This window comes from Streptomyces sp. NPDC025793 (assembly GCF_055558375.1).
The window spans coordinates 168,060-225,274 of sequence record NZ_JBVHMR010000008.1; the positions used below are offsets into that span (position 1 = coordinate 168,060).

Below are 57,215 nucleotides of genomic sequence, written 5' to 3' on the forward strand. Positions count from 1 at the left end.
GGACCGTGCCGGAGTTCGCGGCCACGCTGCTCATCGAGGACGGGCTGGCGTTCGCGCTGATCCCGGCGTTCAGCAGGGCGCTGGCCCGGCGGGCGCAGGGCGTGCCGGGGGATCCGGTGCGCTCGCTGGTCGCCGGGACGCTGCCGCGGCTGGCACTGGCGTTCGCGGCGGTCGGCGGACTGCTCGCGCTGGCCGCCCCCCAGTTCGTGGCGGTGCTGGCGCCGGGCCTGCCCGATCCGGAACTCGCCGTGGACTGCACCCGTCTCACCGCGACCTGCGTGCTCAGCTTCGGCCTCGCCGGATACGCCAGCGCGGCCCTGCGCGCCCACCGCCGCTTCCTCGCCCCGGCCGCGATCTACATCGCCTACAACCTCGGCATCGTCACCTCGATGTACGCGCTCGGCGGCCGCTGGGGCGTGCGCTCGGCCGCGGTCGGGGTCGCGGCGGGCGGTCTGCTGATGGTGCTGTTGCAACTGCCGTTCTTCGTACGCGAGTTGCGCAGGAGGAACAGGACGGAGGACGCGGCGCCGAAGGCGGCGGACGGGCCTGGTGCGCTCGCGGCGCCCCTGATGGCGACCGTCCTGCTCTTCGCGCTGTGCCGGCAGTCGCAGGTGCTGATCGAGCGGTACTTCGCCTCCAGCCTGCCCGCCGGGGCGATCTCGCACCTCAACTACGCGCAGAAGGTGGCGCAGATCCCGATGTCGCTGTCGCTGATGCTGTGCACGGTCACCTTCCCGGTGGTCGCGCGGGCGCTGGCCGAGGGTGACATGGAGCGGGCGCGAGCCCGGGTGGAGCGGGATCTCGCGTTGGCCGCGACACTGGTGCTGCTCGGCGCCGCGGCGGTGACGGCCTGTGCGCCGCAGCTGATCCAACTCCTCTTCCAACGCGGCGCGTTCACCGCCCATGACACCGCGGCGACCGCCGAGGTGATGCGGGTCTACGCGCTCGGGCTGCTCGGCCAGACGCTCACCGGCGTCCTGGTCCGCTCCTACTTCTCGGCGGGCCGCGCCACCTGGTACCCGCTCGCCGCGATGGGCGCCGGGATCGTCGTGACGTCCTGGATCGCCGCCTGGACGGTCGGCACCTGGGGCGTCACCGGGATCGCCGCCGCCAACGCCACCGGCATCACCGTCACCGCCGCCCTGCTGCTCGCCGGGATGCGCGCCCGCAGCGTGCCCGTCCGGACCCCGGGCGTGCTGTGCGAGCTGAGCCGGCCGCTGCGGGCGGCCGGGGTCGCCGCCCTGGCCGGGGCCTTCGTCGCCCGGCTGCCGGGGTCGCCGCTCGCCGGGCTCGCCGCCGGCGTCACCACCGTGACCGTCGTGTTCGTCCTGCTCGGCCGGGCCCTGGGCGACCGGGCACTGAGCGCTGTCGTCTCGTTCCAGGCCGCTCGGCGACGCCTGGCACGCACTCCCCCGCAGGCGGCACCCCCGGCCGCGTCGCCGAACCGCCCGAGCGGCTACGTCACGCGTGCGCTCCGGCGCCTCGGCTCGCACGCGTCCCCGCTCTCGGCCTGGCTCGACCGGGGAGACTCCGGGACGCCGCCGAGCCCCCCTCCGGACGTACGCCGGGAATGAGACGACAGGACCGCGCCGCCGCCCTCCGTTCCGTACCCACCCAGACCCGAAGGCTCGCCCATGTCCTCCTGCGTTGAGATGGCCCCGCCGGTCGACCGTTCCAGACCCGGCCCGGTCCCCTGGATCGCCATGTACCACTCGGTCGGCGACTGCTCCGACGACCCGTACCGCATCACGGTCAGCCCGGCCCGGCTGGAGCGGCAGCTGCGCTGGCTGCGCCGGCAGGGGCTGCGGGGCGTGTCCGTGACCGAGTTGCTCGCCGCCCGCGCGCGCGGCGAGGGGCGGTACCTGGTGGCCCTCACCTTCGACGACGGATACGCCGACTTCCTGGTCAACGCCCTTCCGGTGCTGTCCCGTTGGGACTGTACGGCCACCCTGTTCGTACTGCCCGGCCGGCTCGGCGGCGTCAACGACTGGGATCCGCTGGGCCCGCGCAAGCCGCTGCTGAGCGCCGCCGGCATCCGGCGCGCCGCGGCCGCGGGCGTGGAGATCGGCTCGCACGGCCTCACCCACGTGGATCTGACCCGTGCCGACGACGCACAGCTGCGGCACGAGACCGCCGAGAGCCGCTCCCGGCTGGAGCAGTTGACCGGCACCGCGGTCACCGGCTTCTGCTATCCGTACGGCACGGTCGACCGGCGCGCCATGGAGGCCGTGCGCGCGGCCGGATACGGCTACGCCTGCGCCATCGACCCCGGCGCGCTGAACGGCCCGCACGCCCTGCCGCGCGTGCACGTCGGGCAGAACGACAGCGCCGCACGCCTGCTCCTGAAGTACCGGCTGCACCGGCTGCGCCGCCGTCCCGTCGCGGGGCTGCGATGAGGGCGCTGCACATCATCACGGGCCTCGGTATCGGCGGGGCCGAACAGCAACTGCGGCTGCTGCTGCGGCACTTGCCGGTCCACTGCGACGTGGTGACGCTGACCAACCCCGGTCCGGTGGCCGCCGGGCTGGCGGCCGACGGCGTGCGCGTGACCCACCTCGGCATGACCGGCAACCTCGACCTGGCCGCGCTGCCGAGGCTGGCCCGGATCATCCGGCGGGGCCGCTACGACCTCGTGCACACCCACCTCTACCGAGCCTGTCTGTACGGCCGGATCGCCGCCCGGCTGGCCGGGGTCCGCGCGGTCGTCGCCACCGAACACTCCCTCGGCGACTCCCAGATGGAGGGCAGGCCACTCACCGCGGGGGTGCGCGGGCTGTATCTGCTGGGCGAGCGGCTCGGCCGGGCCACGGTCGCCGTCTCCCCCACGGTCGCCGACCGGCTCATGTGCTGGGGCGTGCCCGCACCGCGCGTAGCGGTCGTGCCCAACGGCATCGACCTGGCGCGGTTCGCCTACGATCCGGTGGCCCGGCTGCGCACCCGCGACCGGCTCGGACTGCCCGCCGAGGCGTTCGTCATCGGCGCCGTCGGCCGCCTCGCCCCCGGCAAACGCTTCGACGTCCTGATCCAGGCGCTCACCCGGCTGCCCGACGACTGCAGGCTGTTGCTGGTCGGCGGTGGCCCGGAGGAGGGCGCGCTGCGGCGGGCGGCGCGGGTGGCGGGCGGCGCCGACCGGGTGCTGTTCGCCGGCGAGCGGGCGTACACGGGCGACTCGGGCGGCGACACGTCCGGCCCGGATCTGCCCGCGCTGGCCTCGGCGATGGACGTGCTCGCCGCGCCGTCGGCCGAGGAGGCGTTCGGGCTCGCGGTCGTGGAGGCGCTCGCGGCCGGGCTGCCGGTGCGCTACACCTCCTGCCCGGCCCTTCAGGACCTGGCGCCGGAGGCCGCCCCGGGCGCGCTGCGCGTCCCCTGCGACGCCGGCGCCTACGCCCGCGCCCTCGCCGAGGTCCGCGCCGAGGTCCAGGCCGCCGGCCCCGGCCCGCGCACCGCCCCCGAGGCGGCCCGCCACTACTGCATCACCCGCAGCGCCGCACGGCTCATGGACGTGTACGCCGCGGCGCTCGCCGCCCCGCACATCCCCCTCCAGATGCCGCACATCCCCGTCCACTTCCCCGTCCAGCAGGGAGCAGAGCCCTCATGACCGACAACCACCGCCCCGCCCGCCTCCGCGCGCTCCCGTCCTGGTCCCTGGTGGCGGCCGGGGTCCTCGCGGGCGGGCTGCTCGGCGGCGCGTACGGCGAGCTGAAGCCCCCGGCGTACACGGCGACGAGCTTTGTCATCGCCGTCCCCACCGACAAGTCCGACACCGCCTCCGCCCTCGGCTTCGCCCAGGCCTACGGCCGGGTCGCCACCCAGCTCGCGGTGCTCGCCGACGCCCAGGTGTGGGCCGGGGTGCCGGTGAGGACGCTGCGCGACAGCGTGCGCGCCGCGACCTCGCCGGACGCCCCGATGGTCTCGATCTCCGCCACCTCCGCCCACCCGGCCGAAGCCGCCGACATGGCCAACGCGGTGGCCCGCGCGCTCACCAAACACGCCGACGACGCCAAGGACGACACGCACGTCGGCCTCCTCCAGTTCTCCCGCGCGCTCAAGCCGACCTCGCCGGCCTCGGCCTCCGCCAAGGTGACCGGGCTGGTCGGGGCGAGCGCGGGAGGGCTGCTCGGCACCCTCGCGCTGCTGATCCGGCCGCGGCGCCGGCCGGAGGAGGAGACCGCGCGTCCGACCCCGGTGCCCGGCCCGGCCGTCGCCGCCGACGCGCACGGCGCCCGGTGACGGCCACGGAGCCGGGACGCACCGCCCACGCCGGCGAACCCGGCACCGGGTTCGTCCCCGGGTTCGCTCCCCGGCGCGTTCCCGAACTCGTCACCGAACTCGTCACCGACGAGGCCGGCTTCGCCGCGCTGGCGCCGGCCTGGGAGCGGCTGTACGGGCGGTGCGCCGCCGCGACCCCCTTCCAGAGCCACGCCTGGCTGCACTCGTGGTGGCTGTCGTACGGCCGCCCCGGCCGGCTGCGGCTGCTGCTGGTGCGCTCCGGCGGCCAGTTGCTGGCCGCCGCGCCGCTGATGCTGGTCCGCCGGCCGCTGCCCGTGCTGGTACCGCTCGGCGGGCCGATCTCCGACTACGCGGACATCCTCCTGGACGACGCCGACGACGGACCCGCGGCGCGCGCGCTCACCACGGCCCTCGCGCGCGCGGCCCGTACGGCACTGGTCGACTTCCGCGAGGTACGCCCGGGCGCGGCGGTGGAGCGGATCCACGGCTGCTGGTCCGGCCCGCGCCGCGCGGTGCCCGACTCCCTGTGCCTGGAGCTGCCCGCCGTGTCCATGGACGGCCTGGTGGCCCGGCTGCCGTCGAACAAGGCCCAGCAGCGGGTGCGGGCGAAGCTGCGCAAGCTGGACTCGCTGGGCGTGGAGCGGCGGGCGGTCGGCCCGGAGGAGGTGGCCGGGGCCCTCGACCGGCTGCTGGAGCTGCACCGGCTCCAGTGGCAGGGACGCAAGGTGACGAGCGAGCACCTCCAGCCCCGCTTCCGCACTCATCTGGTGCGCGCGGTGGGCCCGATGGTCCGATCGGGCAGCGCGGTGGTCACCGAGTTCCGGATCGCGGGCGAGGTGCTGGCCGTCGACCTGACCCTGCTCTCCCGCGGCCTCGCCGGCGGCTACCTCTACGGCGCCCATCCGGACCTGCGCGCGCGCAAGGCGGACGTGGCCGTGATGCTGCTGGACGCCTGTACGGACCAGGTGACCGGACGCGGCGCGCTGAGCCTGCTGCGCGGCGACGAGCCGTACAAGCGCCACTGGCGTCCCGAACCGGTCACCAACCGCCGTCTCCTGCTGGCCCGCCGCCCCACCGCCCCGCTGCTGACGGCCGCCCTGTGCGAGACGGCGGCCCGGCAGCGGGGCAAGGAGGTGCTGCGCTGGTGGAGGGAACACCGTCGGTGCTAACCACTCCGCGACCACCAGTCGAAGCGGATGCAGAGCCTGCCGCCGAGCCAGTACTCGATCCAGTTGCCGAGATCCACCGGCGAACAGTCGCCCAGGGCCTCGGTGGCCGCCTCCGGCTTCACGGCCAGGGGCGATGTGGGAGTCGTGGTCGGTGTGGGAGTCGGCGCCGGTGTGGTGCTCGGCTGGACGGGGAGGTCGTACAGGGCGCGGCGGTAGATCTGCGACGACCTGGGGTTGGCCGAGCACTGCCAGACGCCGTGCGGGCAGTAGTCGGTGAGCGTGTTGTAGAGCGGCTTGTGCTCGTCGATCCAGGCGAGCATGCGTTTCATGTATTCGGCGTTGTCACCATTGCGAAAGAGTCCCCACTCCGGGTAGGAAATCGGTTTGCCGTGGGACTTCGCGAAATCCACGTGCTGTTGGAGGCCGTAGGGCTCTTTCACCTGCTCGTCGAAGGACTCCCCGGCCGGCTGGTCGTAGGAATCCATACCGATGATGTCGACCGTGCTGTCCCCCGGATAGCACTCGGTCCAGGGCACCCCGTCCCGGCCACGGCTCGGCGTGAAATCGAACCGGAATTTCTGCCCCGGTACGGCACGCATGGTGGTGACGATCCTGTTCCAGTAGGCCTTCCAGCTCTCCGGGGCCGGTCCGCAGCGATGGGTGTACGTGGTGCCGTTCATCTCCCAGCCGAGCACGATCACCGTGTCCGGTACCTTCAGCTCCACCAGCCGCTCGGCCAGGGTCTTGAAGTGCTGGTCGAACGCCCCGGCCGCGCCCTGCCGCAGCAGCCACCGCACCCCGGCGTCGGAGACGTGGTCCTCGTTGCGCTCCTGCATGGGCACGTTGAGGACGAGCGTGCGGTCGGCCTTGTCCCGCCGCCAGCGCGCCCACACGTCCAGGAATCCGGGCGCCCCCTCGATGTCCCGCCAGCGGTCGCCGGGGAGATAGGTGTGGGCGACCTTCAGCTCGGTGCTGCCCAGCCAACGGCTCAGCCCGGCCATCCGCGCGACCCCGACCGGCCCCGAGTCGAGGAACGCCCCGAACGGCGGTACGGCGGCTTTGGTGGGCGTGGGAGCCGGCGTGGTCGGCGTCACCGGGCTCGGTGTCACCGGGCTCGGTGTCACCGGGCTCGGTGTCACCGGGACCGGCGTGTCCGGGGGCGGTGGGACCGGCTCCACGGCGAAACCGGGGCCGACCGCCAGGGCGACCGACGCGACGGCCGCCACCGCGATCACCGCGGACCGCCGGGTCCTGGCACCGCTCTGCTGTGCGCCCATGCCCGCTCCTCGCCCCACTCGGTTGCTTTTCCGTCCCGCCGCGTTTCCTGTTACTGACACACAGTCATATCGATACGAATTCCGCCAGTGCGGTTACGGCTTTCAGGTGGCCCGAACCCCCGCACGGGCGAATCGAGGAGAAGGAACAACACACGTGTCGCTCCTGGACGTCCAGGTCCCCGCGGTCTTGCTGCGGATCGACCGGAACCCCTTTCATCACGGCACCCTGGGCGCCGTGCGCTCGCTCGGCAGGGCGGGAGTGGAGGTGCACGTCGTCGCCGATTCCGCGGGAAGTCCCGTACGGGCGTCGCGATTCGTGCACCGGCTGCATCCCCCGCCGCGGCCCGGCGCCTCCCCCGGAGACATCGCCGCCACCCTGCTCCGGGTCGCGGCCCGCGTGGCGCGGCCGGCGGTGCTGATCCCGCTGGACGACGCGAGCGCCATCGCGGCCGGCCGGCTGCGCGAGGAGCTGGCGCCCGCCTATCTGCTGCCGCAGCAGCCCGGCGCGCTGCCCGAACGCGTCGCCGACAAGGCGGAGCTGGCCGGGCTGTGCGCCGCCGCCGGCGTCCCGCACCCGGTGACCCTGGTCCCGGACAGCGCCGAGGACGCGGCGGCGGCCGCGTGGCGGCTGGGGCTGCCGCTGGTGGCCAAGTGGAGCCGGCCCTGGCTGGTGCCGGCCGGCAGCGGGCTGCGCTCGACCGTGCTGGTGCGCTCGGCGCGCGAGGCCCGGGAGCTGTTCCTGCGCAGCGCCGAGGCGGGCAGCACGCTGCTGCTCCAGACGTTCCTGCCGCCGGGCCCGGACCGCGACTGGTTCTGCCACGGGTACGCCGACCGCACCGGCGCCGTCCGGGCGGGCGGCCCCGGCCGCAAGCACCTGGCCTGGCCGCGCGGCGCGGGTCTGACCGCGGTCGGCCAGTGGACGCCCAACCCGCAGATCACGGCGCTGGCCGAGCGGCTCACCCGCGACCTGGGCTACCGGGGCATCTTCGACCTGGACTTCCGCCGCTGCGGCAGCACCGGCCGCTACCACCTGCTGGACTTCAACCCGCGCCCCGGCGCCCAATTCCGGCTGTTCACCGACAGCGCCGGCCTGGACGTCGTACGCGCCCTGCACCTGGATCTGACCCAGCGTCCGCTGCCGGCGGGGAGGCCGCTCGCCGGGCGGCGGTTCGTGGTGGAGAACTACGCCCCGCTGACCGCGCTGCGGCCCGCGCCGGCGGGCCGGGAGCTGGCCTGGCACGCGGCGGACGACCCGGCGCCGGGCCGGGCGATGTGGACGCTGTGGAGCCGACGCGCCGCCTGCCGCCTCGCGGGCCCGGTCACCGGCCGGCTGCGCCCTCGCAGCTCCCCCGCACCGGCGGCCGTACCGGACACCGCACCGTGCCTGGTGCCCACGGCGTGCGGCCCCGGAAGCACCGAGATCACCGATGTCCCCGACATCACCGACATCACCGACGACTTCCGTGAGGACGAGAAAGCGAGCAGTTGCTGATGTACGACCTGCTGGTGGTGGGCGCCGGCCCGTACGGGCTGTCCATCGCGTCGCACGCCGCGGCGGCCGGGCTGAGCGTCCGCGTGCTCGGCCGGCCCATGGCGTCCTGGCGCGACCACATGCCCCGCGGCATGTTCCTCAAGTCGGAGCCCTGGGCCTCCAACCTCTCCGATCCGGAGGGACGTTGGCGGCTCGACGTCTTCTGTGCCTTCCGGGGCCTGGCCGCCCGGCACGCCGAGCCCCTCCCGCTGGACGTGTTCGCCGAGTACGGACTGTGGTTCGCGCGCAACGCCGTACCGCCCGTCGACGAGCGGACGGTGACCCGGCTGGCGCCGTGCGCGGGCGGTTTCGAGGCCGTCACCGAGGACGGCGAGACGTTCACCGCCCGGACGGTCGCGCTGGCCGTGGGCGTGCTGCCGTTCACCGAGATCCCGCAGCCGCTGCGCCATCTGTCCCCGGCGCTGGTCTCGCACAGCAGCCACCACGCCGACCTCGACCGCTTCCGCGGCCGGGACGTCACCGTCGTCGGCGGCGGCCAGGCGGCCCTGGAGACCGCCGCGCTCCTCGCCGAACAGGGCACCCGGGTACGGGTGCTGGCCCGCGCGGACCGGCTGTGCTGGAACGACGTGCCCCCGCCCTGGGAGCGCCCCTGGTGGCGCTCGGCCCGCGCCCCGCACAGCGGCCTGGGCCCCGGCTGGCGGAACTGGTTCTACGCCGAGCGGCCCGGCCTGTACCGGCGGCTGCCGGAGCGGACCCGGACCCGGATCGCGGGGGACGCGCTCGGCCCGGCGGGCGCCTGGTGGGTGCGCGAGCGGGTGGAGCGCCGGGTGGAGGTGCTGCTCGGCCGGGAGATCGTGACGGCCCGCGAGGTGCCGGACGGGCTGCGCCTGGAGCTCGCGGGACCCGGCACCGGGGCGCGGTCCCTGCACACCGGGCATGTGATCGCGGCGACCGGTTTCCGGGCCACCCGGGACCGGCTGCGGCTGCTCTCCCCCGAGCTGCGGGCGCTGCTGGCGACGGGCGCGGACGGGGCGCCGGAGGTGGGGCCGGAGTTCGAGTCGTCGTACCCCGGGCTGTTCCTGGCCGGTCTGATCACGGCGGCGGGCTTCGGCCCGGCGATGCGCTTCGTGCACGGCGCGACCTTCACGGCGGGCACGCTGGTGCGCGGGGTACGGCGCCGGCTGCGAGGCGCTCCGCCGCGGGTGCCGTCGCGGGCGGCGGCCGCGCTGCCGCTGGAGGCGCCACTGCCGTGACGGGCCGGCGGCCGGCCGCGCCGGACGGGCAATCGGGTGAATTCCCCGGCGCTTCACGCATACGGGTTTCCTCGGGCTCCTTATTTCGTTCACAGTCTGCGCGTCGTGGCACGTGTGAACGGGCGCCATATCCGAGCGACATACACCCCTGCGACGACCGCGCGGAACAACACCCCACGGCCCGCTGCGGAGCATCCCCTTCTCTGGCTCCAGGGGCCGGCTTCCGAATCCTTCCGAGAGGAAAGTCAAGAGAGTGCGACAGACCCTGAGCAAGGGATTGATCGTGGCGGCCACCGCGACAAGCGCCCTGACTCTGTGCGGCTCATGGGCATTCGCGGACTCCGGTCCGCGGATGACAGGGGCCGACTCATTCGCTTCGACGTCCGGAAACACGGATCAGTGGGAATTCCCGGGTGGGGCAGGCGCCCTGCGGGCCATCGAGCGCGCGGAAGGCGCGACGCAGATGGTGCGCAGGACGGCAGAGGATTTCTCGGCCCCGGCTCACACCACCGAAGATTCCCCCGGCCGCACTTCCTCCGACACGACGAAGCTGAGTCATCGGTTCTCCTCCGGAAACCACGGCGACGACGAATCGAGTCACCAGCCCACCCAGGGAAACCACGGCGACGACGAACCGAGCTACCAGCCCACTCACGGTAACTACGGAGACGACGAACCGAGCTACCAGCCCTCCCACGAAAACTACGGGGACGACGAACCGAGTTACCAGCCGTCCCACGAGAGCTACGGCGACGAAGAGCCCGCACCGGAGCCGCCCAAGGCACCGGACCGCCCCCGCGCCGAGCCGGTGCGTCAGCCTGACCACCAGACCCCGCCGCCGGCGCACCAGCCTCCCGAGATGGCCCGTACCGGCGCGGAGGAGACCTTCGCGGCCCTGGCCGCCAGCGGGGCTCTGCTGGTCGCCGGAACCGCCCTGTACCGGGGAGGTCGCCGGGCCGCGTCCCAGAAGTAGTCGGCCTGGTGCCGGACGCCTCGCGTCCGGCACCGGTCACGTTCGTCTGTCGAGGGCGTCGAGCAGTTCCGCCGACTGCGCCGAGGCGACCTTGCGGACGAAGTACATCCGGGAGGCCTCGATCGCCGGGAGATCGGCGAGTGTCCTGGTGCCCCTGAGCATGCGGTCCACGTAGTGGAAGTTGCTCAGGTCGGAGGTGATGCGGCCGGCCCTCGGCCGGAGTACCGGATCCTCCGCCTCGGCCCGCCAGCCGCTGTTCCACAGAAGCGTGTGGAAGAACATCTCGTCCGGTGCGAGCGTCGTGCGGAACAGGTTCTCCCAGCGGGGGTCCTCGGCCTTGCCCAGGAGGTCCGCGACACAGTCGGCGGTCAGCGCCGTCCACTGGCTCCCCGACACCGGCTCGACGTCACCGAACACCGAAGGCCTGCGTCGAGGGGTCAGCTCCGAGATCCCCCTGCGCAGCATGGCGCGGGCGAGGTAGCCCGGGCCCGGTCCGATGGGAAGAGCGTCGAAACACCACCGCTTGAGGACCCGGCCCTCGGCCGCCGCGCCGTCGAGCAGCGGTGCCGTCCGGCAGTGCTGCCGGAACGGGACCGTAGCGAGATAGTCGGCGAATTCGGCCACCGGGCGGGCGGGATAGCACTGCCCGGACAGCAGAACGATGTGATCGGACGGCTGCGCGAACTCCAGTGCCGTGCGGTACAGAGCCAGCATCGCGCGGACGACCGAGAAACCTCCCCATCGGACAACGACGCGCTCGCGGACGTACGTGGTGCGAGGCACTCCCGCGAAGTCGTCACCTCGCGACCGGGCGTCCACATGGACGACCACAGGGTACGGCGCCAGCCTCTCGACCAGCCGGGCGAACAGCCCGGGCTCGGTGTGGGCGAGCACGGCAAATACCGGCATCCTTCTCTCCTCCCGGGTTTCGCTGCGATCGCCAGCGCTCCGTTCCCCACCGTGCCCGCACTATACGCATTCGACAATGCAGATCAATGTACGGAAAGACATAGGTTTATGAAGTTTGACTGATATAAGTAGTGGCCGATGCGCGACTGAGGCCGCTAAGGAGAGCCATGGGCCGGTCCACCAACGCGATGTCCGGGCAGGCGTCCTTCTCCCCGCCCTGCAAAACTGTTCACCGCGAGGGCGCGCGGGCTCGCTGGTACCGCCCGCTCTCCGTCTGCGTGGATCTGGCCGGCGCGGCGCTGCCGGTTTCGGCGGCGATCATCCATGTCCGGGAGCCGCACCCGCTGCGACTGGCGGCCGCCGCCGCCGTGTTGTGGCCGCTGATCGGGCTGGTGGGCAAACGCTACGCGTCCGGGGGCTGGACCGACGGGGTCGGTCTGCGGGACGTCCTGAGGGACTGGCTGGTGCTGGTCGGCGCCCTGGCCACGCTCCGTGTGCTGTGCGGGCTGAACAGCGTCCCCATCGAGGCCTTCACCGCGCTCCTGCCCGCGCTGGTCCTCACCTCGGCCTGTCAGGAGGTGATCCGCCGTCATCTGCGGGCCGCCTGGCGGGACGCCCGCACTCTGCGCCGCGTCCTCGTCGTCGGCGAGGGCCCTCTGGTCGACGCCGTGGTCGCGCAGCTCGCCCAGCGCACCGACCACGGATACGTCGTCGTCGGCGCCTGCGCGGTGGGCGAGGACCCGGTCTCCTCGGGCGTCGCCGTATGCGTACGGCTGGCCGGTGATGCGCCTCGGACCCCGGAGACGGACGCGGAGGCCGTACTGGGCGCCGTGGACGAACTGGCCGCCGATCTGACCTTCGTGGCGGTGAGCCGCCCCATGTCCGGCGAGCGGCTGCGCCGGCTGTCCTGGGCGCTGCACGACCGGGGCTGCCCGCTCATCGTGCTGCCCGGCATCATCGATGTCGCCCGACGCCGGCTCCGGGCCACCTCCGCCGCCGGGCTGACGATGCTGCACGTCGTCGCACCGCCCTCGCGCCACGACATTCCGGCGCTGTTCAAGGGCGTCGTGGACCGTGTGGGTGCGCTGCTGCTGATCGCCCTCCTCTCCCCCCTGCTTCTCCTCGTGGGGCTGTCGGTGCGGCTCGGCTCACCCGGCCCCGCCCTCTACCGGCAGACCCGCGTGGGCCGGCACAGCAGGCACTTCTCCATGTGGAAGTTCCGCACGATGGTGGTGGGTGCCGACCGGCTCAAGAGCCAGCTGGAAGAGGCGAACGAGAACGACGGGCACATGTTCAAGATGCGCCGTGACCCACGGGTCACGCCCGTCGGACGCTTCCTGCGCCGCTACTCGCTCGACGAGCTGCCCCAGCTGTTCAACGTCCTGCTCGGTCACATGTCACTGGTCGGACCGCGCCCCCCGCTGCCCGAAGAGGTCGACAAGTACAACCTGGTGGAGAGGCGCCGGCTCACCGTCAAACCGGGTCTGACGGGGCTGTGGCAGGTGAGCGGACGAGCGAACCTCTCCTGGAACGAGACGGTCGCGCTCGATCTGCGCTACATCGACAACTGGTCCCTGGCGGGAGACGTCACCGTGATGGCCCGCACCGTGCGCGCGGTACTGAACGGCCAGGGCGCCTACTGATCGCACCGCTCGCTCCGGCCGTCGTGGCCCTCCGGGAAAGGCACAGCGTCATGGCACAGCGCACAGTCCAGGCCACGTGGTCGCTGCGCGGCTTCACCGGTGCCGGATACGACAAGGGGCGTCCCCTGCTCGTCCAGGCCGCCTGGTTCGCGGTCCTCCACCTCGTCTTCGTCAAGTGGTGGTTCCCGGCCCGCTGGCGTCCGGTGCTGCTGCGCGCCTTCGGCGCCCGCATCGGAAGGCGGGTGCTGATCCGGCACGGAGTGCGGGTGCACTGGCCGTGGAAGCTGGACGTCGGCGACGACGTGTGGATCGGCGAGTGCGCCTGGATCCTCAACCTCGAACCTGTCACGATCGGCCACGACTGCTGCGTCTCGCAGGGCGCGCTGCTGTGCACGGGCAGCCATCTGCGCCGGTCCGCCACGTTCGAGTTCGACAACGGCCCCATCCGTTTGCAGCCGGGCAGTTGGGTCGCGGCCCGGGCGGTCGTGCTGCGCGGCGTCACCATCGGCCGGGGCGCCGTGGTGGGCGCCGGCGCCGTGGCACACCAGGACCTCGCCCCGGGCCTGGTCCTCACGCCCGGCGGTGCTCCAAGGGGGACGTCACCGTCCGAATCCATGAGAGGAATCAGGCCATGAGAGTGGTCCAGGTCGTCACGCTCGTCAGCGAAGGCGCGGCCTTCGGAGGCCCGCCGAGCGTGGCGGTCACCCAACTCCGGGAGATGGCCGCACGGGGTCACGACGTGGAGCTGGTGGCGTTGTGGCAGGGCCGGACGCCGGCTCCCCGACACATCGGCACCGTCCCGTTCACCTCCCGCCCGGCGCGGACCGTCGTCCCGGGCCAGGGATACCTCGGCCTCATGCACCCCTTGCTGCTGCGGGACCTCTGGCAGGCCATGGGACGCGCCGACGCCGTTCACCTGCATGTGGGAAGGGACCTCGTGTCCTTGGCCGCACTCGTCGTCGCCCGGATGCGGGGCACCGACTTCGTCGTCCAGACGCACGGCATGGTGGAGCCCCGTACCGGCATCGCCGCACGCGTCTTCGACCGTGTCTACGTCCCCCTGCTCCGGCGAGCACGTTGCTGCCTCGTGCTCACCGAGGAGGAGCGGCGGGCCCTTGCCGCGGTACTGAGCCCCGAGGCTCCGCCTCTGGTGATGCTGGGCAACGGTATGCCCCCGCCCCGTCCGGTGACGGACGAGCGGCCGCGCGGCGGCCACCACGTGCTCTTCCTCGCCCGGCTTCACCCGCGCAAACGACCCGAGGCGTTCGTGGAGATGGCCGCCCTGGTCCACAAGGAGATCCCGGAGGCGCGCTTCACCCTCCACGGAACGGACGAGGGATCGCTGCGGCAGGTGAACCAGCTCATCGCCGACCGCGGGCTGACCGACGTGGTCCACTACGGCGGCGCGCTGGAACACTCCGCGGCGCTGGAGGCCTATCGCCGGGCCACCGTCTACGTCCTGCCCAGCGTGAACGAGCCGTTCGGCATGACCGTTCTGGAAGCGCTGGCCGAAGGAACACCCGTGGTGTGCACGGACAGCTGCGGCATCGCGGAGGAACTGGCAAGCAGGCAGGCGGCGCTGATCACCGACGAGAGCCCGGAGTCCCTGGCCGAGGCGGTGAGCCGGCTGCTCGGCGACGAGGCTCTGCGCCGCCGGCTGGCCGACGCCGGGCGCCGGGCGATCAGGGAGGTCTTCTCCATCCGCGCGGTGGTGGACCGGCTGGAGAGCCTCTACCGGGATCGCGCACGACAGAGGTGAAGGTCCCCCCGCCGGGCGCTGGGCGGGGCGCCCGGCGGGGTGCTCAGGGCACCGAGGCGCCGGTCACCGCCTTGAGGATGCCCTCGAAACGGAAGGCGGAGCCTTCCAGGGCGAACTCCCGCTCGGCCAGGACGCGGCTCCGCTTGCCCAGCGACGCGGCGTATTCCGGGTCGGACAGGACCTCCTGGACCCAGCCGGCGGCGTCCTCCAGCGACGACTGGGCCGGCGGGAAGACCGCCGAGCCGGCCTGATGAAGCAGCTGGGCGGCCAGGTTCTCGGCCGGCATCAGGCCGAGCACCGGGCGCCCGGCGCACAGGTACGACAGGGTCTTCGACGGGACCGAGAACCTCCCGGCGTCGCCTTCGAGGAGAACGACCAGTACGTCACCGCTGCCCAGCACCTCGGGCAGCCGCCGGTAGGGCTGGAAGGGCAGCAGGGTGACCTCGATCCCGTGGACGGCGGCGGCCCGTTCGAGGACGGGCACGGCCGGGCCCTCGTTGACGACCACGAGACGCACGCGCTCGCCCCGCTGCCGCAGACGCTCCACCAGCCGCACCAACAGCACGGGATTGTGCTTCAGGCCCAGCGTGCCGGCGTACAGGAGGGTTTTCACGCCGCTCAGGTGCTGCTCGTCCGACCAGGCGTTGGCCCGGGCCACGGGGACGATCTCGTCCAGCGGTGCCCAGTTGGGGATGACGGTGACCTTGTCGGCGGTTCCCCACTGCCGGTGCACCTCGACGAAGGAGTCGGCGATCACCACGATGGCCGAGGCCTGATGTGCCGCCCACTTCTCGCCGGCGCCGAAGACCTTTGCGGCGATGCCCATCGCGTCGGCGACCTCCGCGGCGGCGAAGCTCTTGAGCGCGACGGCGGTGACGTCCTGGTGCCACAGCACCCAGGGGATGCGGAGCCGCTTCAGCGCTGCCACGGTCACGACGAGCGTGGGAATCGGCAGGTTGGACAGCAGCGCCACATCGGGCTTCGCACGCCGCACCTGCCGGGCGAGCTCGACGCCCAGCAGGCTCTCCTGGAAGAGCCGGCGCACATAGGCCTGCTTCTTCAGCACCGTGCGGTCTCCGATGGTGACGAAGCGCAGGCCGCGGACATCTGCCTCAAGATCACCCTTGCCGCTGCGGTAGGCCGTGCAGGTCGAGTGGACCACTGCGTGACCGCGGCGGGCCAACTCCCGGCTGAGCTGCGCCTGGAAGGGGTGACCGCTGTAGTCGTGAACGAAGATCCGCATCGGCTCGTGGTGTCCTCGCACCGGGGCCTCAGCCCTGGGAACGCTTCACCTGGTCGTAGACCCAGGCGTAGGTCTTCTCCAGGCCGTCCGCCAGCGGGATCGAGGGCTCCCAGCCGTAGATCTCGCGGATCAGGGTGTTGTCGGAGTTGCGGCCGCGTACGCCCTGGGGAGCGTCGTACTTGTAGCTGCGTTCGCAGCGGATGCCCGCGATCCGCTCGACCAGGTCGACCAGCTGATTGATCGTCACGAGCTCGGAGGAGCCGAGGTTGACCGGTACGCCGCTGTTCCCCTCCGTGATCATCTGCGTGCCCTTGAGGCAGTCGTCGATGTACATGAAGGAACGCGTCTGCAGGCCGTCGCCCCAGATCTCGATGCGGTGGTTCCCGGAGAGCACGGCCTCGGCCACCTTGCGGCACACCGCGGCCGGGGCCTTCTCCCGGCCGCCGGACCACGTACCGTGCGGGCCGTAGACGTTGTGGTAGCGGGCGACGCGGGTGGTGAACCCGTAGTCCTCCGTGTAGTGACGGCACATGCGCTCGGAGAAGAGCTTCTCCCAGCCGTAGCCGTCCTCCGGCTGCGCCGGATAGGCGTCCTCCTCCTTGAGGGCGGTGGCCTTCGGGTCGGTCTGCTTGCCGGCGGCGTAGACGCAGGCGGAGGAGGAGTAGAAGTACCGTTCCACGCCGGCCTCATGCGCGGCCTGCAGCATGTGGGTGCTGGTGAGCACCGACATCATGCACGCGGCCTTGTTGTTCTCGATGAAGCCCATGCCGCCCATGTCCGCGGCGAGCATGTACACGAACCGCGCGCCCCGGACGCCGTCGCGTGCGCTGTCCGGGAGCGAGAGGTCCGCGGTCAGGTTCTCGGCGTCCTCGTGGACCTGGTGCCACTCGCGCCGGGGCTTGACGTCGATGGAGCGGACCGTCAGACCCTGGGCCAGCAGGGCGCCCACGAGGTGCCCGCCGATGAACCCCCCGCCACCGGCAACGACGGCGTCGACCTGCTTGTTCATGGACAGCTCCTCAGCTGAAGGGGGATGCGAGGTGCCCAGAGTATTGAGGTTTGTCCGATTTGCTCCGCATTGGCGCGCCTGATGCGGTATACGGGACAGAGGCCGCTATACATCTGCCGGTGAGGTTTCCGCCGAAGCACTCGCCGTACTCGCCGCACTCGTCGACCGCAGAAATCCCCGATGTCCCGGTGCGGGACGCGCGCGCCCGCAGTGTGCCCGGGGTCTGCGTCTGGGCCGTGCTGCTGATCGTCGTGCTGCCGGTCCTGGTACTCCGGCCGCACCACGGGCCGGTGCCGGCGGCCCTGCTGCTGCAGGGCGTGGTCGTGGCGCACACCGGGGGCGCCCTCACCCGCGTGCTGACCGCTCCCACGGTCCGGCTCGTCGCCTTCGGCTTCTGGATGTTCTCCTACATCTGGTTCGGTCTGGCCCCCCTGGCGCAGCTCACCTCGGACACCTACCCCTGGCCCTACCGGGCCGGCGCGGAAACCTCCTTCGCGGCCGTGGCGGTCGTCGAGCTGGGGCTGCTCGCCCACAGCGCCGGAACGGCCCTCGCCGTGCGACGCGCGGCCACCCGTGCCACCCGGCCCGGCGCGCTGGAACGGCTGCTCGCCCGCCGCCTTGCGCCCTGGCGCGTCCTGGTGCTGTCCGGACTCGCGCTGGTGCTCGCGGTGCTGCTGATTCCCGGCCAACCAGGCGGAGTCGTCGCGTACTTCACCAGCCGCCAGGCCGTCCACGAAACCGGCGCCCTGAACGACGCGTCGGACTCCTTCCTGCAGCCGCTGCGCAGCTGGTCGCTGTCCGTGCCCGCCTTCTGGGGGCTGTTGGGCCTGCTGCGCCTGCCGCGCCTGCCGGGCGGCGACCGCCTGCTGCGCGGCCTGCGACGGCTGCTGCTGCCCCTGCTCGTCGCCCTGAACATCGTCGTCAACAACCCCATCAGCAAACCGAGGTTCTGGGCCGGCACGGTGCTGCTGACGCTGCTGTTCACCGTGGACCGGTGGTGCCGCCCCCGGGCCTCGCGCGCGATCGCCGGCGCCGTTCTCGCCACGGTGCTCGTCGTCTTTCCCTACAGCGACTACTTCCGCTACGACGACCGGCAGACGGTCGCCGTCGTGTCGATGGCCGAGCAGTTCACCGCCAAGGGCGACTACGACGCCTTCCAGCAGGTGCAGACCGGCCTCGACTACGCGCGGGAGAACGGGGTTTCCCCCCGGTCCGCACTCGGCCCCCTCCTCTTCATGGTGCCGCGCTCGGTGTGGCGGGACAAACCCGACGACACCGGTATCGCGCTGGCGCGGTACGCGGGTTACGACTTCCTCAACCTGTCGGCGCCCCTGTGGATCGAGAGCTATCTGGGGGCCGGCCCGGTCGCCGTGGCCCTCGTGTTCTGCCTGCTGGGCGCGGCGGGACGCCGCATGGACGAGGCCCGGGAACGCCTGCGGGACCGGCGCGGCACCCTGGCCGCTCTGCTGGTCCCCGCCTTCGCCTTCTACCAGTTGATGTTTCTCCGCGGAAGCCTGCTCGGTATCACGGGCCCGATGCTGCTGATGATGACCGTTCCGCTGCTCATCAGCACGTCAAGGCGCCAGGTGTCCGAACTCGCCGCACCGGCGGCCCGGTCCGCCCCCGTCCCGCACGCCTCACTTCCTCACCCAGGAGGCCACCTGTGACCGGTCCCATCCCCTTCGACGACCGTTTCGGCGAACCGGACCAGCTCCGTGACCAACTGCGCCTGCTCCTTCGCCACCGGGTGGCGATGGCACTGGGGGTCGCCCTGGGGCTGCTCGGCGGGCTGGCCATGGCGCTCTACGACGCCGGCACCTACAGCTCCACCAGTGACGTTCTGGTCCGCGCCGGCGCCGACCCCTTCGACACGGTCAGCGTGCCCGTCGACAACCAGATCAGCATGAGCACGGAGCAGCAGATCGCCGCGAGCGCGGCCGTCGCCGTCCGTGCGGCGCAGGCCCTGGGGCAGCCCGACAGCCGGGCCACCGCTCTCCAGGACCATCTCCGGGTCACCAACCCGGCCAAGTCCCAGATGCTCCGCTTCGAGTTCACCGCGCGTGCCCCCCAGCGCGCGGCGCGCGGCGCCGACGCCTTCGCCGAGGCCTACCTCGCCGACCGCAGGAGCCGCAACGACGCGGCGGTGCACCGGGCCGTCGACGGCATGAGAACGCAGATCACCGCGCTGACCCGGCAGACGGGGAAGGCCTCGGACAACAGCGCGGACGGCTTCGCCGTACAGAGCGAGATCGGCAGCCTGCGCAAGCGCGTGGCCGAGATCAGCTCCCGCGACACCAGCGGTGGCGACATCGTCCGCAGGGGCGCGGTACCCGCCCTGCCCTCGGGTCCCGGAACGGGCACGCTGGCCGTCCTCGGTCTGGCCGGCGGTGCCGTCCTGGGCATCCTGCTGGCCTGGCTGTGCTCGGCCCTGGACAGCCGCGTGCGGTCGGCCCGCGAGGTCCAGGCCGCCCTGGGCGCGCCCGTGCTGGGCAGCCTGCCCGCCGACCCCCGCGCGGACGGCGCGCTGCTGACCGTCGGCCGCACGGGCGGCGCCCGGGCCCAGGCCTATCGGTCCCTGGCCTTCCGTACCGGGCTCTCGGGCGGCGGCGGCTGTCTCCTCGTGGTGACGCCACGGGCCGACGACAGCGCCGGGGCGGTCGCCGCGAACCTGGCCGCGGCCTTCGCGGAGTGCGGACGGGAGGTCGTGCTCGTGGACGCCGACCCCGACGCGCACGGGCTTGCGGCCCGCCTGCCGCTGGTGCCGGCGGAAGAGCGCACCGAGCCGGATCCCTCCCTGCCCGAGGGGGGCGCCCTCGTCGACGCGGGCTCTGCGGGACGGTTTGCCCTCTGCCGCGGTGGCAGGACCGGCCGCTCCCCGCTCACCGACGTGTCCCAGGCGATGGACCAGGCGGCGTCCGGCACCTGCCCGCCCACCACGGTCGTGGCCGGCCGGCCCCTGCTGGAGCACCCGGACGCGCTGGTGGCGGCCCAGCACTACGCCGGTGTCGTGGTGGTCACCGGACGTGACACCCGGCGGGACGACCTCAGGCAGACGGGCGAGCTGATCAGCTGCTCCGGCGTACGACTGCTGGGCGCCGTGGTCGACGCCGGACGTGTGCGGGGCGGTGCCGCCGTGCTCCGCCGTGTGAAGCCCCGTTTCCGGACCGAGAGCGTCCTGCCGGGCACGCAGCCCACGGGGCAGCACGACACAGTCACGGTCTCCGGGGGATGACGGCGCCCGGCGCGGCCGCACCCACCACCGGGGCCCCCGCCCGCAGCACGGTCGCCGCCACCGCACGGGGCGGTTTGTGGGGCGCGGCGGGTTCCGCCACGAACGCCGTGTTCGCCTTCCTCCTGGTCGGCCTGATCACCCGAGCGGCCGGCGCCCAGGGGGCCGGAGCGATCTTCACGGGCGTCGCCGTGTTCACCATCGCCAGCAACGTCTGCAAGCTCGGCGCCGACACCGGGCTCGTCCGCTTCATCCCCGGAGATCTCGCTCTCAACGGCGGCCGCTCGGTGGGCTCTTTGCTGCGCATGGCGGTGCTCCCGGCGGTGGCGGCCGCCACCGCGACCAGCGCGGTGCTGCTGCTGTGCCCCACGGTGGCCACGACGCTCCTGCCGCACCTGCCCCGCGCCGACGCGGTCGCCCTGATCCGATTCTTCGGCCTGGTCCTGCCCGCCGCCACCGTCAGCCTGCTGCTGCTCGGCGCCACCCAGGGATACGGCACCGTGGTGCCGTTCGTCTCCGTGGAGCAGATCGGCAAGCCCGTGCTCCGGGTGCTGATCGCGGTGCCGGTGGCCTGCTGGGTTCCCCGGATGATGTTCCTGGCGGCGGCCTGGCTGCTGCCGGCGCTGGCCGGTCTCGCAGCCGCATGGCTGGGCCTGCACCGCTGCCGGGCCCACCACCGCACCACGACGGCCCCAAGGGGTGGAGAGCCCGTCTCCTGGCGGGCGTTCTGGGCCTTCTCCGCACCCCGCGCGGTCTCCTCCGTCTTCGACATCAGTGCGGTCTGGGTGGGGGTCATCCTGCTGTCGGCGCTGGCCACCGACGCCGAGGCGGGTATCTACACCGCCATCGGCCGCGTCGTCACCGCGGGCACCCTCCTCCAGCTCGCCGTCCGCCTGTCCGTCGCACCCCAGCTCAGCCGGCTGCTCGCCGTCGGCGAGGTCGCCGAGGCCCACCATCTGCACCGCATCTCGACCTGCTGGATCGTCCTCTTCTCCTGGCCGCTGTTCGTTCTCATCGCCGGCTTTCCCCGCACCGTCCTCGCCGTCTTCGGGCCGGAGTTCACCCAGGGGGCACCCGCCCTGGTCATCCTGTGTGCCGCCGCCGTGGTCAATGTCGCGGTCGGCAACGCGCAGACCGTGCTGCTCATGGCCGGCAGGAGTTCGTGGCATCTGGCCTGCACGGCTGCGGCGTTCGCGGTGCAGCTCACGGTGGGCGTGCTCGCCGTGCCCCGGTGGGGCATCCTCGGCGCGGCCGTCTCCTGGGGCGCGGCCGTCGTCGTGGAGAACCTCTCGGCCGCTCTGCTGGTCCGGCTGCGGCTCGGCTTCACCACCGTGGCCGCCGGGTACACGAGCGCCCTCGGTATCGGCCTGGCCGTCTCGGTGGTGCTGGCAGCCGTGCGCGTCCTGTCGGGTGACACTCCGTCAGGACTCGCCCTCAGTCTGACTTTCGGAATGTCGGTATTTGGTACCTTTTTGTGGCGATATCGCGCGCCTCTGGGTGTGAGCGAGTTGGTCCAGGTGCTGCGCCGTCGCACCGCGTGAGCCGGCACCGTCCGCATCGATGCCCTCGTCCTGCCCGCCCCCCCTTTCCCTTGAGGTGTCCCCTTGCGTCAGAGCAAGCTCCGTACGAAGGCGGTCGCGGGCCCGGCTGCCGCTGCCCTCATCTGCACAGGCGCTCTGCTCAGCTCTCCCGCGACCGCCGACGCGGGCCGTGAACCGGCAACGTTCACCGCGGATCCGCTGGCCACCTGGCAGACGGACGGCATCGTCTGGTCCCTGGCCTACGCCCGCGGTGTCGTCTACGCCGCGGGCTCCTTCGACACGGTCCGTCCGCCCTCTGCCGCGCCGGGCACCCGGCAGGTCCGGCGGCACAACTTCGCCGCGTTCGACGCCGCGACCGGAAAACTCCTGCCCTGCGCCCTGTCCTTCACCTCCGGTGCCGGACCGTACACGGCCGGCACCGTACGGGCCATGAAGCCCTCCCCCGACGGGCGGGTGCTGTACGTGGGCGGCTCCTTCGGCCACGCCGGGTCCACGGGGGTGGCGAACGCCGTGGCCGTCGACACGGCCGACTGCACCCTGCGCAAGGACTTCCGGCCCGCGGTGAACGCAACCGTGCGGGCCATCGAGACGACCGACCGCGGGGTGTACCTGGGCGGTGACTTCAACCAGGTGGACGGGCAGAGCAGGAACCGCGTCGCCGCCTTCACCCCCGGCGGTTCCCTGCTGCCGTTCAAGGCCGACATCGATCTTCCGGTCCGCGCCCTGTCGGCCGTACCCGCGAGGCGCGAAATCCTGGTCGGAGGTGACTTCAAGTCGGTCAACGGCCGGCCGGCCCACGCCTTGGCCGCGCTGGACATCACCTCCGGGGCGACGGTCCACACCTATCCCGGCTGGCTGCCGGCCGCTTCGGTGGTCAAGTCGATCGCACAGGACCGCTCCCACTTCTACATCGGCGCCGAGGGAACCGGAGGGGGCGTCTTCGACGGACGCATCTCGGCCCTGCTCCGCGACGGCACCATGGTGTGGAAGGACACCTGCCTCGGCGCCACCCAGGCCGTCCTGCCCTACAACGGCGCCCTCTACAGCGCCTCCCACGCGCACAACTGCTCGAAGACCCCCGGCGGCTTTCCCGAACGGGGCGTTCGCCACACTCTCCTGGCCCAGTCGGTCACGGACCGGCGCATCCTGCACTGGTTCCCCGACACCGACGGCGGGCTCGGAGAGGGGGTCGGCCCACGTGCCCTGACCATGGCCCGGGGCACCCTCTGGGTGGGGGGCGAGTTCACCCGGGTCAACGACCGGCCACAGCAGGCACTCACCCGCTTCGGCACCGGAACGCCCACGAGCCTGCCGCAGACCCCCGCCCTGACGCTGCTGGCCGCGAACCCGGGAAAGGTCGCCATCGGCTGGCGCGCTTCGTGGGACCGCACCACCGCCGCCCTGACCTACCGGCTCTACCGGGACGGAAAGCTCGTCTCCCGGCAGATCCTCTCCTCCACGCCCTGGAACCTTCCGCAGATGAGCTACACCGACTCCGTGCCCGCCGGTACGCGCCACCGGTACGCCATCGAGGTGACCGCCACCGGCACCCGCACCTCCCACAGATCGCCCTCCCTGTCCGTGACGGTGCCCGCACGCACCGGCCCGAGCCCGACGACCGGAGGCTGACCCGTGGAAGCGACACTCATCGGATACGCGCCCGGCGTCTGGGACCTGTTCCACATCGGGCACCTCAACATCCTGCGTCAGGCACGCCGACGCTGTGACCGCCTGGTGGCCGGCGTGGTGTCCGACGAACTGGCCGGGCGCCTCAAGGGCAGGCGGCCGGTGATCCCGCTGGCCGAGCGCCTGGAGATCGTCCGCAGCATGCGCCACGTCGACGATGTCGTGGTGGAGACACACGAGGACAAACTGCGGACCTGGCGGCAGGTCGGTTTTCACGTCGTCTTCAAGGGAGACGACTGGAAGGGCACACCCACATGGGAAACCCTCGAACGCCGCTTCGCGGACGTGGGTGTCGACGTCGTCTACTTCCCCTATACGGTCCACACCTCCAGCACACTACTGCGCGGGGCGCTGGAACTGATGCAGTTCCCGGTACCACTTCACCGAGAAGGCGACGAGGAACAGGACATGAGCCAGCAGCAGCCCGCAGTACAGAACTAGGAAGATGGCCGGACTGCCGAGAAACAGAAAGCTGATACAGGTCGTGCCGTAGTCGACCGGCAGGAGCAGCACGGGCCCCAGCACCGAGGCAGATCCCCTGTCCGTTCCCGCCACCGCTCTTCCCCCCTTGAGCTTCTGCGTGAGAATGCCGGCGAAATAGATCACCACCGCTGCGGACTGGAACACCATGGGGGCCAGCAGAAGGAGCGGACTGGACAGAACGAAGAAACGGTAGAACGCCACCAGGACGACCGAGTGCAGCGTGACGATCCGGACGCAGTCCAGCACATGGTCCAGCCACTCGCCCGACAGGCTCGCAGAGCACTGGATCCGGGCAAGCTGACCGTCTGCCGCGTCCAGGGCGAAGCCCAGGACAAGGGCCACACCGACACAGACCGACATCACCGGCGCGGGCCGCAGCAGGGCCACCGCCGCCAGGGCCGGAAAAGTGAACAAGGCACCGAGGAGCGTCAGCTGATTGGGGGTCGCGCCGATCCGGAAGGCCAGCGCGGCCATGACACGGCCGGCCGGGCGATTGACGAACCGACTGTAGACCGACACCCCCTTCGCCGGTTTCTGTGCCGTCGAGAGTTGCCTCAGCGTCTCCGCGAACTCGGCCATCACCCTCCTTGGTGACACAACCACGTGAGAAAGGAAGGCAACCATGTCAGAACTGGGTGGCGCGATCTCACGCAACCGTCGGAATATTCTGCGTGGCGGAGCGTCACTGCTGGTCGCTGCGGCCCTGCCGGCCGACAGCGCGTCCGCCAAAAGTGCGCACCCGGGGCCGATGTCCGCGATCAATGTAGCCGAACTCGGTGCCGTGGGCGATGGAAACACCGACGACACAGCGGCATTCGAATCCGCCTATGCGCTCGCCGCCGCCCATGTCCGGGGCGGGGTGGGCCGACTGGTGATCGAGATTCCCGCCGGGGACTTTCTCATCACCCGTCCCTGTGCGCTGCTGAACGGCGTGGCCCCGCCCCGGCCCGCGAACGGTCTGCGTTTCGTCGGGGCCGGCAAGAACATGACCGCCCTGGTCTTCCGCCCGGCCACCGGCCCGGGCTCCTATCTGTGCCGCAATGAGGACAGCTGGTCGAACCTGTCCTTCGAACGCATGCAGTTCCGCTCGGACACACCGGGCGCGTCCTTCTTCAGTTCCTATTCCACCGGCCAGGCCCAGGACTACCGGTTCTCGGAGTGCGAGTGGCTCGGGGAATGGGAGTACGGGCTGGCCCTCGACGGCACGGACACCAACTCGGAAATGCGCTGGGAAGCCTGCACGGTCGCCGGCAGCTACCGGAAGGCGTTTCTGTACTCGGGGCTCACGGGCCGCAAACAGGCCAGCCCCAACTACCAGGACCAGTTCCTGAACTACTGGTTCACCGACATGAAGGTCGAATACGAGTGGGGCAACTTCCTGGAGTTCCCCTACGGCGGATCCATCGCCTGCCGCGGCGGCTCGTACATCATCACCGGCAAGCGCCCCAAAAGCACCCCGGAGTACGGCACCACCAGTACCTTCTTCCGTTTCCCGGTCAGCCAACACCATGACTCGGTCCAGCGTTTCCACGCCCAGGACATTCGATTCGAAGTACGTGACCCGGACGTCAGGATCATCGACTGTATGTGGAGCAGCGGAACGGTCCACTTCAACGACTGCGACGACACCGCGATCGCCTTCAAGGACTTCTCCGCCGAAGTCCGCCCGCACCGCTACACGGTGGGCTCACGGGGACCCCTGATCCGCTACGACTCCTGTCAGCTCGTGGGCCGCCACCAGTACCGGACAGCCCACGAGGGGGAGAGCCTGCCGACCGTCGTCCGCTACGACATGTGCCTGCTGCGGAGCCATCCTCGGACCGAGTTCGCCGTCACCGAGGGCACCGGTCCCGCCCGCTTCGTACAGTTCACCGACTGCATCGACACCGCGCCCACCGGCGACACGCCCCCGCCGGCACCGCCCAGTCCCCCCGGGGTGTCCCCCGGCCCGCCCCCTTTCCGGCCCTGAGGGGCCCGGGCCGTCCCGGGCGCCCTCACCTGCGGGTTCGTCAGGAGTACTTGGTGGGCTTGACGCAGAAGTCGATGCGGCTGAGATTCGCGAACTTGCCGGTCGAGTTGACCGGGGCGTGCAGCAGTCCGGCGGCCTCGATGCCGTCGGGGAAGCCCGTCGTGCTGTCGTAGGTGACCACGGTGGAGCCAGCGGTGCCGCCCGTCGCGGTGACCCTGACGACGGAGCGGTGAGCGGAGCTGGGGATGTCGAAGCTGAACACCTGGCCCTGGGCGGTGCTGGAGACGGTGAGCTTGAAGCTTCCGTCGCCGGGGATCGCGACGGATCCGGTCACGGGATTGGTCACGCTGACCGCGGTCGAGCCCGGGGGGCAGACCGGCGGAGGGGGCGGCGGCGTCGTCTGGCACCCGCACGGGGGCATGGTCGGCATGGGCGGCATCGACTGGCACGCCGAACACCCGGGCGTGGGCGGCTTCGTCTGGCACGACGGGCACCCGGTCGTGGGGGTGGTCGTCGCCTTGCACGACGTGCACGCCTGCGTCGCCCGGGGGACGGCGTGGGCCGACGCCGGGCCGGCGGCGATGCCGAAGGCCAAGGTCGCGGTCAGGCCGGCGCCGACGAGCCCCGCTCCCCAACTCAACTGCCGTGACTGCGTCTTTGTTCGGGCGGCTACTCGCATGACGAGCACTCCTCCTCGTTGCTCGGGGTACCAGAGCTCGGGTACCTGATCTGGCCCGAGATTCCCACGAACAGCATGCCGTGGTGGGTTACGACTCCTTTTCCTAGGCCATTCGAGCTTCACTAAGGTCCTGAAGGGCGGAGCGCGCCGTCGCGGCGTCGCGATATCCGGGGCCGGGTGCCTAATTTCGAGTTCCATGCGACCAAGTAAAAGCACGGCCAGGACCGCCACCACGGCTTCCGCGGTGGCCCTCCTCACGGCCGCTTCGCTCACGTCCGCTTTCGGCGCGCAGGGGCACGACGCAAGAATCCCGCGTGCCGAGAGGACTCCGCGCGGTGAAACAACTCTGACCGCGGCCCCGTTGACGACCTGGCAGACGGACGGCATCGTCTGGTCGGTCGAGTACGCACGCGGTGTCGTGTACGTCGGCGGCACTTTCGACAGCGTCCGCCCGCCTGGCGCGAAGCCCGGCCAGAAGCGGGTCACCCGGAAGAACTTCGCGGCCTTCGACGCGGTGACCGGCAAACTGCTGCCGTGTGCCCACTCCTTCACGGAAGGCGCCGGGACGGTACGGGCGCTGAAGGCATCGCCCGACGGCAAAGTACTGTATGTCGGCGGATCGTTCGGCAAGGTCGACGGCTCCGGAGTGGCCAGTGCGGTCGCCCTGAACACGGCCGACTGCTCGCTGCGGAGGGACTTCCGCCCCGCCGTGGCGGCGCCCGTACGGGCCATCCAGACCACCGGCACGACCGTGTACCTGGGGGGCGATTTCACGGTCGTCGACGGCCAGGAGAGACAGCGCGTCGCGGCGCTGAGCCGCAGCGGGACACTGCTGCCGTTCAAGGCGGACATCGACGAGCCGGTCCGGGCCCTCCTGGCCGCACCCGACCGGGGACAGGTGCTCGTCGGCGGAAGGTTCCACAACGTCAACGGCAAGCCGGAGCAGGCACTGGTCTCCCTGAATCCCACGACGGGTTCGACGGTGAGGTCCTTCCCGGACTGGCTGCCGGATCGATCCGCGGTGACGTCGCTGGCCCGCAACGGCGACCGCTTCTACCTGGGAGCCGAGGGCGAGGGGGCGGGCATCTTCGACGGCCGTATCGCGGGCCGGCTGTCCGACGGCGCGATGGTCTGGAAGGACACCTGCCTGGGCGCCACTCAGGATGTCGTCGTGTACAAGGACGTCCTGTACAGCGCATCCCACGCCCACTACTGCGGCCTCACCCCCGGGGGCTTCCCCGACGGGCCCCGACGGCATTTCCTGGCTCAGTCGATCGGTGACAAGAGCATCCTGCACTGGTTCCCCGACACCGATGACGGTATCGGTGAGGGAGTCGGCCCCCGGACGCTCGTGATGGCCGGCGGCATCCTCTGGGCGGGCGGTGAGTTCACCACGGTCAACGGCAAACCCCAGCAGGGTCTGACGCGCTTCGGGGCCCGCCCCGGCGACACGGCCCCGGAGGCGGCGCCCCGGCTCACGGTCGGGCGCGCTCGCGCCGGAACGGTCACGCTCGCCTGGCGTGCCGCATGGGACAGGGACGACGCGGAGCTGACGTACCTGATCTACCGAGACGGTGTTCTCGTGGCCTCGCGGAAGCAGCGGTCGGCCGAATGGAACCGGCCGGACATGACCTACACGGATTCCGTCCCCCACGGCTCACATCACCGCTACACGATCGCCGTCACCGACGGAAGGCACACGACACCGCGCTCGGAACCGATCGACGCGACCGCCTGAGGGGGCCGGTCATGTGGTGACGGACGCCCGCCGTCGGCGGCCCGGTGCCGCACGACGGCGGGTCGCTTATCCGTTTTTATCCGCGAGGCCATTCGGGATGTATGAGTTCCGGAAACTTGCCGTCAGCGGAGTTTCCCGCGGCGCATCTCTCTCGTTAGCCCAGGAGAAGTGTGACCCGAGCTCCCGAGCTGCGGACGAAAGGAACACAATGAAGAAGCTGAAGGCTGCGGCCCTCATGGTCGGCACCCTGGCCATCGCGGGGGCTGCGGCGCCCGCTGTCGCCGCGGACGTGCCGGCGCAGGGCATTCTGGAGGACGGGAAGACGGTCACCCGTGCTCTTCCCAACGCAGCCGAGATGCCGACGGGCGCCGTCACCAACGACGTCAGGACCGCGGCGGAGGGCGTGAAGCAGTCGGGCATCGTCAAGACACCCGTCTTCGGCGGCACCCTTCCGAACCCTCTCAACGGCAAGTCGCCCGCCCAGCTTCCGGCCAAGCTTCCGATCGCCAAGTAACTGATCGTTTCAGAAGACACACCCCCGCCGAGCGATCCAGGTCGGCTCCGTTTCCCGGAGCCGGCCTTCGGCGTTTTCGGGACGCTTTTCCGTTTTCGGGACGCTCTTCCAGGGCGGCCACAGAAAACAGCCGACGGCCCGCCGAATGTCGGCGGGCCGCCAGGCCGGTGATGACTGCTCAGAACAGCAGGCCGCCCGCGTAGGGGGCGTTCTGCGCCTGGTTGACTTCGGCCGTGTTGCAGGCGGCGTAGTGCGAGTTCGGCGCGACCACGCCACCGAGAACGGCGCCGTTGGACCACGGCGCGATGCAGCGGCCGTCGATCAGAGCACCGTTGGAAACGACAAGCCCCTGCTGAGGGGAGTTCACGACGACCGGAGACTCCGCGAAGCCGTTGCCACCGCTGGCGAAGGTGTTGCTGTCGGCAGCAGCGGTGCCGGCGGCGGCCAGGACGATGCCCGCGGCGAGCGCGGAGAGAGCCGTAACCTTGTTACGCATGAGATGCGCCTTTCGGTTGTGGGAGGGGTGGGTTGGGCGGGAACGTCTGCTGACATCCCCGCTCCGGGTGGGGTTCGGAGCGCGAAGGGGTCAGAACAGCAGGCCGCCGGCGTACGCCGCGTTCTGCGCCTGGTTGACACCGGCCGTGTTGCACGCGGCGTAGTGCGAGTTCGGTGCGGCGACGCCGCCGAGAACGGCACCGTTGGACCACGGGGCGACACAGCGGAGGTCGACAAGCGTGCCGTTGGAGACGATGGCGCCCTGCTGGGGGGCGTTCACGACGACCGGGGACGACGAGAAGCCGTTGCCGCCGGTGACAGTCGTGCAGTTGTCGGCTGCGGCGGTGCCGGCGGCCGCCAGAACGACACCTGCGGCGAGGGCCGAGATGGCCGTAACCTTGTTACGCATGAGATGTCCTTTCCGGACTGCGTTTGTGGAGGGTTCACCTGCCCCGAATTACTCGGAGCGGGGGTCAGAAGAGCAGGCCGCCGACGTACGGAGCGTTCTGCGACTGGTTGACAGCAGCGGTGTCACATGCGGCGTAGTGCGAGTTCGGCGGAACGACGCCGCCGAGAACGGCACCGTTGGACCACGGCGCGATGCAGCGGCCGTCGACGAGGGCGCCGTTGACGACGACCACACCCTGCTGAGGGGCGTTCACGACGACCGGGGACTCCGAAAAGCCCTCACCGCCAGTGACGTTGGTCGTGTTCGAATGGGCGGAGGCAACGCCCGCGCTGCCGCAGAGAGCGCCAAGGGCCAGTGCGGTGACGACCGCGAACTTCCTGGTCAACTCGGTTCCTTCCTGGATTCACGGTAACCCGCGCTTACATGGCAAGAAACCGAAATATGCGGCGGAAAGTCACGCGGACACCGGCCATACCAGACGGATTCCATCGGATGGCGGAACGATGCCGTGCCCCGCTTTCCAAGTGCCGCACGGGAAGCAGGAGCGGACGCCGACATGCGTCCGGCCCACTGGTCAGGAGGAGTCCAGTGGGCCGAACAGGCTTGAGGCGTATCCCGGGCAGCGCATCGGGCACCGGGCGAGTACGGAGCTGCTGGTCCGGCTCCAGACTCTGCGCTACGCCTTTAAGGCGCCGGACGTGGGTGACGAGAACCGGATCAGAGTGTCAGAATTCCGGCGGCTTTCACCGCACCGACTCCTGACGGTTTACGTGTCATCCCTGGCTGAGCAGGCTGCCCAGCCCGGCGCTGGTCGGCGCATTCAGCGGATGGAGCTGAACAGATCCGGTTCCGGCCGGGTTCTTCACCGGAATTGCGGGCTTCTTACTGCTGTCGCGTCCCATCCCGTCCAGGTATACGCCGGAAGCCCGCGCCGCCTTGTTCGTGCCGGTGACCGTAGATGACTGGTTCTCGTCGAACGCACTGCCCTTGGTGAGGTTGCCCTGCTTGGCCACCCGCATCACGGTGTCGGCCGCGGGCACGATCGCCGGAGTCACTTCGGCCTGGGACATGAGACCGAGCGGGCCGGTTTCGTGCTCAGGCGCTTTGGCGGTGGCCGACGCCGCGACGGCGGAGCCACCCACGAGACTCGCGCCAATGGCCAGCGCCGCAGTGGTGAGAACTGCCTTGTTCATGATCACCTCACTTGGAGTTACCTCTGATCCGACAGAGGCAGAACATAGCAGTCCACGGCCCGTCCAAAGCGATGCACTACTCCATACGCATGAAGTTTTCTGCAGCGAAGGAGCGCGCAATATTCAGATTCCTCAGCGCGCCACCGGAGAAAGAAATACGAAAAAGAAATTATGAAACCACATCTTTGCGGGCGAAGCCTCGGAAGGCCAGGGCGAACAGCACCAGGGCGTAGGAGACGGAGACCGCGGCGCCCTGGATCATGCCGGACCACTCGGCGTGCGGCTGGACGGCGTCGGCCCAGGCGAACTGCCAGTGCGCGGGCAGGAAGTCGCGCCAGTGGCCGAGGGCGGTGACCGCGTCCAGGACGTTGCCGACGATCGTCAGGCCGACCGCTCCGCCGACCGCGCCGAGCGGGGCGTCCGTCTTGGTGGACAGCCAGAACGCGAGCCCGGCGGTGACCAGTTGGGAGACGAAGACGTACGCCACGACCACCAGGAGCCGCTGGGCCGCCGTGCCGCTGTCCAGCGCGCCGCCGGTCGGTATCTGCAGCGGGCCCCAGCCGTAGGCCGCCGTGCCGACGGCGAGCGCGACGACCGGGAGCAGCACCATCGCGGCGAGGCTCATCCCGAGCGCGACGACGAGCTTGGACCACAGCAGCCGGGCCCGGGGCACGGGCGCGGCCAGCAGATAGCGCAGCGAGGACCAGCTGGCCTCCGAGGCGACCGTGTCCCCGCAGAACAGGGCGACCGGGATCACCAGCAGGAAGCCCACCGAGACGAACAGGTTGACCGCGGCGAAGTTGGCGCCCGACGCGGTGGCCGTGTCCATCAGGGTGACCTGGCCGTTCCGGTCGTGCGGGGTGCCGATCGCGAAGGCGATCAGCAGCACGAACGGCAGCAGGGCGAGGATCGCGCCCATGACCAGGGTGCGCCGTCGCTTGAGCTGGCGGACCAGCTCGACCCGCAGGGGCAGGGTGTGCCGGGTCTGATAGCCGGAGGCGACCTCGGTGAGCGTGCTCATGCGGAACCTCCTATCAGGGTCAGGAAGGCGTCTTCGAGGCGGCGGTGCGGTCCGACCGAGGCGACGGGCACGTCGAGGCGCACCAGTTCCACGACCAGCCGCTCGGCCGTGCCGCCCGGCTCCAGCCGGACCAGCAGTCCGTCGTCGGTGCGCACGGCGGAGGCGACGCCGGGCAGCGCGCCGACCTTCTCCACGACCGGCTCCTGCACCGGTGCGGCCGTGCCGACCAGCAGGGTGTCGCCGGAGCCGACGATCTCGTGCACGGGGCCCGCCTGGACGAGCCGGCCGCGGTCCATCACCACCAGGTGGGTGCAGGACTGCTCGACCTCGGCGAGGAGGTGGCTGGAGACGATCACCGTACGGCCGGCGGCCGCGTAGCGGATCATCACCTCGCGCATCTCGCGGATCTGCGGCGGGTCGAGGCCGTTGGTGGGCTCGTCCAGGATGAGCAGGTCGGGCAGGCCGAGCATGGCCTGGGCGATGGCGAGGCGCTGGCGCATGCCCTGGGAGTACGTGCGCACCGCGCGGGCGAGCGCGTCGCCGAGCCCGGCGATCTCCAGCGCCTCGTCCAGGTGGGCGTCCGCGGGCGGGCGGCCGGTGGCCCGCCAGTACAGCTCCAGGTTCTCCCGGCCGGACAGGTGCGGCAGGAAGCCCGCGCCCTCCACGAACGCGCCGACCCGGGACAGCACGGCCGCGCCGGGCCGGACGGCGTGCCCGAAGACCCTTATCTCTCCGTCGTCCGGGGTGATCAGGCCCATCAGCATGCGCAGGGTGGTGGTCTTGCCCGCGCCGTTGGGGCCGAGCAGGCCGAGCACCTGGCCGCGCTCCACCCGGAAGGAGAGCTCGCGCACCGCGTACCGGTCGGTGGACCTGGCGTACCGCTTGCTCAGGTCCTTGATGACGAGCGGGACTTCGGCCAGCTCCGGGGCGGGTGCGGGGGCAGCCGTGCGGCGGCGCGCGGTGAGCAGCAGGGCGAGCGCGACGGCCGCGCCGGCGGCGGGCAGCCACCACACCCAGGACGGCAGGGGCGCGGCGGCGGTGCTGACGGCGGGGGCCGTCGGCACGCTCAGGGCGTCCCTGAGGGAGACGGTGTAGGTGGCGGGCGCGGCCGGGGAGGCGTAGCCGAGGTCGGTGGAGGCGAGGACCAGGCGGAGCCGGTGGCCCTTCTGCACCGTGTGGTCGATCGCCGGGAGGGTGATCGTCACGTCCTTGCCGGCCTTGGCGCCGGTCACCCGGAAGGGGGTGACGAGCTGGCTGGGCAGCACCTGCTGGGTGCCGCCGGGGCCGACGTCGTAGACCTTGCCGAACAGGACGGCGTCGTCGCTGGTGGAGGTGAGGTGGACGGTGGTGGTCGGGGTGCCGGTGATCTGGAGGTCGCGGGTGAGCGGGGCGGAGTCGAACTTCGCGTACTGGCCGGGGAAGTCGAGGGAGATGCCGACGCCGAGCGCGGAGAGCTGGGACAGGCCGCCGGAGCCGCCGAGGCCGGGCAGGGCGGAGACGCCGGGCGGGCTGGCGCCGGCCGGGTTGGCGATCCGCTGGGTGCCGCCGGTCAGGGCGACGGTCCGCCGGTGGTCGCGCAGGCCCGGGTAGGCGGGCGCGGTGGCGCCGCGCAGCTGGGCCGTGCCGTCGTTCGAGTTCACGCCTCCGGTGCGGGTGATGCGGAAGGCCGGGCCGGTGTCGGTGTTCTTGTCGCCCTTCAGATACCGGTCGAACCACGCGCGCACGCGTGCCTGGACCCTGCCGGCCTCCATGTCGCCGCCGTCGTGGCCGCCCGCGATCCAGTCGACGTCCACGGGGGCGCCGTTGGCCCTGATCGCCTTCTCGGCGGCGTCGGCCTGGCCGAGGGGGAACAGGGAGTCCGTCTGGCCCTGCACCAGCAGCGTGGGCACCTTGATGCGGGCGGCGACGGCGGACGGGGAGCGCTCCTCCAGCAGGGTGCGGGCGGCCTGGTCGGGGGTGCCGGACTCGGCGACCCTGTCGTACATCCGGCACAGCTCGGGCTCGAAGTGGGCGCAGCCGCCGCCGCTGTTGAAGAAGATGCCGGCCCACAGCTTCTTGAACACGCCGTTCGGGAAGAGGGCGTCGGCGAGGTTCCAGTACGTGATGGCCGGGGCGATGGCGTCCACGCGGTGGTCGTATCCGGCGGCGAGCAGGGAGATCGCGCCGCCGTAGGAGCCGCCGGCGACGCCGACGCGCGGGTCGCCCTGCTTGTCGAGCCGGACCTGGGGCTGGGCGGCGAGCCAGTCGATGAGCCGGGAGACGTCGGCGACCTCGGCCTTGGGGTCGTTGAGGCCGATCTTCCCGGTCGACCTGCCGAAGCCGCGCGCGGACCAGGTCAGGACCGCGTACCCGTCCCGGGCGAGGTCCTCGGCCTGGCCGCGCATGTCGTCCTTGCTGCCGCCGAAGCCGTGTCCCAGCAGGACGGCCGGGTGCCGGCCGGAACCGGCCGGGGCGAAGAACGAGGTGTCCAGGCGGACGCCGTCGACCGCCATCATCCGGTCGGTGCGGTGCACCGGGGGCGGGCCGCCGGAGGCGGCGGCCGTCCAGGTGCCGGCGCCGGCCAGCACCACGACGGCGGCCGCGGCGGCCATCAGCCGCCGCGGCCCCTTGAGCAGCCCTCGCGGTGAGGGCACCCGAAGATCCATGGCTCAACGGTACGGGCCCGCACCGACATCCGACGGATCCCCCGGGCTGAACCCCGGCCCCTCCCTGGGGAGTACGGGTCCGCCGGATGTACTTCGGGCGCGGTACGCGAGGAGCCCGGTCGTGGTACCGCGGGGCCATGGAGCGGCGCGGGGCCTCAAGGCCGGCGTCGTCGGCGTGTCCCTCGGGCCGGCCGTCAGGCCTCGGCGTCCTCCGGGATCGACACCAGCCAGCGGGTGTCGCGGCGCGGGCGGAGGTAGAGGGCCCAGTAGAGGGTGGCGACGGCGGTGATGGCGCCGGTCCACAGCAGGTACGACGGGTCCTGCTCGACGAGGATGTAGACGAGGACCGCGATGAGCAGCACCGGCATCGCGGGCCACAGCGGCATCCGCCAGGCCGTGCGGCTGCCGTGCCCGCCGCGCCGGGCGAGCAGCGCGGCGACGGCGACCAGCAGGTACAGGCCCGTGACGGCGACACCGGTGACGCCGTACAGCGTGTCCAGGTTCACGAAGCAGAGGAAGGCGCCCGGCACGCCGACGACGAGGGTGGCGACCCACGGGGAGCCGAACCGGCCGAGCTTGGCGAGGGCGTTGTTGACCGGGGTGGGCCAGGCCTTGTCGCGGGCGGAGGCGAACAGGACGCGGGAGTTCTGGATGACCATGACGATGCCGGCGTTGATGATCGCGAGGGCGACGCAGAGGCTGACGAAGGTGCCGACGGCCGAGTTGCTCCAGGCGATGACCATGCTGCTGATGTCGCCGCCGGTCAGGGATTTGAGGTCACCGGCGCCCAGGGTGATCGCCACGACCGGGACCAGGATGACCACGCTGGAGATGGCGAGCGTGGCGAGGACGGTGCGGGCGACGTTGCGGCGCGGGTGCTCCAGTTCCTCGGAGAGGTAGATCGCGGTGGAGAAGCCCTGGGTGGCGAACAGGGCGATGGCGAGTCCGGACAGGACCATCATGGCGGTCACGGGGTTCACGTGCGCGTGCTCGCCGGCGATCTGCATCGAGCCGAGGCTGCCGAGGCCGCGGTGGGAGTGGGTGAAGCCGAGGAGGGCGACGACGCCGGCGGCGACGACCTCCAGGACCAGGAAGATGCCGGTGATCCAGGCGTTGGCGCGCAGGTCCAGCAGGCCGGCGAGGGTGGCCGCGAGCATCACGCCGGCGCCCGTGAGGGACGGGTCGAGGTGGACGACCGGGGCGAGGTAGTCGGCGGTGCCCATCGCGATGACCGGAGGGACGATCATCACGACGAGCAGGGACATCACGAAGGCCAGCCAGCCGGCGAGGCGTCCGGCCAGCGTGGAGACGATGGCGTACTCGCCGCCGGCGCTGGGGATGAGGGTGCCGAGCTCGGAGTAACAGAACGCCACGGGGATGCAGAGCAGGGCGCCGATGACGAGGCACAGGGCCGTCGCGGTGCCGAGGCTGGAGAACAGGTCGGGCACGATGACGAAGAGCGTGGAGGCGGGGGTGACGCACGAGAGCGTGAGCAGGGTGCCGCCGACGACGCCGATGGACCGCTTGAGTTTCTGGGGACTGTCAGAAGCGGCTATGACGGCGGGGTCGACAGGGCGGAGCGTGTCGGTCATACGGCGGTTCCGATCGACTCGTGCGAGTGAGGGTGAGGACGGGAGCGCTATCGCCTCCGGCGGGCCTGGTCGTACGTGCTCTGGTCCGCTCCCGGCGGCTGAATGGAACCCCGACGAAAACCGCCACGTCAATGGGTGTTCACCTACGAAATCCGCAGCAAAAACACGACCTGAAGCCGGTTCTCGCAGTAACGGTCCCTACAGGCGGGCACTTGCACCGGTACGAGAATCGCAGTGCGCGGGCACAAAAAAACAGGGCCGTCCGCTATACGGACGGCCCTGTCGGGCGCTCAGTGGTTGCGCGGGAAGCCCAGGTCCACGCCCGCCGGGGCGTCGGCCGGGTCGGGCCAGCGGGTGGTGACGACCTTGCCGCGGGTGTAGAAGTGCGTGCCGTCGTTGCCGTAGATGTGGTGGTCGCCGAAGAGGGAGTCCTTCCAGCCGCCGAAGCTGTGGTAGCCGACGGGGACCGGGATCGGGACGTTCACGCCGACCATGCCGGCCTCGACCTCCAGCTGGAAGCGGCGGGCCGCGCCGCCGTCCCGGGTGAAGATCGCGGTGCCGTTGCCGAACGGCGAGGCGTTGATGAGGGCCAGGCCCTCCTCGTACGTCTCGGCGCGCAGCACGCACAGCACCGGGCCGAAGATCTCGTCCTGGTAGGCCTTCGCCGACGTCGGCACCCGGTCCAGCAGCGAGAGGCCGATCCAGTGGCCGTCCTCGAAGCCCTCGACCGTGTAGCCGGTGCCGTCCAGGACCACCTCCGCGCCCTCCGCGGCCGCGTTCCGCACGTAGGAGGCCACCTTGTCGCGGTGTGCGGCGGTGATCAGCGGGCCCATCTCGGACGTCGGGTCGTTGCCCGGGCCGATCTTGATCTTCTCGGCGCGCTCGCGGATCTTCTCCACCAGCGTGTCACCGATCGCGCCGACCGCGACGACGGCCGAGATGGCCATGCAGCGCTCGCCCGCCGAGCCGTAGGCGGCCGAGACCGCCGCGTCGGCGGCCGCGTCCAGGTCGGCGTCCGGCAGGACCAGCATGTGGTTCTTCGCGCCGCCCAGCGCCTGCACCCGCTTGCCGGCCGCGGAGGCGGTGGTGTGGATGTAACGGGCGATCGGGGTCGAGCCGACGAACGAGACCGCCTTGACGTCCGGGTGCTCCAGCAGGCGGTCCACGGCCACCTTGTCACCGTGCACGACGTTGAAGACGCCGTCGGGCAGGCCGGCCTCGGCCAGCAGCTCGGCGAGCTTGACGGAGGCCGACGGGTCCTTCTCGCTCGGCTTGAGCACGAAGGTGTTGCCGCACGCGATGGCGATCGGGAACATCCACATCGGGACCATCGCCGGGAAGTTGAACGGCGTGATGCCCGCGACCACACCCAGCGGCTGGCGCAGCGAGGAGACGTCCACCCGGCTGGCGACCTGCGTCGACAGCTCGCCCTTCAGCTGCACGTTGATCCCGCAGGCCAGGTCCACGATCTCCAGACCGCGCGCGACCTCGCCGAGCGCGTCGGAGTGCACCTTGCCGTGCTCGGCGGTGATCAGCTCGGCGATGGCGTCCCGGTTGGCGTCCAGCAGCGCGCGGAAGCGGAACAGGATCTCCGTGCGGCGGGCCAGCGAGGACTGGCCCCAGGTCACGAAGGCCTCCTTCGCGGCGGCGACGGCGGCGTCCACCTCGTCGACCGACGCGAACGCGACCTTCGTGGTGACCGCGCCGGTCGCCGGGTCGGTGACCGGCCCGTACGTGCCCGACGCGCCTTCGGCGGTCTTGCCGCCGATCCAGTGGTTGACGATCTTCGTCATGCCCAGAAACTCCTTTTACAGATGGCGGCGTCGGGTCGAGACGTGCCGGTCGTACAGCTCACGGGCCTTGACCGCCGACGGTCGGGTCGCGGTCTCGGCCACAGGAACATCCCACCAGGCCTGCGCCGGAGGCGCGCCCGACACAGTGTCGGCCGTTTCGGTCTCGACGTAGACACATGTGGGAGTGTCGGCGGCCCGCGCCTCGGCGAGCGCCGCGCGCAGCTCCTCGACGGTCTTCGCGCGCAGCACCCGCATGCCCAGGCTGGCCGCGTTCGCGGCGAGGTCGACGGGCAGCGGGGCGCCCGTGAGCGTCCCCTCCTCGGTCGGGAACCGGTAGGCGGTGCCGAACCGCTCGCCGCCCACCGACTCCGACAGCCCGCCGATGGAGGCGTACCCGTGGTTCTGCACCAGCAGGATCTTGATCGCGATGCCCTCCTGCACGGCCGTCACGATCTCCGTCGGCATCATCAGGTACGTGCCGTCGCCGACCAGCGCCCACACGGTGCGCTCCGGCGCCGCGAGCTTCACGCCGATCGCGGCCGGGATCTCGTAGCCCATGCAGGAGTAGCCGTACTCCAGGTGGTACTGGTCGTACGAGCGCGCCCGCCACAGCTTGTGCAGATCGCCCGGGAGCGAGCCGGCCGCGTTGACGATCACATCCGACTCGTCCACCAGGGCGTCCAGCGCCCCGATGACCTGCGGCTGGGTCGGCCGTACGTCGATCTCTTCGGCCTCGAAGCAGGCGTCGACGCGCTGCTCCCAGCGCTCCTTGTCCTCGGTGTACTCGGTGACGTAGGAGTCCTGGACGCGGTGGCCGTGCATCTGGAGGGCCTCGGTCAGCTCGCCCAGGCCGCTGCGGGCGTCCGCGATCAGTGGCAGCGCGGCCAGCTTGTGGCCGTCGTAGGGCGCGATGTTGAGGTTCAGGAAGCGGACGTCCGGGTGCGCGAAGAGGGTGCCGGAGGCGGTGGTGAAGTCGGTGTACCGGGTGCCGACGCCGATCACCAGGTCGGCGGTGCGGGCCAGTTCGTCGGCGGTGGCGGTGCCGGTGTGACCGACCCCGCCCACGTCCTGCGGGTGGTCGTGGCGCAGCGAGCCCTTGCCGGCCTGGGTGGAGGCGACCGGTATGCCGGTGGCCGACGCGAACTCCGCGAGGGCCTCCTCGGCGCGGCTGTGGTGGACCCCGCCGCCCGCGACGACGAGGGGCCGCCGGGCCGCGCGGATCGCCGTGACCGCCTCGGCCAGTTCGACCGGGTCCGCGCCCGGCCGGCGCACGGTCCACACGCGCTCGGCGAAGAACTCCTCCGGCCAGTCGTAGCCCTCGGCCTGCACGTCCTGCGGCAGGGCGAGGGTGACCGCGCCGGTGTCCACCGGGTCGGTGAGCACCCGCATGGCCTGCAGCACGGACGGGATCAGGGCTTCCGGGCGGGTGATGCGGTCGAAGTACCTCGACACCGGGCGCAGCGTGTCGTTGACCGAGACGTCGCCCGCGTACGGCAGCTCCAGCTGCTGCAGGACCGGGTCGGCGGGGCGGGTGGCGAAGACGTCGCCGGGGAGGAGCAGGACAGGGAGGTGGTTGATGGTGGCCAGAGCGGCGCCGGTGACCAGGTTGGTGGCGCCGGGGCCGATCGACGTCGTCACCGCGTGCGCGGACAGCCGGTTCGCCTGACGGGCGTAGCCGACCGCCGCGTGCACCATGGACTGCTCGTTGCGGCCCTGGTGGTACGGCATCACGTCGCGGTACTCGATCAGCGCCTGGCCGATCCCGGCGACGTTGCCGTGCCCGAAGATGCCCCACGTCGCGCCGATCAGCCGGCGCCGCTCGCCGTCGCGCTCGGTGTACTGCGCGGCGAGGAAGCGGACCAGCGCCTGGGCGACGGTCAGCCGGGTCGTGGTCATCGGTACCCCCCTGTGCTCTCTACGTGATCCGGGTGGAAGCAGATCCGCCACTCCCGCGTCGCGCCCGGGCCCGCCATGACGTTCAGGTAGTACATGTCATGCCCGGGCTGGGCGATCGACGGGCCGTGCCAGCCGTCGGGGACGAGGACGGCGTCGCCGGAGCGGACCTCGGCGAGGACGTCGGTGCCGCCCTCGCGGGAGGGGAACACGCGCTGGTAGCCCAGGCCGTTCGGGCCGTCGATCTCGAAGTAGTAGATCTCCTCCAGCGCGGACTCCTCGCCCGGCCGGTGCTCGTCGTGCTTGTGCGGCGGGTACGAGGACCAGTTGCCGCCCGGCGTGATCACCTCGACGGCGATCAGCTTGTCGCAGTCGAAGGAGTCGGCGGAGGCGAAGTTCCGCACCTGGCGGGCGCAGTTGCCGCTGCCGCGCTGCTCGACGGGGACCTCCGGCGCGGGGCCGTAGCGGGCGGGGAGTCGTCGCTCGCACTTCGCTCCTGCCAGGGCGAAGCGGCCTCCCGCGCCGGAGGCGATCTGGACCCGGGCGTCCCGGGGAACGTACGCGAAGTCGGAAGCCTTCGCGAACACGCTGTCCCGGCCCAGGAGTTGGAACTCGTGCTGTTCGGTTGACGCAGTCTCAATTTGTACGGTACATCCGCCTTGCAGCGGAAGCACGATCCACTCACTGTCCCCGGCGGTGAACGTATGTGTGCCGCCGGGCGTCAACTCGGCCACCCGCAGACTGCTGTGCGTCCAGCCGGCCGACTTGGGATCGATGTCGACGGCGTACTGGGCGTTCGCGGTCGCACCCTTGGGCAGATGCGGATCGGTACTGGTCATGCGGCCCTCACAGCAGTCCTACGGCGGTGTCCACGGCGGCGGCCACATCGCCGTCCGCCGGGTACAGCAGCGAGCGGCCGACCACCAGGCCGCGCACAGTGGGGAGTTGGAGCGCGCCGCGCCACTTCTCGTAGGCGGCGATCTGGCTCTCGGGCGAGTCCCCGATGTCGCCGCCGAGGAGGACGGCGGGCAGGGTCGAGGTCTCCATGACCCGGGCCATGTCGTCGGGGTCGTCGGTGACCGGCACCTTCAGCCAGGTGTAGGCGGAGGAGCCGCCGAGGCCGGAGGCGATGGCGATGGACCGGATGACGGCCTCGGCGGACAGGTCGTTCCTCAGCTTTCCCTCGGGGGAGCGGCGGCTGATGAACGGCTCCACGAAGACGGGCAGTCGGCGCGCGGCCATGTCGTCGATCGCCCGGGCGGTGGACTCCAGGGTGGTCAGGGAGCCGGGGTCGTCGTAGTCGATGCGCAGCAGCAGCTTGCCCGCGTCGAAGCCGAGCCGCTGGATGTCCTCGGGGCGGTGCCCGGTGAAGCGGTCGTCCAGCTCGAAGCGGGCGCCCTGCAGTCCGCCCCGGTTCATCGAGCCCATGACCACCTTGTGGTCGAGGACACCGAGCAGCAGCAGGTCGTCCAGGATGTCGGCGGTGGCGAGGACGCCGTCCACGCCGGGCCGGGAGAGCGCCAGGCACAGCCGCTCCAGCAGGTCGGCGCGGTTGGCCATGGCGAGCCCCCGGTCCCCGACGCCGAGCGCGCCCCGGGCGGGGTGGTCGGCGGCGACGATCATCAGCCGGCCGCCCTCGTTCAGCAACGGCCTGCGGGCCCGGCGGACGGCCGCCTCGGCGATCGCCTCGGGGTGGTGGGTACGGATGCGGACGAGTTCGGCGACGTCGACACGCGGACTTCTCCCGCCGTCGGTACGGGGGCTCCTCCCGCCGTCCCCGCCCTCGGCGTGGGTGCCCGCGACGCGGCCGGCCCTCACAGCACCGCTCCGGCGTCGAGCGCGGCGGCCACCTCGTCCGGGGTGGGCATCGCGGAGGAGCATTCCAGGCGGGAGGCGACGATGGCGCCGGCCGCGTTGGCGTGCCGCATGATCGTCTCCAGGTCCCAGCCTTCGAGGAGGCCGTGGCAGAGGGAGCCGCCGAACGCGTCCCCGGCGCCGAGTCCGTTGAGGACGGTGACCGGCAGGGGCGGCACCTCGGCCGAGTCGCCGTTCGCACCGACCGCGAGGACACCCTTGGGCCCCTGCTTGACGACGGCGATCTCGACCCCGGCCGCGAGGAGCGCGCGAGCGGCCTCGTGGGGCTCGCGCACGCCCGTCGCGACCTCCACCTCGTCCAGATTGCCGACGGCGACGGTCGTGTGCCGCAGCGCCTCGGCGTAGAAGGGGCGGGCCTCGTCGGGGTGGCTCCAGAACATCGGGCGCCAGTCGAGGTCGAACACCGTCGGGCCGGACTTCGCCCGGTGGGCGAGGGCCGCGAGGGTCGCCGTACGGCTCGGCTCCTCGCTCAGGCCGGTGCCGGTGACCCAGAAGATCCGGGCGGCGCGGACGGCGTCGAGATCCAGGTCGTGGGCGTCGATCTCCAGGTCGGGCGCCTTGGGCTGCCGGTAGAAGTAGAGCGGGAAGTCGTCCGGCGGGAAGACCTCGCAGAAGGTGACCGGGGTCGGCAGGCCCGGGACCGGCGTGACCCAGCGGTCGTCCACGCCGAAACCGCGCAGCGCCTCGTGCAGATAGGCGCCGAACGGGTCGTCACCGGTACGGGTGATCACGGCGGTGTGCCGGCCGAGCCGGGCCGCGGCGACCGCGACGTTCGTCGCCGAGCCGCCGAGGAACTTGCCGAAGGACGACACCTGGGCGAGCGGGACACCCGTCTGGAGCGGGTAGAGGTCCACCCCGATCCGCCCCATGGTGATCAGGTCGTACGCCATCGGCTTCCCTTCGTCACGGCTCTTCCCCGGCTCGTCCCGGCTCTTTTCCGGCTCGTCGCGGCTCTTCCCGGATTTCTAGCCCCCCGGGCCGACCCTGTCAATGTTTTGTCCAGACATACGGACCAACTCTTGACACCGCTTTCTGCGCGCCCTCACGCTGACGCCCATGACGTCGCTGTCGCCCTCCTCCTCACTGTCCCGTATCCGGATCGGATCGGCGCCCGATTCCTGGGGCGTGTGGTTCCCCGACGACCCGAAGCAGGTCCCCTGGCGGCGCTTCCTCGACGAGGTGGCGGACTCCGGCTACGAGTGGATCGAGCTGGGCCCCTACGGCTATCTGCCGACCGACCCGGCCGTGCTCGCCGAGGAGACCGCCCGGCGCGGGCTGAAGGTCTCGGCGGGCACGGTCTTCACCGGCCTGCACCACGGGGCGGCCGTGTGGGACAGGACCTGGGCGCACGTCCGCGACATCGCGGCCCTCACCCAGGCCATGGGCGCCCGCCATCTGGTCGTCATCCCCTCCTTCTGGCGGGACGACAAGACGGGCGAGGTGCTGGAGCCGTCCGCGCTGACGGCGCAGCAGTGGCGGAACCTGACGTCCCTGACCGAGCGGCTCGGCCGGGAGGTGCGGGAGCGGTACGGACTGACGATCGTCGTCCACCCGCATGCCGACACCCACATCGACAGCGAGGAGAACGTCGCGCGTTTCCTCGACGGCACCGACTCCGACGCGGTGTCGCTGTGCCTGGACACCGGGCACTACGCCTACTGCAGCGGGGACAGCGTCAAGCTGATCGAGACCTACGGCGAGCGCATCGGCTATCTGCACCTCAAGCAGGTGGACCCGCGGATCCTGGCCGACGTGCGGGCGAAGGGCACCCCCTTCGGGCCGGCCGTGGCCCAGGGCGTGATGTGCGAACCGCCCGCCGGCGTACCGGAGTTGAGCCCCGTCCTGGCGGCGGCCCAGCGGCTGGACGTGGATCTGTTCGCCATCGTGGAGCAGGACATGTATCCCTGCGAGCCGGACGCTCCGCTGCCGATCGCCCGGCGGACCCGGGCGTTCCTGCGCTCGTGCGGGGCGTAGCGACACCATTGCGGCAGTTCTGTCACGAACACCCCTCTCGTGTCACATGTGTCGCGTGTACGTCGGCTGTGCGTCACACCGTGACGACAGGCACTGTCCGCTCCTCACCCCGTTTCGTTCACCGGACGCAGGCTTGGTGATCGCCAGCGCAGCGCCCGGCTCCCCCGACGGCCTTCCCGGCCGCCGCCGCGGTGTGCGCAGGGAGGTGCAACTCATGACCGACCGAAGGCTCTGGTCCTACAAGGAGATCGCGGCGCACATCAGTGTGCAGCCCGACACCGTCCGGTCCTACCGCAAGCACGGGCTGCTGCCCCCGCCCGACCACGTGGAGGGCGGCAAGCCTTACTGGTACGCGGACACGGTCCGCGCCTGGGTCGCCTCCCGCCCCCGCAACCGCGGCCGCCGGTTCGACTGACCCGGCCGGTCGCCGGCCGCGGCTCCGGGCAACCGGAGCCGCGCCGTGTTCCGTTGGCGGCGTGCGAGGCGGGGGCGGCGGTCCCGGACCGGGAGGGGGCCCGCCGTCAGCGCCACGGCTCGATGACCGTCACGCCCGCGCCCGGTGCCGCGCCCATGGCGGCCAGGGCCTGCGGGGCCGCGTCGAGCGGGATGGTCCGGGTCACCAGCAGGTCCGGACGCAGCACCCCGGACACGACCAGTTCCAGCATCGCCGGATAGGCGTGGGCGGCCATGCCGTGGCTGCCCAGCAGTTCGAGCTCCAGGGCCACGGCGCGGGCCAGCGGGACGGGCGTGGTGCCGTCGGCCGAGGGCAGCAGGCCGACCTGGACGTGGCGGCCGCGCCGGCGCAGGCCGTTCACGGACGCCGCGCAGGTGGCCGGGGAGCCGAGGGCGTCGAGGGAGAGGTGGGCTCCGCCGCCGGTCAGTTCACGGATCGCCGCGGCCGTCTCCGGGGTGCGCGAGGCGTCCACGCACTCCGCCGCGCCGAACTTCCGCGCCAGGTCCAGCGCCTGCGGCGACACGTCCACGGCGATGACCCGCGCCCCCGAGGCCGCCGCGACCATCACGGCGGACAGCCCGACCCCGCCGCAACCGTGCACCGCGACCCACTCCCCCGCCGCCACCCGGCCCTGCTGCACCACCGCGCGGAAGGCGGTGGCGAAGCGGCAGCCGAGGGAGGCGGCGGTGGCGTACGCCATGTCGTCCGGGATCGCGACCAGGTTGACGTCGGCGTGGTCCAGCGCCACGTACTGGGCGAAGGAGCCCCAGTGGTGGAAGCCGGGCTGGGTCTGCCGCTCGCACACCTGCTGGTCGCCCGCCGCGCAGGCCGGGCAGGTGCCGCAGGCGCAGACGAACGGCACGGTGACCCGGTCGCCGGGCCGCCGGCGGGTCACCCGGGAGCCGACGGCCTCGACGACACCGGCGAGTTCGTGCCCCGGCACGTGCGGCAGCTCGATGTCGGGGTCGTGGCCCATCCAGCCGTGCCAGTCACTGCGGCACAGCCCGGTGGCCTCGACCCGGACGACCACGCCGTCGGGGGCCGGGCGAGGGTCGGGCAGCTCGCGTACCTCGGCGGGGGCGCCGTAGCGTTCGAAGACGACGGCTCGCATGGGAAGTCCTTTCGGGAACCTCCGTGCAGACTAGATGGTTCGGCCGTCTCAACCGGTGACGATGCGCTGCGGCTGCTCGTGCTCCGCCGCGGAGCCTCCCGCCGGCCCGGCCCCGGGCCCCTGGAGGGGCGCCTTCGGCTCGCCTTCGCTCAGTCCGAACCGTTCGTGCAGTCGCCGCAGCCACGCCGGTGCCCACCATGTCGCCCTGCCTGTCAGCCGCATGATCGCCGGGACCAGCAGGCTGCGCACGACCATCGCGTCCATCAGGACCGCCAGGGCGATGCCCAGGCCGAGCATCTTGGTGTTCGTCACCCGGGAGGTGCCGATGGCGACCATCACCACGGCGAGGATGACCGCCGCTGCGGTGATCAGCCCGCCGGTGCGCCGGAGCCCGTGGCGTACGGCCGCGTCGTGGTCGCCCGTGCGGTCGTACTCCTCCTTGATGCGGGACAGCAGGAACACGCCGTAGTCCATGGAGAGCCCGAAGGCCACGCAGAACATCAGCACGGGCAGGGTGGTCTCGATGGAGCCGGTGCTGGTGAAGCCGAGCGGGCCGGAGAGGTGGCCGTCCTGGAAGACCCAGACCACGGCGCCGAACATCGCCGTCAGGCTGAGCGCGTTCAGGACGACCGCCTGGACCGGTATCAGCACGCTGCCCGTCAGCAGGAAGACCAGGAGCAGGGTGACGACGGCGATGAACCCGGCCGCCCAGGGCAGGCGCTCGGCTATCGCGTGCTTGGTGTCGACCAGGACGGCCGCCGTGCCGGTCACCTTCGTGTCGAACGGTGCGTGCAGTGCCCGTATGTCGCCCACCAGGCGCTGGGCCGGGTCGTCCACGGCCTCGCCCCGGGGCTGCACCGTGAAGTAGGCGGCATCGCCCTTGACCAGCGGGCCGTCGACGCGAGCCACCCCGGGCAGGGCGGCCACCCGCTGTTTGTAGGCGGCGTACCGGTTTGGGGCGGCCCTGCCCTCGGCGAGGATCTCCAGACCGCCGCCGGGGCTGCCCGGGAAGCTCTCGCGGAGGTGCTGCTGCACCACGTGGGACTCGGCGGTCGAGGGCAGCTGGCGGTCGTCTGCGGTGCCGAACTTCACGCCCAGGAAGGGGAGTCCGAGGACGACCAGCAGGACGGTCGTGCCCAGCGCGAAGAGCGGGGCGCGGCGCATCACCAGGGCGGCCGTCCGCGCCCAGGCCGCGCCCCCGTCGGCCTTCGGGGCACGGTCGCGGCGCAACAGGCGGCGCAGGTCCAGGGAGTTGACCCGGTGGCCGAGCAGGACCAGGGCCGCCGGGAGCAGGATCAGGGCGGCGGCCGCGGCGAGCAGGACCACGGCGATGCCCGCGTAGGCGAAGGAGCGCAGGAAGTACTGCGGGAAGACCATCATGGCGGCGAGGGAGACCGCGACCGTGAGGGCGGAGAAGAGCACCGTGCGCCCGGCCGTGCGCAGCGTCGTGCCGACCGCGGTCGACGGGTCGGCGCCCGTGGACAGTTCCTCGCGGTAGCGGCGCACGATGAAGAGGGCGTAGTCGATGGCCAGGCCGAGGCCGAGGGCCGTCGTCAGGTTGAGCGCGAAGACCGATACGTCGGTGAACGTCGTCAGGCCGCGCAGGACGGCGTTGGTGCCGAGGATGGCGACGATGCCGATGCCGAGCGGCAGCAGGGCGGCGACCGCGCTGCCGAAGACCATCACCAGCAGCACCAGCGTGATCGGCAGGGCGATCAGCTCGGCGCGGGTCAGGTCCTCCTTGATGATGGTCTGCATCTCCTGCCGCACCGCGACGACGCCGCCGAGCTTCACCTGCACCGGTCCGTGCGTGCCCCGGTAGTGCGGGGCTATCCGGTCCAGGGTCCTGGCCGTCGCGTTCTCGTCGCCGGTGATGCGGGCGGCGATCAGCGCCTCATGGCCGTCCTCGGCACGCAGGGCGGGGGCCTGCGCGGGGGCGGCCTGCCAGTAGGAGCCGACGCCGGTCACCCCCCTCTCCGCCGCGAGCCGGCGCGTCAGGTCGCGGGCCCGGGCGGCGACATCCGGGGCGTCGACGGAGGAGTGGCCCGCGTCGACCAGGAGGAGCAGGTTCGGCTGCGAGTCCGGGAACGCGCGCTCCAGGGCCTTGGTCGCGTACGACGACTCGGCGGCCGGGTCCTCCCAGCCGCCGCTGCCGAGGCGGTCCGCGACCCCGCTGCCGGCCACCACCGCGAGCGCGGTGAGCACCAGGGCCACGAGCAGCGACAGACGGGGGCGGGCGGTGACGAACCGGGTCCAGCCGCCGGGCCGGGGTGGGCTGTTGACTTCGGTCATCGTGCGGTGTCCCCTTCACCTTGGCTCATGTCCGTGCAGGCAGGCAGCATGAGTCGGTCATTGCCCGTAAACTGGCAAACACGAGAGATCGCTCGCGTTTCACAAGAATGCGAGCGAGTGCTCGTGTTTGTCAATCGCGTTCGGAGATCTGGGGATAACGCGTGCCCGACAACCCGCAGACACAGAGCGAGCAGCCGCGCCGCCGGCAGGCCCGCGGCGAGCGCCGTATCGCCCAGCTGCTCGAAGCGGCCGCCCAGGTCTTCTGCACCACCGGCTACACCGCCGCCAGCACCAACGCCATCGCGCGCGAGGCCGGGGTCTCGCCGGGCACGCTCTACCAGTTCTTCCCGAACAAGGAGGCCATCGCGATCGAGCTGGGCGACCGGCTCATGCACGAGATGCGCGACGCCTACGGCGAGGCGCTGGCGCCGGTCGACCCCGCCACCCCGCTGGAGGAGGCCGTCGGGTCCGCCGTCGACCGGTTCATCGCGTTCAACACCGACCACCCGGTGTTCTTCGCGCTGATGCACGGTCCGGACATGCCCGGCGGGATCGCCGACGCGCACGACCAGTTGCACACCTCGCTGATCGGCCGCGTCGAAGGCCTGCTCGCCTCCCTCGTGCCGGACGCCTCCCCGGTGGACATCACCCGCACGGCGCACGTCTGCCTCGGCATCTACAAAGCGGGCCTGGAGCTGGTCCTCACCCATGAGGGCCCCGAGCGCGCGGCGTACACCCAGGAGATCAAGAACGTCCTCACCCGCTACCTGGAACCGCTGGTCGGCGACCGGATCGGCCAGGGCCGCCCCGGGCCCGCCCGCGGGTGACCCCGGGAGTCACCCGGACTGCGCCGTCCGGCACATCTGCCTACAGTGCGGAGAGATCGCCCAGCAGCAGTCGAGGGGACTCCCGTGACCCACTCCCCGCCGCCCGGCACCCCGAGGGCCCGCATACCCGGCCCGCAGCAGCCCCCGCCGCCGTACCCCCGCATCCGTGCGGGTCTGTGGCGGCGCTGTCTGGGCGGCGGGCTCGCCCTGTGGGCGCTGACGGCGTGGGTGACGTACGAGACCCGTGACGGCACGCCGCTGCCGACGCTGATCCTGCTCGGCAGCTTTCTGGCGCCGGTCGCCTTCGCGCTGTGGGCGTACGAGCGGCACGGCCGCGACCTGGGCGTCAGCGCGATCCTCGGCTGCTTCCTGGCCGGCGGCACGCTCGGGGTGCTCGGCGCCTCGCTGACGGCGTCGTATCTGGCGCACCCCTCCTTCGGGCTGTCCCTCGGCGTCGCCCTGATCGAGGAGGCCGCCAAGCTCGGAGCGCTGGTGTTCGCACTGCGCGGCCAGCCCGGTGTCCGCGGCACGCGCGCGGGGCTGGTGCTCGGCGCGGCCGTCGGCTTCGGCTTCGCGGCCCTGGAGAGCGCCGGGTACGCGTTCGACGCGGCCGTCTCCACCGAGGGCATGACCCTGCGCACGCTGCTGGAGACGGAGATGCTGCGCGGGGTGCTCACGCCCCTCGGGCACGGCCTGTGGACCGCGATCGCGGGCGCCGCCCTGCTGTCCCGGCGCCGGCCGAACGGGCACTTCCGCCTCACCGCACCGGCCGTCGGCGCCTGCCTCGGCACCTCCCTGCTGCACACCCTGTGGGACGCGACGCACGGCATCGCGATCCGGGCGACGGCCCGGCTGACCGGCGCAGGGCCGAACCGGCCGCTCTTCACGCACGCGTACCTCGCCCGTCCGGGCGCCGCACAGGAGCACCTGTTCACCCTGTTCTCGGTCGGCGGGCTGGCCCTGGTGGCGCTGGCCGGGGCCGGCTGGGTGCGCGTGCTGGCGCGGCGGAACACCTCTTGGAGAAATACCCCCTAGGGGTATAGTCTGAGAAACATGGGGGTTCCCCCGCGGCCCCGATGGCCCTCGCGGACCCCACTGGCCCCCTACGCCTCGACGAGGAGTAACGACATGACCACCCACACCGACACCCCGGGCTCCGTCACCACCGTCTACAAGGTGACCGGCATGAGCTGTGGCCACTGCGAGGGCGCCATCTCCGCCGAGGTCTCCGAGATCCCCGGTGTCACCTCGGTGAAGGCCGTGGCGTCGACCGGCGAGGTGACCGTCGTCTCCACGTCCGAGCCGGACGACGAGGCCGTGCGCGCCGCCGTGGACGAGGCCGGCTTCGAGCTGGCCGGCCGCGCCTGAGCAACACCTTCGATTCCCCCGACCGGGCCGTACCGACCAGCTGATACTGGCTCCGTACGGTCCGGTCCGATGTCTGGAGTCCGGACATGACCAGCACCACCCGTACAGACAAGGCCCCGTCGACAGCCGGGACCCCCTCCGAGGCCGACGAGGTCGAGCTGCTCATCGGCGGGATGACCTGCGCCTCCTGCGCCGCGCGCGTGGAGAAGAAGCTCAACCGGATGGACGGCGTCAGCGCCACCGTCAACTACGCCACCGAGAAGGCGCGGATCTCCTTCGGCGAGGGCGTCGCGGTCGCCGACCTGATCGCCACCGTGGAGAAGACCGGCTACACCGCCGAGGAACCCGCCCCGCCCCAGCCCGAGGCGACGACGGAGCAGCCTCCCGGGCACGACTCCGAACTCGGCGCGCTCCGGCAGCGGCTGCTGGTCTCCGCGCTGCTCGCGCTGCCCGTCGTCCTGCTCGCGATGATCCCGGCCGTCCAGTTCGACAACTGGCAGTGGCTCTCGCTCACGCTCGCCGCGCCCGTCGTCGTCTGGGGCGGCCTGCCCTTCCACCGGGCCGCCTGGACCAACCTCCGGCACGGCGCCGCCACCATGGACACCCTGGTCTCGGTCGGCACGCTGGCGGCCTTCGGCTGGTCGCTGTGGGCACTGTTCTTCGGCGACGCCGGCATGCCCGGCATGCACGACGAGTTCCGCCTCACGATCTCGCGCATGGACGGCGCCTCGACCATCTACCTGGAGGTCGCCTCCGGGGTCGTCGCGCTGATCCTGCTCGGCCGCTATCTGGAGGCCCGCTCCAAGCGCCGGGCGGGGGCGGCCCTGCACGCGCTGATGGAACTGGGCGCCAAGGACGTGGCGGTGCTGCGGGAGGGGCGTGAGGTCCGGATCCCCGTGGCGTCGCTGTCGGTCGGGGACCGGTTCGTCGTACGGCCCGGCGAGAAGGTCGCGACCGACGGCACCGTGGTCGAGGGCGTCTCCGCGGTGGACGCGTCCATGCTGACCGGCGAGTCGGTGCCGGTGGACGTCGGGCCGGGCGACCGGGTCACCGGCGCCACGGTCAACGCGGGCGGGCGGCTGGTCGTCGAGGCCGCCCGGGTCGGCGCGGACACCCAGCTCGCACGCATGGCGAAGCTGGTGGAGGACGCGCAGAACGGCAAGGCCGAGGTGCAGCGGCTCGCCGACCGGGTGTCCGCCGTGTTCGTGCCCGTCGTCATCGGCATCGCGCTCGCCACGTTCGGCGTCTGGCTGGGCCTGACCGGAGACGCGGTCGCCGCGTTCACCGCGTCCGTCGCCGTCCTGATCATCGCCTGCCCCTGCGCGCTGGGCCTCGCCACGCCGACAGCGCTGATGGTCGGCACCGGCCGCGGCGCCCAGCTCGGCATCCTGATCAAGGGCCCCGAGGTGCTGGAGTCCACGCGCCGCGTCGACACGGTCGTCCTCGACAAGACGGGCACGGTCACCACCGGCCGGATGACGCTCCAGGCGGTCCACGTCGCCGCCGGCGAGGACGAGAAGGAGCTGCTCAGGCTGGCCGGCGCCGTGGAGCACGCCTCCGAGCACCCGGTCGCCCGCGCCATCGCAGCGGGGGCCGAGGAGCGCGCCGGAGCACTGCCGGAGGTCGAGCACTTCGAGAACGTCCCCGGGCGGGGCGTACGCGGGCGCGTGGACGGCCGCGAGGTGGCCGTGGGGCGCCTGTACGACGTCCTGCCGCACTCGTTGGCCCAGGCGGCCCGCGAGGCCGAGGAGCAGGGCCGTACGGCGGTCGTGGCCGGCTGGGACGGGCGGGCCCGCGGGGTCCTCGCCGTCGCCGACACGGTCAAGGAGACCAGCGCCGAGGCGATCCGTGAGCTGCGCGCCCTCGGACTCACGCCGGTGCTGCTCACCGGAGACAACCGGACGGTCGCCGAGGCGGTCGCGCGGACGGTCGGCATCGACCCGGCGCACGTGTACGCCGAGGTGCTGCCCGAGGACAAGGTGGACGTCGTACGGCGGCTGCGGGACGAGGGACGCGCGGTCGCGATGGTCGGCGACGGCGTCAACGACGCGGCCGCGCTGGCCACCGCCGATCTGGGGCTGGCGATGGGCACCGGAACGGACGCGGCGATCGAGGCGAGCGATCTGACGCTGGTGCGCGGGGACCTGCGCGTGGCGGCGGACGCGATACGGCTGTCCCGGCGGACGCTGGCCACGATCAAGGGGAACCTGGTGTGGGCCTTCGGCTACAACGTGGCCGCGCTGCCGCTGGCCGCCGCCGGACTGCTCAACCCGATGATCGCGGGCGCGGCGATGGCCTTCTCCTCGGTGTTCGTGGTGACCAACAGCCTGCGGCTGCGCCGATTCCGCTGAGACCGAAGTAGGAGACCCTCTGGAGTCGGACGCGCGCACCACATAAGCTCTTCACAAGGCTCGCGCATCTTCCTTACGCTTGGGCTCCGATCGTCGTATCGGGGCTCTTGCGTACCTAAAGGACATATGCAAGAGACGCAGATCACAGTGATGCGAACGTAACCATCGAAGGGGTTCGAAGGTCTAAGTTGGCGATGTCGGTTCGGCGTCTTGGGGGGCGTCTGCCGACGTCTGGGGTTGTCTTGGGGGACTGCCTCAGAGATGCGTTGCCGGGGCACGTACACCGGGAAGCTTTGAGCGGCCCTCCCTGCGTGCGTTGTCCCGGCAGATCGCACCGCATCACCGGAGTGGGGCGAGTTTTGCTCGTTCTGCTCACCAGACAGCGATTCAGGCGCTGTTCTCTCCGAGCGCCCGGCCGGATCCCGTGGGGGGAATCCGCACCGGGACACGGGAAGGCGCCCTGATCGTCGGCCCGTGGGGGGACCGGCGCAGGGCGCCTTCCGCTTATTCGTCTGTAGGGCCACCGCAGGGCCCACCCATGAGGCAGGCCCTGACACTCAGTGCCTCAGCACCCCCCGACCGCGTCAGCGAGCCTCGACCGGCACGAAGTCGCGCTCGACCACGCCCGTGGCCGTGCCGGCCCGGAGGACATCCCCCGGACCTCCGGCCGGGTCCGGAGCCACCGCCGGCGCCCTGACGATGCGCCGACGCCGCCGAGAGCAGAAGCGGCCAACCAAGGGGCGCCATCCGGACGACGCCCCTCACCGGCAGGTGTCAGCGAGCCTCGACCGGTACGAAGTCGCGCTCGACCACGCCCGTGTAGATCTGGCGCGGGCGACCGATGCGGGAGCCCGGCTCCTTGATCATTTCGGTCCACTGGGCGATCCAGCCCGGCAGACGGCCGAGGGCGAACAGGACCGTGAACATCTCGGTCGGGAAGCCCATGGCCCGGTAGATCAGGCCGGTGTAGAAGTCGACGTTGGGGTAGAGGTTGCGCGAGACGAAGTAGTCGTCGGAGAGCGCGTGCTCCTCCAGCTTCAGCGCGATGTCCAGCAGCTCGTCGGACTTGCCGAGGGCGGAGAGGACGTCGTGCGCGGCAGCCTTGATGATCTTGGCGCGCGGGTCGAAGCTCTTGTAGACCCGGTGGCCGAAGCCCATCAGACGGACGCCGTCCTCCTTGTTCTTCACCTTGCGGATGAAGGAGTCGACGTCGCCGCCGTTGGCCTGGATGTCTTCCAGCATCTCCAGCACGGACTGGTTGGCGCCGCCGTGCAGCGGGCCCCACAGGGCGCTGATGCCGGCCGAGATCGACGCGAACATGTTGGCCTGCGAGGAGCCGACCAGGCGGACCGTCGAGGTGGAGCAGTTCTGCTCGTGGTCGGCGTGCAGGATCAGCAGCTTGTCCAGCGCGGCGACGACGACCGGGTCGAGGTCGTACTCCTGGGCGGGGACCGAGAAGGTCATGCGCAGGAAGTTCTCGACGTAGCTGAGGTCGTTGCGCGGGTAGACGAACGGGTGGCCGATCGACTTCTTGTACGCGTACGCCGCGATCGTCGGCAGCTTGGCGAGCAGCCGGATCGTGGAGAGGTTGCGCTGCTTCTCGTCGAACGGGTTGTGGCTGTCCTGGTAGAAGGTGGACAGCGCCGAGACGACCGACGACAGCATGGCCATCGGGTGGGCGTCCCGCGGGAAGCCCTTGTAGAAGTTCTTGACGTCCTCGTGCAGCAGCGTGTGCCGCGTGATCTCGTTCTGGAACGTCGTCAGCTCGTCGACGGTCGGCAGCTCGCCGTTGATCAGCAGGTACGCCACCTCGAGGAAGGTGGAGCGCTCGGCCAGCTGCTCGATGGGGTAGCCGCGGTAGCGGAGGATGCCCGCCTCACCGTCGAGGTAGGTGACAGCGGATTTGTAGGCGGCCGTGTTGCCGTACCCGCTGTCCAGAGTCACCAGACCGGTCTGGGTGCGGAGCTTCCCGATGTCGAAGCCCTTGTCGCCGACGGTGCTGTCGACCACCGGGTAGGTGTACTCGCCGTCGCCGTACCGCAGTACTACAGAGTTGTCGCTCACGTCTTCCCTCACCGACGTAGTGCCTCATCTTCGAGGTGCCCTGACTGTCTCTACCATCCCCCATTTGGCTCAGGAGAGTGCACTCGGGGTCGACCATTGGGCCCATCGGCGGCACTCAGTGCCGCCAACTTGCCCATCCTGCCCCCTTTGAACGGCATCTGGAAGTGCTCTGTGACCTTCGTGACTCATTTGATCGATCATTTTTCCTGATGACCCGCGTCGAGCCTGAAGTCCAGGGCCGTGCACCGCCGTCCGGCCGAGACCGTGCGCACCGCCTGTCCGATCGCCTTGCGTGAACCGACGAGGACGACGAGGCGTTTGGCCCGTGTCACCGCCGTGTACAGGAGGTTCCGCTGGAGCATCATCCACGCCCCGGTCGTGACCGGAATCACCACGGCGGGATATTCACTCCCCTGCGAGCGGTGAATGGTCACCGCGTACGCATGTGCCAGTTCGTCCAGTTCGTCGAATTCGTAGGGCACCTCCTCGTCCTCGTCGGTCAGCACCATGAGCTTCTGCTCGACCGGATCGAGCGAGGTGACGACGCCTACGGTGCCGTTGAAGACGCCGTTCTTCCCTTTCTCATAATTGTTCCTGATCTGGGTCACCTTGTCCCCGACGCGGAAGACCCGGCCGCCGAACCGCTTCTCGGGCAGGTCGGGCCGTCCGGGCGTGATGGCCTGCTGGAGCAGTCCGTTGAGGGCCCCGGCGCCGGCCGGACCCCGGTGCATCGGCGCGAGCACCTGCACGTCCCGCCGCGGATCGAGCCCGAACTTGGCCGGAATCCGCCGCGCCGCCACGTCCACGGTGAGCCGGCCGGCCTCCTCGGTGTCGTCCTCGACGAAGAGGAAGAAGTCCTTCAGCCCGTCGGTGAGCGGATGCTGCCCGGCGTTGATCCGGTGCGCGTTGGTGACGACACCGGACTGCTGGGCCTGCCGGAAGACCCGGGTGAGGCGGACGGCCGGGATCGGGCCGCCGTCGGCGAGCAGGTCGCGCAGCACCTCGCCCGCGCCGACGCTCGGCAGCTGGTCGACGTCCCCGACGAAGAGGAGGTGCGCGCCCGGAGGGACGGCCTTGACCAGCTTGTTGGCGAGCAGCAGGTCCAGCATGGACGCCTCGTCCACGACCACCAGGTCGGCGTCCAGCGGCCGGTCGCGGTCGTAGGCGGCGTCCCCGCCGGGCTTCAGCTCCAGCAGCCGGTGCACGGTGGAGGCCTCGGCGCCGGTCAGCTCGGACAGACGCTTGGCGGCCCGCCCGGTCGGCGCGGCGAGCAGCACCTTGGCCCGTCTGGCCCGGGCCAGCTCCACGATCGAGCGCACGGTGAAGGACTTGCCGCAGCCGGGCCCGCCGGTGAGCACGGCGACCTTCTCGCTGAGCGCGAGCTTGACGGCGGCCTCCTGCTCGGGCGCGAGATCGGCGCCGGTGCGCGTCCTCAGCCAGCCGAGGGCCTTGCCCCAGTCGACGTCCTGGAAGCCCGGCATGCGGTCCTGACCGGTGCGCAGCAGGCGCAGGAGCTGGGCGGCGAGGGACAGTTCGGCGCGGTGGAAGGGGACCAGGTAGACGGCCGTGACGGGTTCGGCCGTGTCCCCCTCGGGCCCCGGGACCTTCTCCCGTACGACGCCCGGCTCCTCGCCGTCCTCCCCCGGCTCGGCCAGCTCCGCGAGGCACTCGATGACCAGCCCGGTGTCGACCTGGAGCAGCTTGACCGCGTCGGCGATCAGCCGCTCCTCGGGCAGGAAGCAGTGGCCCTGGTCGGCGGACTGGGACAGGGCGTACTGGAGGCCGGCCTTCACCCGCTCCGGGCTGTCGTGCGGGATGCCGACGGACTGGGCGATCTTGTCGGCGGTCAGGAAGCCGATGCCCCAGACGTCGGCGGCGAGCCGGTAGGGGTGGTTCCTGACGACGGAGATGGACGCGTCGCCGTACTTCTTGTAGATCCGCACGGCGATGGAGGTGGACACCTCGACGGTCTGGAGGAAGAGCATGACCTCCTTGATCGCCTTCTGCTCCTCCCAGGCATCGGCGATCTTCTTGGTCCGCTTGGGCCCGAGCCCGGGGACCTCGATGAGCCGTTTCGGCTCCTCCTCGATGATCTGGAGCGTGTCGAGTCCGAAGTGCTGGGTGATGCGGTCGGCGAAGACGGGCCCGATCCCTTTGACGAGGCCGGACCCGAGATAGCGCCGGATGCCCTGGACGGTGGCTGGCAGGACCGTCGTGTAGTTCTCGACGTGGAACTGCTTGCCGTACTGGGGGTGCGAGCCCCAGCGGCCCTCCATCCGCAGCGACTCCCCGACCTGGGCGCCGAGCAGCGCGCCGACGACCGTGAGGAGATCGCCGCCGCCTCTGCCGGTGTCGACCCGGGCGACCGTGTAGCCGTTCTCCTCGTTGGCGTACGTGATCCGCTCCAGCACGCCTTCGAGTACGGCGAGCCGACGCTCGGTCGTCTGATTCCCCGCCTGGTGAGCCATGGTCCGACGGTACCGGTGACCGCTGACAGCCGAGGCGGCTCACGGCCGGGGGCGGCGGCTCACGACCACCGCCCCCGGCCGGGCCGTCAGGCGTCCTCGATGGTGATGAAGCGGTCCGCGCGGGCTCATGTGCGAGGTGAGCAGGCCGACGGCGCGGTAGTTCTGCCACTGCTCGTACGGCGGGCAGGCGTTGACGGCGATGAGCGGGACCTGCTCGACGTAGGCACCGCCACAGGCGCCCAGGAGATTGAACGCGTCAACGCGCCGACGCTGTACGTGCCCGCCGCCGCGCCCACGCCATGGACGCGGGCTAGGCGTCGGTGGCGGGCCCGCGCCGCCCTCGGTCGGCGTGCCGACCCACTCGACGTCGCCCTCCGCGCGCAGCGCCGTCAGGAACGGGCCGAGGTGGTTGCCGGGGACGCCAAACAGGTGGGTGATGCCCAACTCGGCCGGCCACAGGGCGAGATAGCGGGGGAACATGCAGGCCGGGAGGCTCTGTTTTACGCGGACTCCCCCTCCTCAGGCGTGGTGACCGGCGCGGCTCGGTGGAGGCGAGGGAGGCGCGCACGGCGCTCTCCAGGTGCGCTCCGCGTC

49 protein-coding genes (1 of these 49 only partly in view) are annotated in these 57,215 nt (G+C 71.5%); 26 read left to right on the forward strand and 23 right to left on the reverse strand.

Translation table 11 applies throughout. The annotated features are described in order from the left end of the window. The 5 genes from murJ to ACZ4MF_RS18170 all read left to right on the forward strand — a co-directional run. Nucleotides 1–1,574 carry the 3' portion of a murein biosynthesis integral membrane protein MurJ gene (murJ, locus tag ACZ4MF_RS18150; protein ID WP_467492971.1) on the forward strand. The gene continues 448 nt to the left of window position 1, outside the view, so the window shows 1,574 of its 2,022 coding nt (coding positions 449–2,022); its start codon lies off the left edge, out of view; the stop codon is at nt 1,572–1,574. Nucleotides 1,575–1,652: 78 nt separating this feature from the next. Then, nucleotides 1,653–2,396 (forward strand): polysaccharide deacetylase family protein, encoded by a 744-nt coding sequence (locus ACZ4MF_RS18155; RefSeq protein ID WP_467493089.1) that lies wholly within the window; start codon nt 1,653–1,655, stop codon nt 2,394–2,396. Next, a complete protein-coding gene (locus ACZ4MF_RS18160) occupies nt 2,393–3,598 on the forward strand; it encodes a glycosyltransferase (protein WP_467492972.1) in 1,206 nt (401 codons plus the stop codon). The genes ACZ4MF_RS18155 and ACZ4MF_RS18160 overlap by 4 nt, the downstream gene beginning before the upstream one ends. Continuing rightward, complete coding sequence (locus tag ACZ4MF_RS18165) at nt 3,595–4,230, forward strand: YveK family protein (RefSeq protein ID WP_467492973.1); 636 nt, start codon at nt 3,595–3,597, stop codon at nt 4,228–4,230. Before ACZ4MF_RS18160 ends, ACZ4MF_RS18165 begins: the two co-directional genes overlap by 4 nt. A 128-nt stretch (nt 4,231–4,358) precedes the next feature. Further along, a complete protein-coding gene (locus ACZ4MF_RS18170) occupies nt 4,359–5,399 on the forward strand; it encodes a GNAT family N-acetyltransferase (protein WP_467493090.1) in 1,041 nt (346 codons plus the stop codon). Here the strand turns inward: ACZ4MF_RS18170 and ACZ4MF_RS18175 are convergent. Next, entirely contained in the window at nt 5,396–6,676 is a 1,281-nt protein-coding gene (locus tag ACZ4MF_RS18175) for a glycoside hydrolase family 26 protein (RefSeq protein WP_467492974.1), read from the reverse strand. The genes ACZ4MF_RS18170 and ACZ4MF_RS18175 overlap by 4 nt on opposite strands. 154 nt (nt 6,677–6,830) lie before the next feature. On the opposite strand from ACZ4MF_RS18175, the gene ACZ4MF_RS18180 reads away from it, so the two are divergent. The 3 genes from ACZ4MF_RS18180 (at nt 6,831) to ACZ4MF_RS18190 (ending at nt 10,394) form a co-directional block, all read left to right on the forward strand. After that, the gene (locus ACZ4MF_RS18180) at nt 6,831–8,168 is read left to right on the forward strand and encodes a carboxylate--amine ligase (protein ID WP_467492975.1); all 1,338 of its coding nucleotides are present in this window, start codon (nt 6,831–6,833) and stop codon (nt 8,166–8,168) included. After that, nucleotides 8,168–9,421: an FAD-dependent oxidoreductase gene (locus ACZ4MF_RS18185; RefSeq protein WP_467492976.1), complete on the forward strand. Its 1,254-nt coding sequence runs from the start codon at nt 8,168–8,170 to the stop codon at nt 9,419–9,421. Before ACZ4MF_RS18180 ends, ACZ4MF_RS18185 begins: the two co-directional genes overlap by 1 nt. A 463-nt stretch (nt 9,422–9,884) precedes the next feature. Further along, nucleotides 9,885–10,394 (forward strand): hypothetical protein, encoded by a 510-nt coding sequence (locus ACZ4MF_RS18190; RefSeq protein WP_467492977.1) that lies wholly within the window; start codon nt 9,885–9,887, stop codon nt 10,392–10,394. Between the two features lie 36 nt (nt 10,395–10,430). Here the strand turns inward: ACZ4MF_RS18190 and ACZ4MF_RS18195 are convergent, their stop codons facing one another. Next, nucleotides 10,431–11,303, reverse strand: a complete 873-nt coding sequence (locus ACZ4MF_RS18195; protein WP_467492979.1) for a beta-1,6-N-acetylglucosaminyltransferase — start codon at nt 11,301–11,303, stop codon at nt 10,431–10,433. 278 nt (nt 11,304–11,581) lie between these two features. Between ACZ4MF_RS18195 and ACZ4MF_RS18200 the strand changes: the two genes are divergently transcribed. From ACZ4MF_RS18200 to ACZ4MF_RS18210, 3 genes are read left to right on the forward strand one after another with little or no spacing between them, the layout of a single operon-like run. Continuing rightward, nucleotides 11,582–12,946 carry a sugar transferase gene (locus ACZ4MF_RS18200; protein ID WP_467493091.1) on the forward strand — a complete coding sequence of 455 codons (1,365 nt, stop codon included), beginning with the start codon at nt 11,582–11,584 and terminating at the stop codon, nt 12,944–12,946. A gap of 50 nt (nt 12,947–12,996) precedes the next feature. Next, a complete protein-coding gene (locus ACZ4MF_RS18205; protein ID WP_467492980.1) occupies nt 12,997–13,581 on the forward strand; it encodes an LbetaH domain-containing protein in 585 nt (194 codons plus the stop codon). Beyond that, a complete protein-coding gene (locus tag ACZ4MF_RS18210; protein ID WP_467492981.1) occupies nt 13,578–14,705 on the forward strand; it encodes a glycosyltransferase in 1,128 nt (375 codons plus the stop codon). Before ACZ4MF_RS18205 ends, ACZ4MF_RS18210 begins: the two co-directional genes overlap by 4 nt. Before the next feature lie 43 nt (nt 14,706–14,748). On the opposite strand, the gene ACZ4MF_RS18215 is transcribed toward ACZ4MF_RS18210, so the two are convergent. Both ACZ4MF_RS18215 and ACZ4MF_RS18220 read right to left on the reverse strand, forming a co-directional pair. Further along, a complete protein-coding gene (locus ACZ4MF_RS18215; RefSeq protein ID WP_467492982.1) occupies nt 14,749–15,948 on the reverse strand; it encodes a glycosyltransferase family 4 protein in 1,200 nt (399 codons plus the stop codon). 28 nt (nt 15,949–15,976) lie between these two features. Beyond that, nucleotides 15,977–16,957, reverse strand: a complete 981-nt coding sequence (locus ACZ4MF_RS18220; RefSeq protein ID WP_467492983.1) for an NAD-dependent epimerase/dehydratase family protein — start codon at nt 16,955–16,957, stop codon at nt 15,977–15,979. 119 nt (nt 16,958–17,076) lie between these two features. Between ACZ4MF_RS18220 and ACZ4MF_RS18225 the strand changes: the two genes are divergently transcribed. The 5 genes from ACZ4MF_RS18225 to ACZ4MF_RS18245 all read left to right on the forward strand — a co-directional run bounded on the left by ACZ4MF_RS18225 (nt 17,077) and on the right by ACZ4MF_RS18245 (nt 23,854). After that, nucleotides 17,077–18,624 (forward strand): hypothetical protein, encoded by a 1,548-nt coding sequence (locus ACZ4MF_RS18225; RefSeq protein ID WP_467492984.1) that lies wholly within the window; start codon nt 17,077–17,079, stop codon nt 18,622–18,624. Next, nucleotides 18,621–20,189, forward strand: coding sequence for a YveK family protein (locus ACZ4MF_RS18230; RefSeq protein WP_467492985.1), 1,569 nt, complete (start codon nt 18,621–18,623; stop codon nt 20,187–20,189). The genes ACZ4MF_RS18225 and ACZ4MF_RS18230 overlap by 4 nt, the downstream gene beginning before the upstream one ends. Continuing rightward, entirely contained in the window at nt 20,186–21,727 is a 1,542-nt protein-coding gene (locus ACZ4MF_RS18235) for a lipopolysaccharide biosynthesis protein (protein ID WP_467492986.1), read from the forward strand. The genes ACZ4MF_RS18230 and ACZ4MF_RS18235 overlap by 4 nt, the downstream gene beginning before the upstream one ends. Nucleotides 21,728–21,790: 63 nt before the next feature. Further along, entirely contained in the window at nt 21,791–23,356 is a 1,566-nt protein-coding gene (locus ACZ4MF_RS18240) for a fibronectin type III domain-containing protein (protein ID WP_467492987.1), read from the forward strand. 3 nt (nt 23,357–23,359) lie between these two features. After that, complete coding sequence (locus ACZ4MF_RS18245; protein ID WP_467492988.1) at nt 23,360–23,854, forward strand: FAD synthase family protein; 495 nt, start codon at nt 23,360–23,362, stop codon at nt 23,852–23,854. Here the strand turns inward: ACZ4MF_RS18245 and ACZ4MF_RS18250 are convergent. Next, the gene (locus ACZ4MF_RS18250; RefSeq protein WP_467492989.1) at nt 23,750–24,475 is read right to left on the reverse strand and encodes a CDP-alcohol phosphatidyltransferase family protein; all 726 of its coding nucleotides are present in this window, start codon (nt 24,473–24,475) and stop codon (nt 23,750–23,752) included. The genes ACZ4MF_RS18245 and ACZ4MF_RS18250 overlap by 105 nt on opposite strands. Nucleotides 24,476–24,644: 169 nt before the next feature. Here ACZ4MF_RS18250 and ACZ4MF_RS18255 point away from each other — a divergent pair, with 169 nt between their 5' ends. Further along, nucleotides 24,645–25,865 (forward strand): glycosyl hydrolase family 28-related protein, encoded by a 1,221-nt coding sequence (locus ACZ4MF_RS18255; RefSeq protein ID WP_467492990.1) that lies wholly within the window; start codon nt 24,645–24,647, stop codon nt 25,863–25,865. 40 nt (nt 25,866–25,905) lie between these two features. On the opposite strand, the gene ACZ4MF_RS18260 is transcribed toward ACZ4MF_RS18255, so the two are convergent. Next, complete coding sequence (locus ACZ4MF_RS18260) at nt 25,906–26,211, reverse strand: hypothetical protein (RefSeq protein WP_467492991.1); 306 nt, start codon at nt 26,209–26,211, stop codon at nt 25,906–25,908. Between ACZ4MF_RS18260 and ACZ4MF_RS18265 the strand changes: the two genes are divergently transcribed. The 3 genes from ACZ4MF_RS18265 (at nt 26,204) to ACZ4MF_RS18275 (ending at nt 28,796) form a co-directional block, all read left to right on the forward strand. Continuing rightward, entirely contained in the window at nt 26,204–26,593 is a 390-nt protein-coding gene (locus ACZ4MF_RS18265; protein ID WP_467492992.1) for a hypothetical protein, read from the forward strand. The genes ACZ4MF_RS18260 and ACZ4MF_RS18265 overlap by 8 nt on opposite strands. A 312-nt stretch (nt 26,594–26,905) precedes the next feature. Beyond that, nucleotides 26,906–28,282, forward strand: a complete 1,377-nt coding sequence (locus tag ACZ4MF_RS18270) for a fibronectin type III domain-containing protein (RefSeq protein ID WP_467492993.1) — start codon at nt 26,906–26,908, stop codon at nt 28,280–28,282. A gap of 208 nt (nt 28,283–28,490) precedes the next feature. Then, the gene (locus ACZ4MF_RS18275) at nt 28,491–28,796 is read left to right on the forward strand and encodes a hypothetical protein (RefSeq protein ID WP_356023050.1); all 306 of its coding nucleotides are present in this window, start codon (nt 28,491–28,493) and stop codon (nt 28,794–28,796) included. 178 nt (nt 28,797–28,974) lie between these two features. Here ACZ4MF_RS18275 and ACZ4MF_RS18280 read toward each other — a convergent pair whose 3' ends face one another. The 12 genes from ACZ4MF_RS18280 to iolC all read right to left on the reverse strand — a co-directional run bounded on the left by ACZ4MF_RS18280 (nt 28,975) and on the right by iolC (nt 42,602). Then, complete coding sequence (locus ACZ4MF_RS18280) at nt 28,975–29,292, reverse strand: hypothetical protein (protein WP_467492994.1); 318 nt, start codon at nt 29,290–29,292, stop codon at nt 28,975–28,977. A gap of 90 nt (nt 29,293–29,382) precedes the next feature. Continuing rightward, complete coding sequence (locus ACZ4MF_RS18285; protein WP_356023055.1) at nt 29,383–29,700, reverse strand: hypothetical protein; 318 nt, start codon at nt 29,698–29,700, stop codon at nt 29,383–29,385. Between the two features lie 64 nt (nt 29,701–29,764). Then, nucleotides 29,765–30,085, reverse strand: coding sequence for a hypothetical protein (locus ACZ4MF_RS18290; protein ID WP_356023057.1), 321 nt, complete (start codon nt 30,083–30,085; stop codon nt 29,765–29,767). Between the two features lie 388 nt (nt 30,086–30,473). Continuing rightward, on the reverse strand, nt 30,474–30,893 hold the full coding sequence (locus ACZ4MF_RS18295) for a hypothetical protein (protein WP_356023059.1): 420 nt from the start codon (nt 30,891–30,893) through the stop codon (nt 30,474–30,476). 169 nt (nt 30,894–31,062) lie between these two features. Next, on the reverse strand, nt 31,063–31,914 hold the full coding sequence (locus ACZ4MF_RS18300; RefSeq protein ID WP_467492995.1) for an ABC transporter permease: 852 nt from the start codon (nt 31,912–31,914) through the stop codon (nt 31,063–31,065). Beyond that, complete coding sequence (locus tag ACZ4MF_RS18305; RefSeq protein WP_467492996.1) at nt 31,911–34,559, reverse strand: CocE/NonD family hydrolase; 2,649 nt, start codon at nt 34,557–34,559, stop codon at nt 31,911–31,913. Before ACZ4MF_RS18305 ends, ACZ4MF_RS18300 begins: the two co-directional genes overlap by 4 nt. 194 nt (nt 34,560–34,753) lie before the next feature. Then, entirely contained in the window at nt 34,754–36,151 is a 1,398-nt protein-coding gene (locus ACZ4MF_RS18310; RefSeq protein WP_467492997.1) for an APC family permease, read from the reverse strand. 290 nt (nt 36,152–36,441) lie between these two features. Next, the gene (mmsA, locus tag ACZ4MF_RS18315) at nt 36,442–37,944 is read right to left on the reverse strand and encodes a CoA-acylating methylmalonate-semialdehyde dehydrogenase (RefSeq protein WP_356023068.1); all 1,503 of its coding nucleotides are present in this window, start codon (nt 37,942–37,944) and stop codon (nt 36,442–36,444) included. 15 nt (nt 37,945–37,959) lie between these two features. Beyond that, nucleotides 37,960–39,840 (reverse strand): 3D-(3,5/4)-trihydroxycyclohexane-1,2-dione acylhydrolase (decyclizing), encoded by a 1,881-nt coding sequence (gene iolD / locus ACZ4MF_RS18320; RefSeq protein ID WP_467492998.1) that lies wholly within the window; start codon nt 39,838–39,840, stop codon nt 37,960–37,962. Continuing rightward, the gene (gene iolB / locus ACZ4MF_RS18325; RefSeq protein WP_467492999.1) at nt 39,837–40,676 is read right to left on the reverse strand and encodes a 5-deoxy-glucuronate isomerase; all 840 of its coding nucleotides are present in this window, start codon (nt 40,674–40,676) and stop codon (nt 39,837–39,839) included. The genes iolD and iolB overlap by 4 nt, the downstream gene beginning before the upstream one ends. A gap of 7 nt (nt 40,677–40,683) precedes the next feature. Beyond that, nucleotides 40,684–41,544 carry a Cgl0159 family (beta/alpha)8-fold protein gene (locus ACZ4MF_RS18330; RefSeq protein ID WP_467493092.1) on the reverse strand — a complete coding sequence of 287 codons (861 nt, stop codon included), beginning with the start codon at nt 41,542–41,544 and terminating at the stop codon, nt 40,684–40,686. 107 nt (nt 41,545–41,651) lie between these two features. Beyond that, nucleotides 41,652–42,602, reverse strand: coding sequence for a 5-dehydro-2-deoxygluconokinase (iolC, locus tag ACZ4MF_RS18335; protein WP_467493000.1), 951 nt, complete (start codon nt 42,600–42,602; stop codon nt 41,652–41,654). A gap of 166 nt (nt 42,603–42,768) precedes the next feature. Between iolC and ACZ4MF_RS18340 the strand changes: the two genes are divergently transcribed. After that, a complete protein-coding gene (locus ACZ4MF_RS18340; protein WP_467493001.1) occupies nt 42,769–43,686 on the forward strand; it encodes a sugar phosphate isomerase/epimerase family protein in 918 nt (305 codons plus the stop codon). 214 nt (nt 43,687–43,900) lie between these two features. Continuing rightward, on the forward strand, nt 43,901–44,101 hold the full coding sequence (locus ACZ4MF_RS18345; RefSeq protein ID WP_356023082.1) for a helix-turn-helix transcriptional regulator: 201 nt from the start codon (nt 43,901–43,903) through the stop codon (nt 44,099–44,101). 106 nt (nt 44,102–44,207) lie between these two features. Here the strand turns inward: ACZ4MF_RS18345 and ACZ4MF_RS18350 are convergent, their stop codons facing one another. Continuing rightward, nucleotides 44,208–45,251 carry a zinc-dependent alcohol dehydrogenase family protein gene (locus ACZ4MF_RS18350; protein WP_467493002.1) on the reverse strand — a complete coding sequence of 348 codons (1,044 nt, stop codon included), beginning with the start codon at nt 45,249–45,251 and terminating at the stop codon, nt 44,208–44,210. A gap of 48 nt (nt 45,252–45,299) precedes the next feature. Next, the gene (locus ACZ4MF_RS18355) at nt 45,300–47,543 is read right to left on the reverse strand and encodes an MMPL family transporter (RefSeq protein WP_467493003.1); all 2,244 of its coding nucleotides are present in this window, start codon (nt 47,541–47,543) and stop codon (nt 45,300–45,302) included. Between the two features lie 161 nt (nt 47,544–47,704). On the opposite strand from ACZ4MF_RS18355, the gene ACZ4MF_RS18360 reads away from it, so the two are divergent. The 4 genes from ACZ4MF_RS18360 to ACZ4MF_RS18375 all read left to right on the forward strand — a co-directional run bounded on the left by ACZ4MF_RS18360 (nt 47,705) and on the right by ACZ4MF_RS18375 (nt 52,089). Beyond that, nucleotides 47,705–48,370 (forward strand): TetR/AcrR family transcriptional regulator, encoded by a 666-nt coding sequence (locus tag ACZ4MF_RS18360; RefSeq protein ID WP_467493004.1) that lies wholly within the window; start codon nt 47,705–47,707, stop codon nt 48,368–48,370. Nucleotides 48,371–48,454: 84 nt separating this feature from the next. Beyond that, entirely contained in the window at nt 48,455–49,405 is a 951-nt protein-coding gene (locus ACZ4MF_RS18365) for a PrsW family intramembrane metalloprotease (protein ID WP_467493005.1), read from the forward strand. 93 nt (nt 49,406–49,498) lie between these two features. Beyond that, nucleotides 49,499–49,738: a heavy-metal-associated domain-containing protein gene (locus tag ACZ4MF_RS18370; RefSeq protein WP_071386002.1), complete on the forward strand. Its 240-nt coding sequence runs from the start codon at nt 49,499–49,501 to the stop codon at nt 49,736–49,738. A gap of 86 nt (nt 49,739–49,824) precedes the next feature. Continuing rightward, complete coding sequence (locus tag ACZ4MF_RS18375; RefSeq protein ID WP_467493006.1) at nt 49,825–52,089, forward strand: heavy metal translocating P-type ATPase; 2,265 nt, start codon at nt 49,825–49,827, stop codon at nt 52,087–52,089. 774 nt (nt 52,090–52,863) lie between these two features. Here the strand turns inward: ACZ4MF_RS18375 and ACZ4MF_RS18380 are convergent. The 3 genes from ACZ4MF_RS18380 to ACZ4MF_RS18390 form a co-directional block, all read right to left on the reverse strand. After that, nucleotides 52,864–54,153, reverse strand: a complete 1,290-nt coding sequence (locus ACZ4MF_RS18380) for a citrate synthase (RefSeq protein WP_071372096.1) — start codon at nt 54,151–54,153, stop codon at nt 52,864–52,866. Between the two features lie 197 nt (nt 54,154–54,350). Next, nucleotides 54,351–56,621 (reverse strand): SF1B family DNA helicase RecD2, encoded by a 2,271-nt coding sequence (recD2, locus tag ACZ4MF_RS18385; protein WP_467493007.1) that lies wholly within the window; start codon nt 56,619–56,621, stop codon nt 54,351–54,353. 39 nt (nt 56,622–56,660) lie between these two features. Further along, entirely contained in the window at nt 56,661–57,101 is a 441-nt protein-coding gene (locus ACZ4MF_RS18390; RefSeq protein WP_467493008.1) for a thiamine pyrophosphate-binding protein, read from the reverse strand. Between the last annotated feature and the right edge of the window lie 114 nt (nt 57,102–57,215).

Coding starts and splice junctions, on each gene's coding strand:
- ACZ4MF_RS18215 (WP_467492982.1), bottom strand. CDS start 15,948: ATGCGGATCTTCGTTCACGACTACAGCGGTCACCCCTTCCAGGCGCAG.
- mmsA (WP_356023068.1), bottom strand. CDS start 37,944: ATGACGAAGATCGTCAACCACTGGATCGGCGGCAAGACCGCCGAAGGC.
- ACZ4MF_RS18350 (WP_467493002.1), bottom strand. CDS start 45,251: ATGCGAGCCGTCGTCTTCGAACGCTACGGCGCCCCCGCCGAGGTACGC.
- ACZ4MF_RS18210 (WP_467492981.1), top strand. CDS start 13,578: ATGAGAGTGGTCCAGGTCGTCACGCTCGTCAGCGAAGGCGCGGCCTTC.
- ACZ4MF_RS18280 (WP_467492994.1), bottom strand. CDS start 29,292: ATGCGTAACAAGGTTACGGCTCTCTCCGCGCTCGCCGCGGGCATCGTC.
- ACZ4MF_RS18175 (WP_467492974.1), bottom strand. CDS start 6,676: ATGGGCGCACAGCAGAGCGGTGCCAGGACCCGGCGGTCCGCGGTGATC.
- ACZ4MF_RS18255 (WP_467492990.1), top strand. CDS start 24,645: ATGTCCGCGATCAATGTAGCCGAACTCGGTGCCGTGGGCGATGGAAAC.
- ACZ4MF_RS18185 (WP_467492976.1), top strand. CDS start 8,168: ATGTACGACCTGCTGGTGGTGGGCGCCGGCCCGTACGGGCTGTCCATC.
- ACZ4MF_RS18205 (WP_467492980.1), top strand. CDS start 12,997: ATGGCACAGCGCACAGTCCAGGCCACGTGGTCGCTGCGCGGCTTCACC.
- iolC (WP_467493000.1), bottom strand. CDS start 42,602: ATGGCGTACGACCTGATCACCATGGGGCGGATCGGGGTGGACCTCTAC.
- ACZ4MF_RS18165 (WP_467492973.1), top strand. CDS start 3,595: ATGACCGACAACCACCGCCCCGCCCGCCTCCGCGCGCTCCCGTCCTGG.
- ACZ4MF_RS18370 (WP_071386002.1), top strand. CDS start 49,499: ATGACCACCCACACCGACACCCCGGGCTCCGTCACCACCGTCTACAAG.
- ACZ4MF_RS18220 (WP_467492983.1), bottom strand. CDS start 16,957: ATGAACAAGCAGGTCGACGCCGTCGTTGCCGGTGGCGGGGGGTTCATC.
- ACZ4MF_RS18375 (WP_467493006.1), top strand. CDS start 49,825: ATGACCAGCACCACCCGTACAGACAAGGCCCCGTCGACAGCCGGGACC.
- ACZ4MF_RS18195 (WP_467492979.1), bottom strand. CDS start 11,303: ATGCCGGTATTTGCCGTGCTCGCCCACACCGAGCCCGGGCTGTTCGCC.
- ACZ4MF_RS18250 (WP_467492989.1), bottom strand. CDS start 24,475: ATGGCCGAGTTCGCGGAGACGCTGAGGCAACTCTCGACGGCACAGAAA.
- ACZ4MF_RS18155 (WP_467493089.1), top strand. CDS start 1,653: ATGGCCCCGCCGGTCGACCGTTCCAGACCCGGCCCGGTCCCCTGGATC.
- ACZ4MF_RS18305 (WP_467492996.1), bottom strand. CDS start 34,559: ATGGATCTTCGGGTGCCCTCACCGCGAGGGCTGCTCAAGGGGCCGCGG.
- ACZ4MF_RS18275 (WP_356023050.1), top strand. CDS start 28,491: ATGAAGAAGCTGAAGGCTGCGGCCCTCATGGTCGGCACCCTGGCCATC.
- ACZ4MF_RS18345 (WP_356023082.1), top strand. CDS start 43,901: ATGACCGACCGAAGGCTCTGGTCCTACAAGGAGATCGCGGCGCACATC.
- ACZ4MF_RS18190 (WP_467492977.1), top strand. CDS start 9,885: ATGGTGCGCAGGACGGCAGAGGATTTCTCGGCCCCGGCTCACACCACC.
- iolD (WP_467492998.1), bottom strand. CDS start 39,840: ATGACCACGACCCGGCTGACCGTCGCCCAGGCGCTGGTCCGCTTCCTC.
- ACZ4MF_RS18340 (WP_467493001.1), top strand. CDS start 42,769: ATGACGTCGCTGTCGCCCTCCTCCTCACTGTCCCGTATCCGGATCGGA.
- ACZ4MF_RS18235 (WP_467492986.1), top strand. CDS start 20,186: ATGACGGCGCCCGGCGCGGCCGCACCCACCACCGGGGCCCCCGCCCGC.
- ACZ4MF_RS18285 (WP_356023055.1), bottom strand. CDS start 29,700: ATGCGTAACAAGGTTACGGCCATCTCGGCCCTCGCCGCAGGTGTCGTT.
- recD2 (WP_467493007.1), bottom strand. CDS start 56,621: ATGGCTCACCAGGCGGGGAATCAGACGACCGAGCGTCGGCTCGCCGTA.
- iolB (WP_467492999.1), bottom strand. CDS start 40,676: ATGACCAGTACCGATCCGCATCTGCCCAAGGGTGCGACCGCGAACGCC.
- ACZ4MF_RS18295 (WP_356023059.1), bottom strand. CDS start 30,893: ATGAACAAGGCAGTTCTCACCACTGCGGCGCTGGCCATTGGCGCGAGT.
- ACZ4MF_RS18300 (WP_467492995.1), bottom strand. CDS start 31,914: ATGAGCACGCTCACCGAGGTCGCCTCCGGCTATCAGACCCGGCACACC.
- ACZ4MF_RS18310 (WP_467492997.1), bottom strand. CDS start 36,151: ATGACCGACACGCTCCGCCCTGTCGACCCCGCCGTCATAGCCGCTTCT.
- ACZ4MF_RS18160 (WP_467492972.1), top strand. CDS start 2,393: ATGAGGGCGCTGCACATCATCACGGGCCTCGGTATCGGCGGGGCCGAA.
- ACZ4MF_RS18390 (WP_467493008.1), bottom strand. CDS start 57,101: ATGTTCCCCCGCTATCTCGCCCTGTGGCCGGCCGAGTTGGGCATCACC.
- ACZ4MF_RS18355 (WP_467493003.1), bottom strand. CDS start 47,543: ATGACCGAAGTCAACAGCCCACCCCGGCCCGGCGGCTGGACCCGGTTC.